Annotated in this window: 45 protein-coding genes and 3 rRNA genes (2 of these 48 running past the window's edge); 27 read left to right on the top strand and 21 right to left on the bottom strand. The window is 45.7% G+C overall.

The genetic code is table 11. The features are described 5' to 3' along the window. The 3 genes from AYJ58_RS03205 to AYJ58_RS03195 form a co-directional block, all read right to left on the bottom strand. Window positions 1-115, bottom strand: partial view of a paraquat-inducible protein A gene (locus tag AYJ58_RS03205; protein WP_106648887.1) — the start only. It extends 521 nt beyond the left edge of the window; only the first 115 of its 636 coding nucleotides appear in the window; the start codon lies at window positions 113-115; its stop codon lies beyond the left edge, outside the window. 112 nt (window positions 116-227) lie between these two features. Further along, entirely contained in the window at window positions 228-1418 is a 1191-nt protein-coding gene (locus AYJ58_RS03200) for an HD-GYP domain-containing protein (RefSeq protein WP_106648884.1), read from the bottom strand. 305 nt (window positions 1419-1723) lie between these two features. Next, window positions 1724-3094, bottom strand: a complete 1371-nt coding sequence (locus AYJ58_RS03195; protein ID WP_106648880.1) for an ATP-binding cassette domain-containing protein — start codon at window positions 3092-3094, stop codon at window positions 1724-1726. 520 nt (window positions 3095-3614) lie between these two features. Here AYJ58_RS03195 and AYJ58_RS03190 point away from each other — a divergent pair. Continuing rightward, window positions 3615-4973 carry an isochorismate synthase gene (locus AYJ58_RS03190; protein ID WP_106648878.1) on the top strand — a complete coding sequence of 453 codons (1359 nt, stop codon included), beginning with the start codon at window positions 3615-3617 and terminating at the stop codon, window positions 4971-4973. A gap of 21 nt (window positions 4974-4994) precedes the next feature. Here the strand turns inward: AYJ58_RS03190 and AYJ58_RS03185 are convergent, their stop codons facing one another. Beyond that, window positions 4995-5732, bottom strand: coding sequence for a substrate-binding periplasmic protein (locus AYJ58_RS03185; protein ID WP_106648876.1), 738 nt, complete (start codon window positions 5730-5732; stop codon window positions 4995-4997). Window positions 5733-5947: 215 nt separating this feature from the next. Between AYJ58_RS03185 and AYJ58_RS03180 the strand changes: the two genes are divergently transcribed. Together AYJ58_RS03180 and AYJ58_RS03175 are read left to right on the top strand one after the other, a co-directional pair. Further along, window positions 5948-6607: a 7-cyano-7-deazaguanine/7-aminomethyl-7-deazaguanine transporter gene (locus tag AYJ58_RS03180; protein WP_106648874.1), complete on the top strand. Its 660-nt coding sequence runs from the start codon at window positions 5948-5950 to the stop codon at window positions 6605-6607. 99 nt (window positions 6608-6706) lie between these two features. Next, on the top strand, window positions 6707-7165 hold the full coding sequence (locus AYJ58_RS03175; RefSeq protein ID WP_106648872.1) for a GNAT family N-acetyltransferase: 459 nt from the start codon (window positions 6707-6709) through the stop codon (window positions 7163-7165). A 357-nt stretch (window positions 7166-7522) separates the two neighbouring features. Here AYJ58_RS03175 and AYJ58_RS03170 read toward each other — a convergent pair whose 3' ends face one another. Together AYJ58_RS03170 and AYJ58_RS03165 are read right to left on the bottom strand one after the other, a co-directional pair. Continuing rightward, on the bottom strand, window positions 7523-9676 hold the full coding sequence (locus AYJ58_RS03170) for a sensor histidine kinase (protein ID WP_106648870.1): 2154 nt from the start codon (window positions 9674-9676) through the stop codon (window positions 7523-7525). 1 nt (window position 9677) lies between these two features. After that, window positions 9678-11060: a sigma-54-dependent transcriptional regulator gene (locus AYJ58_RS03165; protein ID WP_106648868.1), complete on the bottom strand. Its 1383-nt coding sequence runs from the start codon at window positions 11058-11060 to the stop codon at window positions 9678-9680. A gap of 282 nt (window positions 11061-11342) precedes the next feature. Between AYJ58_RS03165 and AYJ58_RS03160 the strand changes: the two genes are divergently transcribed. The 8 genes from AYJ58_RS03160 to mutM all read left to right on the top strand — a co-directional run bounded on the left by AYJ58_RS03160 (window position 11343) and on the right by mutM (window position 18400). After that, window positions 11343-12167, top strand: coding sequence for a substrate-binding domain-containing protein (locus tag AYJ58_RS03160; protein ID WP_106648866.1), 825 nt, complete (start codon window positions 11343-11345; stop codon window positions 12165-12167). Beyond that, complete coding sequence (locus AYJ58_RS03155; RefSeq protein WP_106648864.1) at window positions 12164-12871, top strand: ABC transporter permease; 708 nt, start codon at window positions 12164-12166, stop codon at window positions 12869-12871. Before AYJ58_RS03160 ends, AYJ58_RS03155 begins: the two co-directional genes overlap by 4 nt. Window positions 12872-12874: 3 nt before the next feature. Further along, window positions 12875-13585, top strand: coding sequence for an ABC transporter ATP-binding protein (locus AYJ58_RS03150; protein ID WP_106648862.1), 711 nt, complete (start codon window positions 12875-12877; stop codon window positions 13583-13585). Further along, window positions 13569-14162, top strand: a complete 594-nt coding sequence (mobA, locus tag AYJ58_RS03145) for a molybdenum cofactor guanylyltransferase MobA (protein WP_106648860.1) — start codon at window positions 13569-13571, stop codon at window positions 14160-14162. Before AYJ58_RS03150 ends, mobA begins: the two co-directional genes overlap by 17 nt. Before the next feature lie 29 nt (window positions 14163-14191). After that, window positions 14192-16003 carry a bifunctional molybdopterin-guanine dinucleotide biosynthesis adaptor protein MobB/molybdopterin molybdotransferase MoeA gene (locus AYJ58_RS03140; RefSeq protein ID WP_106648858.1) on the top strand — a complete coding sequence of 604 codons (1812 nt, stop codon included), beginning with the start codon at window positions 14192-14194 and terminating at the stop codon, window positions 16001-16003. Window positions 16004-16019: 16 nt separating this feature from the next. Beyond that, window positions 16020-17003: a GTP 3',8-cyclase MoaA gene (gene moaA, locus AYJ58_RS03135; protein WP_106648856.1), complete on the top strand. Its 984-nt coding sequence runs from the start codon at window positions 16020-16022 to the stop codon at window positions 17001-17003. A 90-nt stretch (window positions 17004-17093) separates the two neighbouring features. After that, window positions 17094-17549, top strand: coding sequence for a hypothetical protein (locus AYJ58_RS03130; RefSeq protein ID WP_106648854.1), 456 nt, complete (start codon window positions 17094-17096; stop codon window positions 17547-17549). A 35-nt stretch (window positions 17550-17584) separates the two neighbouring features. Continuing rightward, the gene (gene mutM, locus AYJ58_RS03125; RefSeq protein ID WP_106648852.1) at window positions 17585-18400 is read left to right on the top strand and encodes a bifunctional DNA-formamidopyrimidine glycosylase/DNA-(apurinic or apyrimidinic site) lyase; all 816 of its coding nucleotides are present in this window, start codon (window positions 17585-17587) and stop codon (window positions 18398-18400) included. 73 nt (window positions 18401-18473) lie between these two features. Here the strand turns inward: mutM and AYJ58_RS03120 are convergent, their stop codons facing one another. Both AYJ58_RS03120 and coaD read right to left on the bottom strand, forming a co-directional pair. Next, the gene (locus AYJ58_RS03120; protein WP_106648850.1) at window positions 18474-19949 is read right to left on the bottom strand and encodes a capsule assembly Wzi family protein; all 1476 of its coding nucleotides are present in this window, start codon (window positions 19947-19949) and stop codon (window positions 18474-18476) included. 90 nt (window positions 19950-20039) lie between these two features. Next, on the bottom strand, window positions 20040-20531 hold the full coding sequence (gene coaD, locus AYJ58_RS03115) for a pantetheine-phosphate adenylyltransferase (RefSeq protein ID WP_106648848.1): 492 nt from the start codon (window positions 20529-20531) through the stop codon (window positions 20040-20042). 265 nt (window positions 20532-20796) lie between these two features. Here coaD and wecB point away from each other — a divergent pair, with 265 nt between their 5' ends. Together wecB and AYJ58_RS03105 are read left to right on the top strand one after the other, a co-directional pair. Then, window positions 20797-21918 (top strand): non-hydrolyzing UDP-N-acetylglucosamine 2-epimerase, encoded by a 1122-nt coding sequence (gene wecB, locus AYJ58_RS03110; RefSeq protein WP_106651733.1) that lies wholly within the window; start codon window positions 20797-20799, stop codon window positions 21916-21918. Further along, a complete protein-coding gene (locus AYJ58_RS03105) occupies window positions 21918-23030 on the top strand; it encodes a glycosyltransferase family 4 protein (RefSeq protein ID WP_106648846.1) in 1113 nt (370 codons plus the stop codon). The genes wecB and AYJ58_RS03105 overlap by 1 nt, the downstream gene beginning before the upstream one ends. A gap of 46 nt (window positions 23031-23076) precedes the next feature. Here AYJ58_RS03105 and AYJ58_RS03100 read toward each other — a convergent pair whose 3' ends face one another. The 4 genes from AYJ58_RS03100 to AYJ58_RS03085 are packed head-to-tail and all read right to left on the bottom strand — an operon-like array spanning window position 23077 to window position 27044. Continuing rightward, a complete protein-coding gene (locus AYJ58_RS03100; RefSeq protein WP_106648844.1) occupies window positions 23077-23826 on the bottom strand; it encodes a glycosyltransferase family A protein in 750 nt (249 codons plus the stop codon). 30 nt (window positions 23827-23856) lie between these two features. After that, the gene (locus tag AYJ58_RS03095; RefSeq protein WP_106648842.1) at window positions 23857-24849 is read right to left on the bottom strand and encodes a hypothetical protein; all 993 of its coding nucleotides are present in this window, start codon (window positions 24847-24849) and stop codon (window positions 23857-23859) included. Between the two features lie 50 nt (window positions 24850-24899). After that, complete coding sequence (locus AYJ58_RS03090) at window positions 24900-25970, bottom strand: hypothetical protein (protein WP_106648839.1); 1071 nt, start codon at window positions 25968-25970, stop codon at window positions 24900-24902. 24 nt (window positions 25971-25994) lie between these two features. Further along, on the bottom strand, window positions 25995-27044 hold the full coding sequence (locus AYJ58_RS03085; RefSeq protein ID WP_106648837.1) for a glycosyltransferase family 9 protein: 1050 nt from the start codon (window positions 27042-27044) through the stop codon (window positions 25995-25997). Between the two features lie 98 nt (window positions 27045-27142). Between AYJ58_RS03085 and AYJ58_RS03080 the strand changes: the two genes are divergently transcribed. Next, a complete protein-coding gene (locus tag AYJ58_RS03080) occupies window positions 27143-27898 on the top strand; it encodes a 3-deoxy-D-manno-octulosonic acid kinase (protein ID WP_106648835.1) in 756 nt (251 codons plus the stop codon). Window positions 27899-27923: 25 nt separating this feature from the next. On the opposite strand, the gene waaA is transcribed toward AYJ58_RS03080, so the two are convergent. Further along, a complete protein-coding gene (gene waaA / locus AYJ58_RS03075; protein WP_106648833.1) occupies window positions 27924-29189 on the bottom strand; it encodes a lipid IV(A) 3-deoxy-D-manno-octulosonic acid transferase in 1266 nt (421 codons plus the stop codon). A gap of 142 nt (window positions 29190-29331) precedes the next feature. Between waaA and AYJ58_RS03070 the strand changes: the two genes are divergently transcribed. The 5 genes from AYJ58_RS03070 (at window position 29332) to glpG (ending at window position 33809) form a co-directional block, all read left to right on the top strand. Further along, window positions 29332-29979: a TetR/AcrR family transcriptional regulator gene (locus tag AYJ58_RS03070; RefSeq protein WP_106648831.1), complete on the top strand. Its 648-nt coding sequence runs from the start codon at window positions 29332-29334 to the stop codon at window positions 29977-29979. A 287-nt stretch (window positions 29980-30266) separates the two neighbouring features. Then, on the top strand, window positions 30267-31460 hold the full coding sequence (locus AYJ58_RS03065) for a glycine C-acetyltransferase (RefSeq protein WP_106648829.1): 1194 nt from the start codon (window positions 30267-30269) through the stop codon (window positions 31458-31460). 22 nt (window positions 31461-31482) lie between these two features. Beyond that, window positions 31483-32508, top strand: coding sequence for an L-threonine 3-dehydrogenase (gene tdh / locus AYJ58_RS03060; RefSeq protein WP_006079369.1), 1026 nt, complete (start codon window positions 31483-31485; stop codon window positions 32506-32508). A 153-nt stretch (window positions 32509-32661) separates the two neighbouring features. After that, window positions 32662-32967 carry a thiosulfate sulfurtransferase GlpE gene (gene glpE / locus AYJ58_RS03055; RefSeq protein WP_006084745.1) on the top strand — a complete coding sequence of 102 codons (306 nt, stop codon included), beginning with the start codon at window positions 32662-32664 and terminating at the stop codon, window positions 32965-32967. Continuing rightward, complete coding sequence (gene glpG, locus AYJ58_RS03050; RefSeq protein WP_106648827.1) at window positions 32964-33809, top strand: rhomboid family intramembrane serine protease GlpG; 846 nt, start codon at window positions 32964-32966, stop codon at window positions 33807-33809. The genes glpE and glpG overlap by 4 nt, the downstream gene beginning before the upstream one ends. Before the next feature lie 80 nt (window positions 33810-33889). Here the strand turns inward: glpG and elbB are convergent, their stop codons facing one another. Further along, window positions 33890-34552 (bottom strand): isoprenoid biosynthesis glyoxalase ElbB, encoded by a 663-nt coding sequence (gene elbB / locus AYJ58_RS03045; RefSeq protein ID WP_106648825.1) that lies wholly within the window; start codon window positions 34550-34552, stop codon window positions 33890-33892. Between the two features lie 387 nt (window positions 34553-34939). On the opposite strand from elbB, the gene polA reads away from it, so the two are divergent. Then, on the top strand, window positions 34940-37705 hold the full coding sequence (polA, locus tag AYJ58_RS03040) for a DNA polymerase I (RefSeq protein WP_106648823.1): 2766 nt from the start codon (window positions 34940-34942) through the stop codon (window positions 37703-37705). A 1191-nt stretch (window positions 37706-38896) separates the two neighbouring features. Here polA and yihA read toward each other — a convergent pair. Then, complete coding sequence (gene yihA / locus AYJ58_RS03035) at window positions 38897-39556, bottom strand: ribosome biogenesis GTP-binding protein YihA/YsxC (RefSeq protein ID WP_106648821.1); 660 nt, start codon at window positions 39554-39556, stop codon at window positions 38897-38899. Window positions 39557-39724: 168 nt separating this feature from the next. Here yihA and AYJ58_RS03030 point away from each other — a divergent pair, with 168 nt between their 5' ends. The 5 genes from AYJ58_RS03030 (at window position 39725) to hemN (ending at window position 44632) form a co-directional block, all read left to right on the top strand. Then, window positions 39725-40348: a c-type cytochrome gene (locus AYJ58_RS03030; RefSeq protein WP_106648819.1), complete on the top strand. Its 624-nt coding sequence runs from the start codon at window positions 39725-39727 to the stop codon at window positions 40346-40348. A gap of 816 nt (window positions 40349-41164) precedes the next feature. Beyond that, window positions 41165-41803, top strand: coding sequence for a class I SAM-dependent methyltransferase (locus AYJ58_RS03020; protein WP_063884457.1), 639 nt, complete (start codon window positions 41165-41167; stop codon window positions 41801-41803). A 90-nt stretch (window positions 41804-41893) separates the two neighbouring features. Continuing rightward, a complete protein-coding gene (yihI, locus tag AYJ58_RS03015; protein WP_106648817.1) occupies window positions 41894-42454 on the top strand; it encodes a Der GTPase-activating protein YihI in 561 nt (186 codons plus the stop codon). A gap of 72 nt (window positions 42455-42526) precedes the next feature. Beyond that, entirely contained in the window at window positions 42527-42994 is a 468-nt protein-coding gene (locus AYJ58_RS03010) for a DUF2489 domain-containing protein (protein WP_106648815.1), read from the top strand. A 297-nt stretch (window positions 42995-43291) separates the two neighbouring features. Continuing rightward, window positions 43292-44632 (top strand): oxygen-independent coproporphyrinogen III oxidase, encoded by a 1341-nt coding sequence (hemN, locus tag AYJ58_RS03005; protein WP_011845365.1) that lies wholly within the window; start codon window positions 43292-43294, stop codon window positions 44630-44632. 92 nt (window positions 44633-44724) lie between these two features. Here hemN and add read toward each other — a convergent pair whose 3' ends face one another. After that, the gene (gene add, locus AYJ58_RS03000) at window positions 44725-45720 is read right to left on the bottom strand and encodes an adenosine deaminase (protein ID WP_106648813.1); all 996 of its coding nucleotides are present in this window, start codon (window positions 45718-45720) and stop codon (window positions 44725-44727) included. 210 nt (window positions 45721-45930) lie between these two features. On the opposite strand from add, the gene AYJ58_RS02995 reads away from it, so the two are divergent. Both AYJ58_RS02995 and AYJ58_RS02990 read left to right on the top strand, forming a co-directional pair. Next, window positions 45931-47742 (top strand): DUF885 domain-containing protein, encoded by a 1812-nt coding sequence (locus AYJ58_RS02995; protein WP_106648811.1) that lies wholly within the window; start codon window positions 45931-45933, stop codon window positions 47740-47742. Window positions 47743-47837: 95 nt separating this feature from the next. Beyond that, entirely contained in the window at window positions 47838-48821 is a 984-nt protein-coding gene (locus AYJ58_RS02990) for an alpha/beta fold hydrolase (RefSeq protein WP_106648808.1), read from the top strand. Here the strand turns inward: AYJ58_RS02990 and AYJ58_RS02985 are convergent. From AYJ58_RS02985 to ccoG, 5 genes are all read right to left on the bottom strand, one after another. Continuing rightward, window positions 48778-51228, bottom strand: a complete 2451-nt coding sequence (locus AYJ58_RS02985; protein ID WP_106648806.1) for a GGDEF domain-containing phosphodiesterase — start codon at window positions 51226-51228, stop codon at window positions 48778-48780. The genes AYJ58_RS02990 and AYJ58_RS02985 overlap by 44 nt on opposite strands. A 299-nt stretch (window positions 51229-51527) precedes the next feature. After that, window positions 51528-51643 (bottom strand): 5S ribosomal RNA (gene rrf, locus AYJ58_RS02980). Between the two features lie 154 nt (window positions 51644-51797). After that, window positions 51798-54700, bottom strand: a 23S ribosomal RNA gene (locus AYJ58_RS02975). Window positions 54701-55118: 418 nt separating this feature from the next. Continuing rightward, window positions 55119-56661: ribosomal RNA gene (locus AYJ58_RS02970) — 16S ribosomal RNA — on the bottom strand. Together the 16S, 23S and 5S rRNA genes form the textbook arrangement of a ribosomal RNA operon. Before the next feature lie 619 nt (window positions 56662-57280). Beyond that, window positions 57281-57671 carry the end of a cytochrome c oxidase accessory protein CcoG gene (gene ccoG / locus AYJ58_RS02965; protein ID WP_106648804.1) on the bottom strand. 1037 nt of this gene lie beyond the right edge of the window, so the window shows 391 of its 1428 coding nt (coding positions 1038-1428); its start codon lies off the right edge, out of view; it ends in the stop codon at window positions 57281-57283.

Raw genomic sequence — 57671 nt, 5'->3', positions numbered from 1 at the left:
CCTTATCGATAGTGCCGCTGATGCTCAAAATAGGTTGAGTCACCCCAGGGATTAATAAAGCTAAAGATAAGAGAATGATAAAAATAGGAAATAAAGATTTCATAGCACTGTTCATCCCATTGCCAGAATGGAGAAGACATTCAGTTTACGGTTTTTAGCGCAGGCTCTGCAATCGTTCACACCAGCCATCGATACAGATGACCGGCGTTAGAGGCAGAATTTGAGAATTAATAGAAAGGCGTTGGATCGATATCCAATGAGCTCGGTGACACGCCGCGCTCGATATACAGCTCAGATTTTAATAAATCCACCATAGCGACATCTGTGTAACGTTTTACTTTTAAAGAATAAAAGCATTTTACGATTGGATGCAGTGCGTCTCTGTCCTTCGAAGCCCAGACAATACCAACGCGGCCGTCCGATAATTCCACTAAGGAACCCACAGGATAAATACCGATACAGCGAATAAACTCGTAGACCAATTCTTGATCTAAGTGAAATGGCGTCAGACTGAGTAAAATTTTAAAAGCTGCGGCTGGGCTCATGGCCTCTTTGTAACAGCGCGTCGCAGTTAACGCATCGAAGATATCCACGATACAACTCATACGACCGTGGCGAGGAATTTCATCACCCTTCAAGCCCCTTGGATAACCTCGACCATCTAACTTTTCGTGGTGCATTAAGCAGATATCTTTACTAATCTGCGACAGGCCGTTAGTTTCGTTCATAATTTCAAGTGCATATACTTGATGCAACTTCATATGTTCGAACTCTTCTGGCGTCAGTTTGCCCGGCTTGTGCAACACTTTATTGTCGACTTTTATCTTGCCGATATCGTGCAAAATCCCACCAACCGCCATTTGCCGCAGCATATCGCGATCAAGATTGAGGTATTTACCAAAGGTTACCAGCAGAAAGGCAACATTCACTGAATGTTCGAGTAGATAGGCATCTTTTGAACGCAGTGCAGACATACATTTAAGCGCATCGGCATCCAACATCACAGACTCTATCATGGTATCGGCTAACGCTTCGAAGGGCGCGACTTCGATGGCTTTGCCTTCGAAGGTTTCGGATAACACTTTACGAATAAGGTCTTTCGCTTCGGTCAGCATAACCTTAGCTTGAGCTTGTTGTTTATCGCGACTCACTAGCGCTTTTCGATTGTCGGCTTGACTATCATTAGTCGTTTTTTTCTTTAACCCACAATGTTCTGCCGAACGCTCAGTGTCCACCCAAACGAATTTGATGCCACTTTTGGCCAGTTTTAAAATTGCATCCTTATGTTTAATTTGTCCAGCATTTGCAATAGCAAGTTGACCCTGATCATTTTTGTCTATGGCACTGACAAACATACCTAATGTCAATTGCGACACAGGTAATTTGATAAGCTCAACTGTTTCTGCCGACTCACTCATATCTACAACCCCAAGGATGATGTGCCCGAATAAAATATCAACTTAACCATACGACATAAAAGCGACCTACGCTCAAATGTTCTGTTGTTATTCTTGATTATTATAGAACAGGCGTGAGGGGCATTCTAAGCCGCGCATTAGAAAATCACCATAGACTTTCTTAGTAAACAAAATGCCCTAAACAGTATGCGATGGAATAAGGACTTAAGGCTAAGGCAAGCGCTATTTCACACTCTCACTTTTGTAAAAAATGCCTAAGGGCTAAGCATTCAAAACCGGCAACCATCACGCGCGAAAGCTCACAACTAGCCCACATAACGCTCTCCTGTTTCAATTAATTCCTCCACCAATAAACCATTACGCAAACTCAATTGCCGTGATACAACGCTGTGTTCAATGCTTCTGTGACTGCTGAGCAAAATAGCGCAACCTTGAGAGCTTAACCGCTTCAGCAAGTACCACACTTTGCCGTAGTAATGCTTATCCATCCCCGCCAATGGATCGTCCAAAAGCAATACTTTAGGGCGTAAACTGGCGAGTGACGCTAAGGCAATCAAGTGCTGTTGACCGTAGGATAATTTGTGGGGCGACAGCTGAGCTAAGCTAAATAAATCCAATTCATCCAACATCTGCGCCGCGCGTTCTTTGGGGAGTTCAAAACGCCTAAGGCTAAACTGCATTTCGGCGAGCACGCTGGTCTCGAATAATTGTCGACTCGGCCTTTGCATCAGCAGTCCCAGCTCAGCGCCATAAATCCCTAGCTTAGGTCTTCGCCCTAGCACTTTAAGCGGAAGACGCTGCCTTGAACTGAGTACGCCAGCTATGGTTTTCAACAAACTAGTTTTACCTGAGCCGTTATCCCCCACTAAGGTCACTATCTCACCCGCCTGCAATTGGAATCCCTGCGGACATGCAAATAATGTAGGACAAGCATCGAACCCAAAATCAAAGGCTTCGGCGCTGACCAAGACTTTGCCCAAATGCTCAAACTTAGGTTGATTTCGCCACGCAGGCGCCTCAATTTGCGGCGCATCGTTCACGGTATAGGTGCCTTCGGATAGCTTGCCCGCCTCTAACTGCCAGTAATGCTGAATAATCTCAGCAAAGGCCGAGGCGTTATGTTCAACCAACACTAGCGCCATGCCATCTTGGATAAGATTGCGGAGCACGACCAGCAGCTCACTCACACCGTGATCATCGAGTTGTGCCCAAGGCTCATCGAGCAGCAGTAAATGCGGCTCGCACACCAGTTGGGCGGCAATCATTAAACGATATTTTTGACCAAGGGAAAGCGTGCTGACTTGGGTATCGAGGCGCAGATACAAACCCACACGCCGTAGCGCCAATTGCACTTTAGGTAGCATTTTCTCGGCGGGAATGCCGAGATTTTCTAAGGCGAAAGCCACTTCGGCGCCAACGGTTTGCCGAAGTAACTGAGTTTGCGGGTCCTGCATCACCAGACCCGTAACCAGTTGAGGATAACGCCAGATGTCGCCTTCATGCGGACGATTTAACACGCCCGCCAGTAGGTTTAGCAGACTCGATTTCCCAGAGCCCGTAGGACCGCTCACGCAATGGCATTGGCTGGTACCAATGGCCAAGTTTACCTCCTGCAATACAGTCGGTAACTGGCTGCCATAGTTGAAGCTAACGCCTTCGAGCGCTAAGAGTTTCATGCTATATCTGCCTATAAGGATCTAACGAACAGCCTATGACAAGGCTTCACTCTAGTCGTCTTTTCATTCCCACAGCGAGTCATACGTTAATAGACATATAACTTGTCACGTCGAAAATTTAAGATGTGCCCGCTATTGTGAACCGCGATGATTCTGTCTCAACCGAAAAACATTTAAAAACCAACCCAGATCGACTAATTGAAACAAAGGGAAAGCGCGTGTCGCAACCAAGAGACAAAATGTCCAACAAGGGTGACTTATCCGACAAAAAGACCCACTCAAGTCACATTTTTTATCAGCGCAAAATGAGACTATGGCGAAAGTCACACGCTGGGGGCTTACATCTTGACACTCTCGACCTTGGCCTTTAATTTGAGCGAAAGATTCTTATTTACAGACTGAATCAACTAAAGGTAAATGACTTGAAAAAGAGTACATTAACCTGAGTCGAATTCATTGATGCTGACAGAGTGACCTTCAGCTTTCGCCTTTATCCCTTATCTTTACTTTGGAGTTCTATTTGCCCGCTCATGCCCTGTCTGAAGACCTTAAGTCTCTCATCGACAAACTCATTCAATTAAAGCAAGTTCCGCCGACGGAACCGATAGCGCAGTTGTCGCTTACAACTGTCGCTATGCCTTTAATTTCATGGTTGGCATCGCAGACACAATTTCCACGTATTTACTGGCATGGGCGTGACAGAATCGAAGAAGTCGCGGCGATTGGGGTATGTAAAGACTTCAGATTTGAAACCGGCGTTAACGATCAGCAACTGGCCATGGCCTACCAAGAACAACGAGCCTTATCGACGAATCAAAATATTCGTTACTACGGCGGCGTTGCCTTCGATCGCACCATAGAATCTTGGCCAGAGTTCGGTAATAGTCGTTTTATCCTGCCGCGCATTGAATTTAGACGCAGCGGTAGCAAGTTTAGTCTGTTAGTGAATCTTAATTTTGCTGAGAATGATCACCATAGCGAAATCGACAAGGCCATCGCCGCCATCGAAGCTGTGATGCCCGCTAAACCACTCTCACCACCGAAGAAAATCGTTCCTCTTGGCCGCAGTGACAAGCCCAATTTTGAACGCTGGAAAACCTTAGTCGAACAAGTAGTCGAGCCTAAGTTCAATCAAGATACACCTAAAGTGGTGTTATCCCGTTTAACTCAGCTCGAAGTGAACGAACCTATCGATCCTTGGATGGTACTGGCATGCTGGCAGGGACGTAATCCCAACAGCTTCCAATTTGGCTTTCAATTCAGTCCAGAACGCACCTTTATCTCTTGCTCACCGGAGCGGTTATTCCGCCGCCGTCAGCAGGAATTATTCACTGAGGCACTCGCAGGTACGACAGTACGCGGCCTCAATCAAGAAGAAGATATTGCGCTGGCGAATGCCTTGCTAGAAGACAACAAAAATAGCGTTGAGAACCAACTCGTTCGCAGTCACATAGTCAACATGCTCACACCGCTGAGTAATTATGTTGGCGCCGATGAATTAGCGACCATCTTTAAACTGAATCATATTCAACACTTACATCGCGCAATTCGAGCCGAATTAAAACCGGGCGTGAATGATTTCCAACTGTTGCAAGCGCTGCATCCAACCCCTGCTGTGGGTGGCTTACCGCGGCATTCGGCATTGAACTTTATTCGTCAGCGTGAAGGTTATATTCGTGGCTGGTACGCTGGTGCCTGCGGTTATTTCAATAAATACGAGAGTGAGTTTTCAGTGGCAATCCGCAGTGCGTTGATCGAACCCGGTCGGATTAACCTATTTGCGGGAGCGGGAATTATTGCGGGTTCAGAGCCCGAAGCTGAGTGGCAAGAGCTTGAAAATAAACTCGCGACTATCATGTCGATTCTGTTCGAAATGTAATAAACCGAATAAATTTAAGGCCTATTCATCATCAGCCTTTCTTTTTTCAAGTATTTCAAGGTAAAGCCTGTCCTGCTCTCCCGAATCGATTAAACGCTTATGTGCAAGGTCAAAATGTTGTTTCAGCATCTGGCCTTTTTCAGTGTTTGCAAAGGCAAAATAGGTTTCGGCCTTGAGTACGCCTTGAATAATCACAAAATTTTGTGGCGCCTTCAGCTTAGGCACATACATAAGCAAATTAGGTTTGTAATCCAACACGGCATCTATGCGTCCTGCGTTTAAGCTATTGAGCATAGTCAACATATCGCTGCTTTCTTCGTAGTACATAGGTACAGGCGTCAACATGTTGTATCGATAGGCCAACATGGCCTGAACCCTCTTGTGGGATAGACTCTCAAGTCCTGTCCAAGTCGCCGCTAACTCGGGGGTGACCGCTACATCAATAGAATCTACTTCAACCGCATTCTCAGTTAGCAGCGCCTTTTTAGTATCTCCCTTATAAACACTGAGGGTGATATCGGTACGATTGTGCTCAACAAGATATAAACTGCGGGCAAAGGGCATAAACTGCACCTTGAGTTGCCATTCTGGCTCGGGGAAAATCCGTTGGAGTAACTCGAAGTAGTAACCCGTTTCATCACGATTGGCAAAATCCTCCCACGAAGCCGTCGCCACATTGACAACTATCGGCTGGGCGGCATAGATGGATACAGGTAACATGGCTAAAAGTAAGCAAAAAATAGCAAAGAATCGTCTCATGGTTATCCTCCTTCGACGTACTCAAAGTGTAGAAGAGTTTTCATTCTATGCGTACATTTAAACAGCAGGCTTGCATCTTAAAACTCGGCCACTATAATGACGACCCGATTTCGCCTCGCTGCGATCGGTAATGTTCGGTGATATTGTCGTAAACATAATAAATTGAAAATTAGCGGGTTCCCTCACCCCGCCCTACACAACTAAAAAGGCCACATATGTTAATGTTAACCACAGCGCAGCTTCGCCGCGCCTTATTCCTATTAGTAGGATTCCACATACTGATTATTTGCGTCAGCAACTACTTAGTACAATTGCCATTTCAGCTATTTGGTTACCACACAACTTGGGGCGCATTTAGCTTTCCATTCGTGTACTTAGCCACTGATCTCACTGTCCGTATTTTTGGCCAACAAGCCGCACGTAGCATCATACTCAAAGCTATGATTCCCGCTTTGATGATTTCCTACGTGATGGGAGTTGTGTTCCATCAAGGTAGCTTCCAAGGCGCTGACTCACTTGCAGAGTGGAATACCTTTGTGTTCCGAATCGCTTTCGCCAGCTTTGCCGCTTATTTGATTGGCCAGTTAATGGATATTAAGGTTTTTGCCCGTCTGCGAATGAGCCGCTCTTGGTGGGTCGCGCCTGCGGCATCGACCTTAGTGGGTAATTTGGTCGATACCTTAGTGTTTTTCAGCATCGCCTTTTACGCCTCTTCCGATAGTTTTATGGCGGCCAATTGGCCCGAAATCGCCACTGTCGATTACGGTTTTAAGCTGATCGTGAGCTTAGGTCTTTTCCTGCCTGCCTACGGGGTTTTGCTAAAAGTCTTACAAGACAAGATTTTGCGCACCAATCCGCAAGAATCAATTTCCTGATCAACTCAACTGGCCAGACCTATTATAATTTGACCAGTTAATAGCTCAGCCCTGCTCCTGTTAACGCGCGAGTGGGGCTGATTTTTATGAGAGCAAGCAATGTATTCTATCGAAATAAAAGCAGAGTCAGGTTTGACTCCCGAGTTAACCACTCAGCTTATCCAACTTAGTCAACAAATCCCTGAACTCGATCGCCCCCTCACCAGCGAAGTGCTAAATCAGCGCTTACAGGGCAAAAAGTGTTTGATCTTAGTTGCGTATGTGGAAGGTGAATTGGCAGGGTTTAAACTGGGTTACGAGCAAGAAGAGGCCATATTTTATAGTTGGTTAGGTGGCGTTGCCTCCGACTTTAGACGTTTAGGCTTAGCGCAGAGTCTACTCGAATATCAAGAAACCTGGGCATGCCGTCAAGGCTATAACCATATTCAGGTGAAAACGATGAACCGTTTCCCTGCGATGCTTAATTTGTTGATCAGTAATCAATATTTAATCACCGAGCTCAACGCCGATCCAAAAAGCTTAGTCGATCATAAACTGCATCTACGTAAGTCGATCTAAACCGTTAATGGATGAGAGCGAAACGATATTTGTAAAGATGTGCACTTTTTTTAATAAATAGCTTGCAAACACAATTGAGAATGATTATCGTTAACGTGCGTTCCAAAACTCATCTTTAACAACGATGACTGGTAATCGACGTTGTTATGGAGCTCCTGAGTTTGCAAGCACGACATTGCTCACACACACTCTTTGTGGCCGGATTCATCATCCGGCTTTTTTTTACCTAAAATTCGGTAATGCAAAGCCACATAAAGTAGAACCAACAACTGCAGCCATATTTTAATGACAGGTAATCAATCGAACACAGCAAGCTGCCATATCTCACTATCTCACTTGGCAAAATTCATCGATAAGCTAATCGGCAGCCGTGTCGCTGCAATTGCCCGCAAAATGTAAGCCCTCGTAGGGATTATTCTGCTGATCTTCCTTCGCCTCATGGTACAAGCCTATGGTAAATAATGTGCCTTTTCCTAAGGTTGAGCTGACTTCTATCGTGCCACCAATCCGCTTAATAATGCCGTAACTGAGCGAAAGCCCTAAACCAGTGCCATCCTTACGCGTGGTGTAAAAGGGGTCGAAAATCCGCCCTAGCTGCTCTGGTGCTATCCCAGAACCTTCATCTTCCACTTCGATTTTGACGCCAATCGGCATATCTTGCTGCACCCAGTCATAGGTTCGCACCCAAATCCGTCCTTTACCGTCCATCGCATGCGCCGCGTTGACCACCAGATTAATCAAGACTTGCAGCAACTGCGGTCGATTGACCTGCACTGGACAACTGGCGTTTAACTCAGTGATCAATACCACTTCTTGTTTCTGAATCGAATGCCGCACTAACACCAACATTTCTTCAATAATGGGGGTAATCGGATGCATTTCTAACGGGGCGTTAAATTCACCCGGACGACTGTACTGCAACAGGCTGCGGATAATGGTACTGATCCGTCCCACCTGCTGAATCACGAGATCAATTTCTTCTTTTACCACTTCCGCATTATCGCCAAGTTCGTAGCGCAGTAACTCCATGTTGCCGAGGATAACGGCGGTCGGATTATTGATTTCGTGGGCAATACCTGCGGTCAACTCACCAAGTGCGGTAAGCTTCTCGTTGGTGACGAGCTGTTGACGCGTTTCATTCAGTAACGCCACGTTACGTTGCAGCTCTAAGGTTTTGTCCTGCAAGCTGCGGGTACGCTCTTCGACCTTCATTTCAAGCTGCTCTGCCGCCGCTTGGATCTGGGCATTTCGGCGCTGCAGCAGATCGAGCATACTGTCGAACTGCTCGGCCAAGTTCGATAACTCGTTATCCCTATCTAACCCTAAAGCGCCAATACGAATATTACGTCCCGACTGCACCGCCTGTACTACGTGGTGGATACGCTCAATCGGCTGCAACAAGCTGTAGGCGCCGCGATAAACCAGCAAGCCTGACACTAACAGCACTAACATGAGAATCGTGCCCAGCTCTATGATATTGAGTAAATAATTGTGGATAAAAGGTGACTCAGAAAACCCCGTATAGATCATGCCGACACGCTGGCCGCGAATATCTTCCAAGGGAGCGTAAGCGGATATAAACCAATCATTAAACACAAAAGCGCGGTCGACCCATTGCTCGCCTTGGGTTAACACTTTTTCCTTAACCTCCTCCGATACTAAACTGCCCAGCGCGCGACCTTGCGTCTCGCTGCCCGTGGGATAAAAGTGCAATGGTACGTTAGTGGAAATACGGATGTTGTCTAAGAAGATGGTCACAGTGCCGATGGAGCGCTCGGGTAAGGTGCCCTTGTCATACACCAAATCACGAATGTGATCGACAATCCGCGTGTCACGATTAAACAGAATGCCACCATCCAGATACCAAGCCACTTTACCTTGCATATCAGGCACGGGTAGCAGACTACGGCTTAATAAACCGCGTTCTTCAACGGTTTTAGTCGGGCTCTGCGCCCTCAAGGTCGCGACAATCGGGATGCTCGCAGTGATCGCCAATTCGGGGTCTATGCGCGCTAAACGCTCGGGCGGTAGCACCATCAAGCCGGAATAAGGTAATAAACCATTTATCTTTGGGAGGATTTGACGTAAATCTGGGTCTGTGGCCGCTTCGGCAACGGTGACGAGACGCAAATAATCGAGGTTAAGCTGTTTTTTCTGTTCGAGGAGAAATGCATCAAGACTGGCTCTGTGTACTACTTCGCCAGTTAATGCTTTACCACTGAAAAGTGGCCTGAAATCATTTTGAAACGTCCAAGACGTCACCACACGTTCGAGTTGTTTTTCTTGGCGTACTTGCACTTGCTGCAAGGTATTCTCGGCAACAGATAAGTCAGCTTTAACCTTCATAAACAGCTGCTTACCTGTATAACTGATATTCCAGTAAATAGTGATAAACACTAAACTCACCAGTGTAAGTAGAATAGGCAATAACGTCAGGATTAATATGCGATAGCGCACCTTGGCCTGCATTTGCTGCCAACTGACACCAAAAAAGTGAGTGAAGAATGACACCCTATGACTCCTGATCGCCGCTGAAATCAAACCACTCTTTATACTTACGATCTAAAGTTTTACGCGAAACGCCTAAATCCCTCGCCGCGGCAGACTTATTGCCAGAATGTAAGTCCACAACGCTGGTCACATGGTGTTTTTCAACTTCTTTTAATGGCCAATCCAATGGGTAACCCGATGTCGAGGAAGAGTCACTCTTGAGTTGTTGTTTCCAATATTCCGCAGGAGGCTTGCCCAGTAAAATACAGCGCTCAATCATGTTGCGCAGCTCACGAATATTGCCCGGCCACTCATGTTGTTGCAGCTTCACCATGTCCTCATGGCTCCACACGACTTCTCTTACCCCTAATTCAGCCGCGAGTTGGCGGGTAAAGTGATGGGTTAACTCAACCACATCTTCGGGTCTGTCCCGTAATGGCGGGATTAAAATATCGAGCACATTCAGTCGGTAATATAAGTCACGGCGGAAATTACCCGCATCCACTTCATCAATCAAAGTGCGGTTGGTGGCCGCGATCACTCGCACATCTATGTTCACTTCTTTCTCGCTGCCCACAGGGCGAATCGCTTTTTGCTCTAATACTCTGAGCAATGCCGTTTGCATTTTCAGTGGCATTTCGCCAATTTCATCGAGGAAAATCGTCCCGCCCGAGGCAAAACTGAATAAACCTTCACGATTGCCTTTCGCCCCCGTAAATGCACCGGCGGTATGGCCAAACAGTTCACTTTCAAGCAGTTCAGGGGCGATAGAGCCACAGTTAACGGGGACAAAAGGTCCCTGACGTCCACTAAGTAAATGTAATTGGCGTGCGACTAATTCCTTACCCGTGCCCGACTCACCTTGGATCAACACCACGGCATTGGTCGGCGCCACACGTTCGATAATATGTTTCACCGACTTCATGGCCTCACTGCTGCCAATAATGGTCGATGAATAACCGATGGAAACCTCACGGCGCAGCATCAAATTCTCGCGTTTAAGCAAGCGGCGTTCGATACAACGATCGACCGCAGTCATCATCTGCTCAAGGTGGAAAGGTTTCATGATGAAGTCAGACGCACCAGCGCGTAGCGCGGTAATCGCCACTTCCATGTCGGCATAGCCAGTCATAAAAATGATGTCCGAACGACGGCCCTGCTCATCCAGCGCTTCATGCCATTCGATACCTGAGCGGCCCGGCAGGCGAATATCGACGATCAGTAAATCGAAATGGCAACGACTACGGAGCTGCTCCGCATCTTCGATACTGCCCGCCGTTTCGACTAAGGCGAATTTCTTCGAGAGTGCCTTATTTAAAAAACTGCGCATTCCGGGTTCATCATCAACAATCAGTACCGATACTGCCGATGGAAGAGGCTTGAGGTTATTATCTATCTGGCTCATATTGTCTGCTTCTGGACATTTTGACTCATTTGCGACCAATTCTAGCACTGAAAATAGATGAATAGGTCACTATGAACCACAGTAAGTAGGTGCTGAGACAATTTGTCTGTAGAGTATTTGTTGAGCTTGGGATCAAGCTCACAAATTAGGTTAAGCTGTGAAGAAAATGACCGCATTCTCAGCTTGGCATCTAATTTGCTTTCAACCGAACGTATTACATTACGAGACCTTCCACTCAGTAGGCATTTGAGTTGGAATCCTATTTTCCGCCAAGGAGTACCCATGCTAAACATGAAATCTCATATGAAGTCATTACTGGGACTGGTTGTTGCAGCCAGTATGTTCACTGTTTTACCCGCTCACTCGACTGAAATTATCAAGTTAGCCACCACCACCAGCACAGAAAACTCAGGCCTATTGAAAGAACTGTTACCTAAGTTCGAAAGTGCATCAGGCTACAAGGTTCAAGTCATCGCCACTGGTACAGGTAAAGCCCTGAAACTGGGTGAACAAGGTGACGTGGATTTAGTCATGACTCATGCGCCAAGTGCTGAAGCCAAATTCGTCGCCGACGGTTTTGGTGTTGAGCCCCGTGGCATCATGGAAAATGATTTCGTGGTACTGGGCCCTAAAAATGACCCAGCAAAAATCCGTGACAGCAAGAATGCCGAAGAAGCCTTCGCTAAAATAGCCAAATCAGGCGTACCTTTTATCTCTCGTGGTGACAATTCAGGCACTCATATCAAAGAGTTAGAAGTATGGAAAGCGGCAAGTGTGACACCCGATTTCAAAGGTTACACGTCAGTAGGTCAAGGCATGGGCAAAACCCTGCTAATGGCAAATGAAATGCAAGGTTACACTCTGTCTGACCGTGGTACTTTTGTAGCTTACAAAACTAAGCTAGATCTTGGTGTTGATTTCGATGGCGGCAAAACCTTAGCTAACCCATACCAAGTTATTCTGATCAACTCTGCTAAGTACCCAGATCTAAACCACAAAGGCGCTAAAGCATTCAGCGACTGGTTGATCAGCAAAGAAGGTCAAAGCATGATCAATAACTTCAAAGTTGAAGGTGAGCAATTGTTCAAGGCAACTTATAGCGAATGAGCGACGGCTGGCTAGCACTGTTACAGCAGGCGTTAAGCCTGCTGTTTTCTTTAGACCCAGACGTTTGGTCCATCATTTCGATCTCGTTTTCGGTTTCTTTCGCGGCGCTGCTCATCACGCTGGTGCCATCTATGGTACTTGGCTTTGTGCTAGCGTTTGCGCCATTTCGCGGTAAATGGATAGTCACGAACTTAGTGCAAACTCTGCAATCTATCCCAACTGTCGTTATCGGTCTGCTGGTCTATTTACTGCTCACCCGCAATGGTCCTCTGGGCGATCTAAAATGGTTATTCACCCAAGAAGGCATGATCCTCGGGCAAATGTTGATCTGCGCGCCCGTACTGATTGCGATGAGCCAAGCCGCCTTTACTAGCGTTGACCGTAGAGCATGGGAAACCTCACGCACTTTAGGTGCTTCTTGGTGCAGCGCCGTATGGACAGTCTGCCGCGAGCTACGTATGCCCTTACTGCTGGCGATTGTCGCGGCCTTTAGCCGTATTCTCACCGAAGTCGGCTGTTCTATGATGGTCGGCGGCAATATTTTAAACGTAACCCGTAACATACCTACGGCTATCGCACTGGAAACCAGTAAAGGCGACTTCGCTCAAGCTATCGCCCTCGGGCTAGTGCTGTTAATCTTGGCCTTGATCCTCAACTTTGCCTTAGGTAGTTTACGCGGCAAAGCCATGCCAAGGAGCCATTAAGCAATGACTAAGGTCAAACTGATCGCCCGTGACTTAGAGATGTCCTTTGGCGATCGCCTGTTATTCAAAGCGGACGCATTAGCGCTCTGCCAAGGGGATGTGATTTATCTGCAAGGCGACAATGGCACGGGTAAATCGACCTTGATGAAAATTCTTGCGGGCTTAATGCTACCAACGAAAGGCAAAATTAAGACTGAAGGTTTTGCCAAGAATGCGTGGTGGCGACGCAACCCTTTGTTGGGTAAAGCTGTTTATCTGCACCAACATCCTTATTTGTTCGACGGTACAGTGGAATATAATCTCACCTATGGGCTAAATTTCAGTTCAGAGACAAAAGCCAAGGCGAAACAACGTATTACTCAGGCAATTGAGATGGCGCAGCTAGGGTCACTACTACACGCCAGAGCCAGTAATCTCTCTGGCGGCGAAAGACAGCGCCTCGCCATTGCGCGCGCTTGGATCCTACAACCTAAACTGTTAATGCTCGACGAACCGACCTCCAATATGGACAAGGACTCGCAAGAGTTAGTATTAAAAATGATCCAACAACTCAAACATGAAGGCACAGGTATGTTGTTGAGTAGCCATCAAAATTGCGCGTTAACCTCCATCTGCGAACAACAGTGGCGCATAGAAGGCAAACGAGTGACGACCTCTTATCAACACCCAGAATCTCTGCCAGCACAGGAGTCTTTATATGTCATCGCAAATTGATGCCGTTATTCTTGCCGGTGGCATGGCACGTCGCATGGGCGGCGACGATAAAGGTCTCGTCGAATTAAACGGCGAAGCCATGATTAAACACACAATAGACAGAATAAAACCTCAGGTTAAGGAGATCCTGATCAACGCAAATCGCAACCAAACACGGTATGCTGAGTTTGGTTTTAAGGTGATAAGCGATGAGCATAGCGGTTTCCTCGGCCCTTTGGCGGGAATGATCACCGCAATGGGCAATACAGCTGCTGACTACTTATTAGTGGTGCCCTGCGACTGCCCACTGCTACCAACCGACCTTGTGCCGCGTATGTTGGCAGCGATTAAGGCCGAAGATGCAGAGCTCGCCGTTGCCAGTGATGGCGAATATGAGCAACCCGTCGTCTTACTACTAAAACCCAGCTTACGTGACTCGATGAAGGCATTTCTTGAGGCGGGTGAGCGTAAAGTGGACTTTTGGTATGCCAAGCATCACTTTGTCGTTGAGTCTTTCGCCGACCAACCTAATGCCTTTGTGAATGTGAATACGCCAGAACAAAAACAAAGATTGGCCGCAGAGATAAACCAAAGCTAAGGCTTAAATTTTCCAGATTAGAGGTGCAAATGAGTACTCCCTTCGTCAATCCGCTATCTATTCCCGTTCTCGGATTTTGTGCCTACAGTGGCACGGGGAAAACCACCTTACTCAAGCAATTGATCCCCGAATTAAATCAACGTGGCCTACGCTTAGCCGTGATCAAACACGCGCACCATAATTTCGACGTGGATATTCCCGGCAAAGACAGTTACGAAATGCGTAAAGCGGGTGCGCGGCAAATGCTGGTCGCTTCCCATGTGCGCTGGGCGCTGATGACAGAAGATGCACGCGATGGCGATCCTGAGTTAGTCCATTTGCTCAAGCAAATCGAAGCCGACAAAGTCGATATCGTCCTCGTCGAAGGCTTTAAAAAACTCGCCTTACCTAAAATTGAATTGCACCGCGCCGCCCACGGCAAACCTTTTATCTACACCCAAGATGAGAATATCCTTGCCATCGCCTGTTGCGATGACACTCAATTGCCAAACGACGCAATCCCGAGTGAACTGCGCCGACTTGATCTCAACAATGTCAGCCAGATTGCCGACTTTGTCATTGAGTATGCCCAGAATTGGGAAACGCCACTCCAATACCCGATTTCAGCCGTGGATGCCTGCACCATAGGCGACAACAAAAACCTCAGCGTCAGCCAAGGTTTAGCGCAAATTTTATCCCATATTTCACCCGTGGCAGAAGTCGAAGAGATTGACTTAGACGCCTTAGATAACCGCGTACTGGCCAGCGACAGTATTTCTCCCGTCAACGTGCCGCAACAAACTAATTCGGCGATGGATGGCTACGCCTTTATCTATCAAGACCCCATGCCTGCCACCTTAAAACGGGTGGGAGAGGTCCTTGCTGGTCATCAATATTCGGGCACGCTTAAAGTCGGCGAGACCGTGCGTATCATGACGGGCGCAACTATACCAGCGGGTGCCGATACTGTGCAGCCCCGAGAGCTTGCCAAGGAAGTCGACGGCAATGTTAGCTTCGACGGTCGTATTCTGGCGGGGCAACACGTTCGCCTCGCGGGGGAAGATATCGCCCAAGGCCAAGTCGCCCTCGCCAAAGCCACTCGCCTAAGCGCCGCCGAACAAGGTTTACTGGCTTCACTTGGGCTTAATCGTTTGAATGTTTATCGCCGCCCAACCCTTGCCGTTTTCTCCACCGGCGATGAAGTGAGCCAACCTGGCGAAGCACTCAAAGCCAACTGCATCTATGACTCAAACCGCTTTACTATCAAAGCGATGGCGAAACGTCTTGGCTGTGATGTTATTGATTTAGGCATTATCGAAGATTCTGAAAGCGCGCTCGAAGCGGCGCTCGCTAAAGCCGCCACCCTTGCCGATGTTGTCATTAGCTCTGGCGGTGTATCGGTCGGTGATGCGGATTACATTAAAACCGTACTGGCCCGCTTAGGCAAAATCGATTTTTGGCGGATTAGCATGCGTCCGGGTCGACCCCTCGCCTTTGGTAAAATCGGAGATAGCTTATTCTTCGGGTTGCCGGGCAACCCTGTGGCGGTAATGGTCACTTTCCTGCAGTTTGTGCAGCCCGCTTTACGTAAATTGGCGGGTGAAGTGAACTGGCAAGCGCAGCTATTCCCTGCAATAAGTGATGAAACTCTACGAAGCCGTCAAGGCCGCACCGAATTTATTCGCGGAATTTTTCAGCTTGGTAAAGATGGACGCCTGCACGTGAGTAGCACGGGCAACCAAGGTTCTGGGATGTTAAGTTCAATGGTTAAAGGGAATTGCCTCATCATCATAGGGGATGATGCAGAAGCCGTGAATGCAGGTGAAACTGTATTTATTCAACCCTTTGCGGATCTGCTTTAAGATCCAGTGAGCTTTTATGAGTCTAATTGTGGATTCCTTTGGCCGTAAGGTCGAATATTTACGGCTCTCGGTCACCGACCGCTGCGACTTTCGCTGTGTTTATTGCATGACGGAAGATCCCTGTTTTCTGCCAAAGGACCACGTACTCCACCTCGAAGAATTAGCTTGGATTGCCCAAGCCTTTACCGAGCTTGGTGTGACTAAAATTCGCCTGACCGGCGGTGAGCCCTTAGTTCGCACCGATTGCGACCAGCTAGTGGGTCTGCTTGGTAAGCTGCCTGGGCTGACGGATTTATCCATGACCACTAATGGTTCAAGGCTGACAAAATTCGCTAAACCCATGTTTGATGCAGGATTAAAGCGCCTCAATATCAGCCTAGATACCTTAAACCCCACACTGTTTACTCAGCTAACGCGTAACGGCAAGTTAGACAGAGTCATCGATGGTATCGATGCCGCCATTGCGGCTGGCTTTGAACGTATCAAGATTAACGCGGTGATTTTAAAACAGCAGAACGATAATGAAGTCATTGATTTAGTTGATTTCTGCCGTGGTCGCCGTTTAGACATCGCCTTTATCGAAGAAATGCCACTTGGCGAAATGGATGAGCGTAAACGTGCCCGTCATTGCAGCAGTGATGAAGTCAAAGCCATCATAGAAAATCGCTATCCGCTACAGGTCTCGAGTAAACGCACTGGTGGCCCAGCGCGGTATTACACTATGGCAGACAGCCCAATCCATATCGGTTTTATCTCACCCCACAGTCACAACTTCTGCCACGAATGTAATCGCGTGCGCGTCACAGTTGAAGGCCAATTATTGCTGTGTTTAGGCAATGAGCATGCCGTTGATCTCAAAAGCATAGTCAGGGAATTTCCCGCAGATATTGAGAGACTTAAAGCCGCGATTCTCGCGGGCATTAACCTCAAGCCTAAGCAACACGACTTTGGCAATAATCAGGTACAAATCCTACGTTTTATGAACGCCACTGGCGGTTAAGCATCACCACTCCATCGCTTAAGGGCTAGCATCTCAATTTGGCCGTGATAAACTCGAAGCATCACCCCATACTTAGCGTCACACTTTTCTATGGCCTTAACTCGTAAGCAATGGAATAACGTCATTATTGTCGCCTGCGTCTTTATGGTCGCCGTGCTGACTTATATGGATAACAAGACCAATAATGTTCCGAGTGATGCTCAGCTGTTATTTGACGATAATGCGCCGCTTTCACAGCTGCAACTCGATGGAATGTGGCTGCACAAGCAAGCCTCACAATGGGAGTGCGACACTAAAGTTCTCAACTGTGATGAATGGGCAAAGGCGTGGCAAACCATACGGGTGTCTCCCTTAACGGCGGCACCAGAAACCACAGATAATCCGCAAGAATTAGTCATCCAGATTGCAGATATCCGCGATGCTCAGCTGTGGATCTATTTCCCCAATGAAGGCGCGTTAAAGTCACCCGCTGGCAATTGGTATTTAGTGCCTCCGAGTTTACGAGCTAAACTACAACCGATCCTCGATGCGAAACCCGCAGCTTAATGCCGCCCCATTTTACTTAAGATAAGAAAGAATCCATGCCGGAATTACCAGAAGTTGAAGTCACCCGTCAGGGTATTGCCCCCTTCCTTGTCGAACAAACCGTTGTTGATCTTGTGATCCGCAATGGTTCGTTGCGCTGGCCAGTGCCTGACATCGCCAAACAAATTATCGGCCAAGTCATACGCCAAGTGCGACGCCGTGCTAAGTATCTATTAATCGACACTGACGCGGGCACTAGCATAGTGCATTTAGGCATGTCGGGGAGTTTACGGATTTTGCCCCACGATACCCCAGTGGAAAAGCATGACCATATCGACTTAGTGCTCGCCAACGGCCGCATTTTACGTTTTAACGATCCAAGGCGATTCGGCGCTTGGTTGTGGTGTGAACTCCCAGAAGAAGCCCATCCATTACTCGCCAAACTGGGGCCAGAGCCACTGACCCAGGCTTTTAATGTCGCACAATTAGCGGCAGCTTTAGCGGGCAAGAAAAAAGCCATCAAGCTCTGCCTAATGGACAATCATATCGTGGTGGGAGTGGGCAACATTTACGCTAATGAAGCCTTGTTTGCGGCGGGCATTCATCCTGAAGCCGAGGCAGGCTCGATCGATATCGAGCGTTTAACCGTTTTAGTTGCCGAAGTGAAGCAAATCTTAGCCCACGCCATTAAGCAAGGTGGCACTACGTTGAAAGACTTCACCAATGCCGATGGCAAGCCCGGCTACTTCGCCCAAAAACTGCATGTCTATGGTCGCGGCGGTGAAACCTGCACCAGCTGCGGTAACCTATTGAGTGAAATCCGTTTAGGCCAACGCACCACAGTATTCTGTGGCATTTGCCAGACACGCTAACTATCACATTATTTATAAGCAAAATGCCAAGTATTGGCTTGGCATTATTGTTGTCATTAGATGTAAGCTACGATTAGAAGCGATACTCAAAACTGCTAAAGAGCGTGGCATTAGTATCATTTTCTTGAACATCAAATTCCGATCTCGATACCGTGCCACCTAAGCTCCACATTCCCTTCCAAACGGGCATACGATAGGAAAGCTCAAGCATCAACAAATCTTCCTTCGGTGGTTGTGGCGCCCAAGTGCTCGCCACATTAGTGCCATCTTTATTCAACTTCGCATAACGCAATAAAGAGGTAAAACCTCGGCTGTTACTAAATTGGCCGACTAATCCCACCACAAACGTTTGAGCATCGCTATCATAGGTTGAGCCTAAAGCACGGCCATAATAACGAGAACCACTAAGATAGACAGGATCTTCATAGAAGCAATTGGCACTATCGCCATCACATTTTACATAGGTGTCTGAATATTCCATAAACAGCTTAAACTGCTTACCCGATGTGCCAAAATGGGTGTCAATTCCCCAAAGTGAGCCGCAGTCGCTGCCATTCTCACAACTATGTTCGAGATATAATCCCACAGGAATATCCTGCAAAGAACTGCTATAACGCATATCGATACTTTGGGTTCTATGACCTGCATCATGGCGATCTTCTTGCGCGCAATCACTTGTACCATCGAGGCAAACTGAGTTGCTGGCAACCGAATCCCACCAAGAGTTGAAGTTACAATCTTGGCCCTCTCCACAAAATAATGTAGACCACGACAGACCCACTTCTAGCTGCTTAATCGGTCTTGCACTTAAGCGCATATCCCACACAGCCGTTTTAGGCACAGCACGCTCGACTTCCGTTAAGCTAAATCCAGTTTTAAATATCCAAGGACCAATCCACGATAACCATGGCGTTTCAAAGGCTGCAGCATTATTGCGGCTCAGTGTTAGCGACTGCATAGGGCGAGCGTTATTAGAGCGGTGCAATGCAGAGTCAAATCCAGGCCCCCACCACTGTTCAACCGAACCTAAGGTCGCAATCCAATTACCGAAAATGATGGCAAAATATGACTCATCGAGGCGAAAATTTTTATTATCTTGTGGATCATAGGTTTCTGCCACAGTCGCCTTATAGGCAACACGCGATCCTAAATACTCGTAGGAGCCCAGCACTTCACCTTTCTCGCGATAATCGGAGCCATAGTGTTGAAAACGAGCAGGATCGGTCGCGCCCGAGACTTTAACCCTCGCATTGCCGCGATTATCGACAGCATTTTGATAGTAAAAGTTAACCCGAGCAAAGGCTTGCACTAAACTAGGAGAAAGCAATTCAGGCTCTACTTTTGCTAAATCGCTGCCAATTCCTGACCACATTAAGGGATAAGTATTCACAGGAACAGTGATCACACCCGCATCGGCCAACGCTTGAATATCGGCTCGAAGATAAATGTCAGAAGCATCAACCCAAGGGGCAGCGGCAAGCATTGAAGAAAAAAATAGGCCAGAGGCAATGCTAGTAGCAAGGATCGTGGGGGTTAAAAAAGCCTTCATAACATCCTTTTAAGTATCATCGCGAGGCCACAATGCCTCAAAGTTAACACAAAACGCCTACGTAAAAACCATCAGGTACGCGGGTAAAATCTAAGGTTTAGCCAGCTTAAGCTTTGCTGCTAATGCTATCGCCACTTCTGAGTGAACAAATTGGCTCACATCGCCACCATGCAAAGCGACTTCCTTTACTAAGGTTGAGGAGATAAAGGAATTTTCCTCGGCAGGCGTTAAAAACACGCTTTCCAGATCTGGGCTCAATCGACGATTCATATTTGCTAGCTGGAATTCATATTCAAAGTCAGATACCGCACGTAAGCCACGCACTAGCACACTGGCTTTTTGTTCCTTGGCAAAATCCACTAACAGGCCAGAAAATCCCACCACCTCGACATTATCCAAATGAGCGGTGACACGATTTACCAGTTCAACCCGCTCTTCCAAGGTGAATCTTGGCTGCTTGGAAGGATTGGCTGCAATACCAATAATCACATGCTTAAACAGCTTAGCCGCTCGCTCAATCAAATCGGCATGACCATTGGTAATGGGATCAAACGTCCCAGGATAAATCGCTCTTGTGTGCATATAATTTACAAAAAACGTTTAAGCTACGGTATATAAAAGTCTATCACCCGCTTATACCGCTAAGCAAAATATCTTTCATATACTGAACGGAGCACTAGATATAGTCCCGATGGCATTTAATCCTACTCGGTATGCCATAGCCAAAAGACAGCCTAAAAGGTAGAATACTGACTCGAAAATTGTGATATGGCAGCTGTTAATTAATGAATCAATAGCACACCGAAACAATGACTACTTTCTGACCTTAACTTGGGTAGGTTTTATTGTGAAAATTCTCCTCGTATTTGGCACTCGACCTGAAGCAATAAAAATGTGTCCTTTGGCAAAAATGCTAGCCAATGACCCTCAATTAGATGTCAAAATTTGTGTCACAGCACAACATCGCCATATGCTTGACCAAGTGCTAAGTATTTTCGAATTGACCCCTGACTACGATTTAAATCTGATGAAGCCAAATCAAACCTTAGAATGGTTGACTGGCGCAATCGTTGAGGGTGTCGGGAAGGTCATTAAAGAATTTCAACCTCAACTGGTTTTAGTTCATGGGGATACTACCACTTCATTTTCTGCGGCTTTGGCGGCATTTTATCAAAAAGTTGATGTCGGTCATGTTGAAGCTGGTTTGCGTACAGGTGATATAACTTCACCTTGGCCAGAAGAAGCTAATCGAAAATTAACAGCTGTATTATCGTCATTGCATTTTGCACCAACCCCTTCCTCAGCTGAAAATTTAAAAAATGAAGGTTATCTTCCTGAAAGTATCTATGTTACGGGAAATACTGTAATTGATGCTTTATTTCAAACATTATCTATAACGAAGAAAGGCGATTTCCCACACTCTGATGAATTAAAAGACTTGCTAAATATATTAGACGGAAAAAAAGTTATTTTAATTACTGGGCATCGTAGGGAGAATTTTGGTGTTGGATTCGAAAATATTTGTACCGCACTAAAAACAATTGCATTAGAGAACAAAGATTGGGAGTTAGTTTATCCTGTACATTTAAACCCTAAAGTACAAGAACCAGTTTTCAAACACTTAGGTGGGTTAGATAATTTCCATCTTATTGATCCTTTGGATTATCAGTCTTTTGTAACATTAATGGATCGAGCTGATATTATTCTCACTGATTCAGGCGGAATACAGGAAGAAGCTCCATCCTTAAAAAAACCAGTGCTTGTTTTACGTGATAAAACCGAAAGACCTGAAGCTGTTTCTGCAGGAACGGTTAGACTTGTAGGAACTGATGTTGATAAAATAGTATCTGAAGTTAATATTTTGATAAAAAACCAAAAGGCTTTTGGTGATACAGTTAACCCTTATGGTGATGGGCATACGTGCCAAAGAATACTTAATATTATCAAACTTCATTATCAGGTAAAATAATGTCAAATATTTATATAATCTATCGCTCTATGTATAATTCGGAAAGGGCATTAACAACTATAGGCGGTATAGAAAATTACATTATTAGTTTAGCTGAAGTTTTATCTCGAAATGGGTGGGATTGTCATCTAGTACAACCCGCAAAAGATTCATTTTCTATAAAAACTGAACATATGAATGTTCATGGAATAAATACAGGATGCTTTCGTGGCAATCTAAAGAAGTATGCTCTTGCAAAATGGGTTAAAAAAAATGCAAATAAAAAGACTGATATTATAATTTATGCAACAGACTCATATTCGGTTAATTTGAAAGGTTATAAACAAATAGCTATTCAACATGGTATCTCTTGGGATAAACCAAGGAAAAATAAAAATGCCGTTATTCAATTTCTATCTTCGCTATTAAATCAATGTAAATATCTATCGTACATAAACAATAATTCAACATTAGTGTGCGTAGATCATAATTTTATAAATTGGTATCGTACTTGGTTTAATGTTAGCAGCAAGAATGTAAAAGTAATATATAATTTCTATACCGAAAGAGTTAATCAATCTGATTTTGATAAAAAATGGAGTGATGACCGTGTAATTAAAATAATTATTGCTCGTCGCTTTGTTGACTATCGTGGGATTGCATTGATTGCTCCAATTATAAGCAAACTATCAAATCAATATAGAATAGAAGTCAATTTTGCAGGTGATGGCCCTCTAAAACCATACTTAGAATCATTATTTTCTAGTCATTCTAACGTTAAAATAACTAAATATGGTCCATCTGAAAGTTTCAAAATACATAAAGAGCATCACATAGCTATCATTCCGACTTTAGGTTCTGAAGGTACATCTCTCTCAATGATTGAGGCTATGGCTGCAGGTTGTATGGTAATCAGTTCTAATATCGGCGGACTATCTAATCTCATTATTAATGAATACAATGGTTTATTAGTCATGCCTAATTCACAAGAAATGGAACAGGCACTTTTTACTGCACTAGATGATTTTGATTTCTGCAAAAAACTCGCACAAAATGGTTTAAACTCGATCGCTTATCCATGTAGCAAAGAAAAGTGGGGAAAAGATTGGATAGATTTAATGAATAAACAATAACACATATCAAAACCAGAGTTAGAAAAAAACAACTCTGGTTATCAAATTAATTTTTTAGTGTTTTATGTATCTTAGATTTAAATTTTCTAAATGCGACATTAAGATCTTTTCGCCATTTAGCTATATTGGGTTTGTAACGAATACCTCGATGATAACCTATATGTCTAACACTGCCTTTAGGGAAAATTGCAGCAATAAATCCTAATTCATAGTATTTATTGCCTGTACCGCCTTCGCTCGAATATTGTGCAATTGGAGCAATCAACTGATAATCGGCTAAACGCCTTAAACCCGGATTTAAAGTAAAACCATGCCAATAGACACCATGAAGTAAGTCATTTGTATGCATTATTTGATACTTTAACGACTCATCGGTAGGACAAGTATATAACTCAGACAACACCGAATGCCCATTAGTATCACTTGTCTCACGCAGCCAAACGGTTACAACTTTATCATCTGAAAGCAACACTTTCAGCGAATTTTCAACAAACCCTGTACGATAAAACTCCCAATCATCCTCACAATGAAAAATATATTCAGAAGTCACTAATGAATAAGCTTTATCAATACTTTTCATTTGTCCTAACTGAGGTTCATTATGAACCAGAGTAAATTCTATTCCTTTAAACTTACTTAGTGTGTTTTCAAGTTTTTCACGATTGTGACTATCTTCTATAACAATATATTGTGATATGGGATAAGTATTATACTTTAAAAAACTTTCAATTGTTTTTTCAAGTAAATCAAAACGATTACAACTCGTGATAACCAGTGAAACTGTGCGATTACTCATAACTATTCCTCACAATAGGTCCATCATAAATCAAAACCTCTCCAACCGTTTCATAACGCATTCATCTAAATCAATACCATTTAAATCCTGAAAAAGCTGGTGTAAGCGAGCAATTCTTAATGGTGGATTTCTTTTAAATAATACATAAATGATAGCATTGACTGTTTTTCGTGTTCGTAACCAATACTCAATAACGTTATGATGTTTGCGTAGATTATTTATAGAATCCTCGCTAATAAAGTCATCTAAACTAACAACATCTGAATTTGAAGCATATTGCTGCATAATCTCATCACGCTTTTGGGGCTCCAAATTTAAAAATCCATAACCATTTTTCAAATGCTTTAGATGAAAATATATTATCCCCATATATTTTTTTTCAATTTTTCTACCAACAAATCTAAATGCCTCAACATTTTTTTCTTGTGAGAAGTAGATATCTGAAGAAACAGGAAAGTACATATGATCCCCAGTACCAACTAGAGGTTCTCTTTTATAAACCCCTAATTTAGCATTCGTATCTAAAGCTAAATTCACACCGGAGAATGTATATATTTTATTAACACCCAACAACATATCACGTCTAATTTCCGTTATTACTGGAGTCAGATTTTTGTCGATAGCAACATGATCATCGTCTAATTTTGTTGCTATTTTATAGCTAGCTTTTGAAAGAGCATAATTATAAAAATTTGCCAAACTATGAACATTATCTGTTACACAGCTATTATGTTCATCTGAAAAAATAGGATGTACTTTAGGCAAATATTCAAAAATCTTTATTTTTTCAGGGTATTTCTCTTTTAATTCATTTAATATTTCAGCAGTGTTATCTGTACAATCATTATAACAGGCAACAATCTCATCATAATAAAGTAAATGAGACTCAATACTAAGCCTTAAAAATTCTGCACCATTTTTTATACGAAGAATGGCACTTATACCTGGTAATCTTGGTTTATCCAAACTAGTCAAATCGACGATAAAGTCACAATAATCACACACATTTTCATTAACACTCATAACTTGAGAGCCTCTAAATTCTTTAAAAAGAATAAATTTAAGATTTTCCCTTACAACTTAATCCACTGTTCTAACTGCTTTATCACAAGCTCAAGTCCATCCAATTTAGAATCTTTATTTAAACTTGTTGCCAATCGCATAATACCATCGGAAGATAATAACTGCTTAATATTACCATTAAGCGTATCAAGCTCAATCTCACAGCCAAAAGCAACATTTGCAGATATACATTTTTCAATCCTTGGCGGCTGATCCTTAGATACAGGAACAGCCAAGGTCGGTTTGTGCAGCGCTATCGCTTGTAATAAAGTATCTCCACCGCTCAATACGGCAGCCTTAGCCGCGGCCAAAATATTAATAAATTGCTGATTATTCAATTGAGGAATAACAACTACCCCCTCAAGCTCAGGCAGAGGATTTGGATAATTAGGGCCAAAAACCATGACACTTGTTATGCCAGATGCTTTATAGCTTTCATGAGCGGCCTGAGCAAAAATATCTGCGGCTAATTCGCCATTTACCTTGTGCCCACCAGAACCCGCATTAAATAATACAAACTCATTTTGCGTTAGCTGATATTGCGCTAATAATGCCGCTTGAGTGCTTGCATCGGGTTGAGTAAAGACTGGACCTATATTCAAAGGCGCGGGTTTATTAATGAGTTTCAGCTTCAGGCGATCTAACCAACTGATAGGACCGATCACAAATTCTGGTTGCACGACCCAATGACAATCCGTCACTAAAGCGCGGCCAATTTTCATTCCACGGCTACGCTTACGCTTGTGCTGGCTGAGAAATATGACCTTAGCGCCGAGTTTATGGGCATGGACTAACTGTGATTTACGCCCAGAAGCATCGAACAATACTATATCGGGCAGGTAATCAGACATGATTTGATTCACCGCTTTGACTTGTTTAGTCGGCGTATCTTTGAGTAATTCAGCAGGATAAGGGCATTGAGCTGCATAGGGTGCTTGTTCACTTAAAATAAACTTGATCTCGGCATTCGGCCAAGTTCTTTTCACCTCATCGGCAATGATCATTGAGCGCATATACTCACCTATGCCCTCTGCCGATGAGACTGGGATAAACAAGAACTTAGGGGCTTTTTGAGGAGCCATAATTAACCTTTAATCCAAATAAATTTATTCTGAAGTTTTAGTGTCATGCGCCACCTCATCAAACTTCTCAATCACAGCTTCAACACTAATCAATGACATTAGATGCTCGCCTTTAGCGCGAGTTCCCCACGTAATTTGTCCACTATGCTGCAACCTCATGGCCTCATCATAGGCACTCACCACATATTGCGGAGATAGATAAGGACCTGTGCGCCCAGGATTTGAATGGGCATATAAACCAATGACTGGCGTGCCTTGGGTCACCGCCATATGCGCAGGACCGGTATCTGGCGCTAACACTAAACTGGCGCGTTTTAGCAGTGCTAAGAGTTGAGTCAGACTGGTTTTGCCCACTAAATTATCGATTTTAGAAGGACAAGCCTGCAAAATTTGCTCGGCTAAATCCTTCTCAAGTTGAGTTGGACCACCGCACAGCATGACTCTAAATCCTTGCGCAATCGCATGGCTCGCGACGGCGGCATAACGCTCTGGTAACCAGTTACGTTCAGCCTTACTGGCTGCGGCGCAAATGATAAAGACTTTTTCATTGTCTTTAATCTGCGTCTGGGCAAATTCAGTATCCGCAATTGGCACAGGAATATGCCATTGAGGAGTAAGATCCTTAACGCCAATAGCCTTAGCGAATCCCATAAACCCTTCGAGCACATGGGGCTTGGCCAAGGGCTCCACCCTGTGATTTGTCACTAGCCACTGACCTTCTTTAGCGCGGGCACGATCAAAACCTATGCGCACCTTTGCCGAAATGGCTAATGAAGCCAAAGTGGCACGTAGCGCAACCTGCATATGCAGCAGCACGTCAAAACGTCGGCCTTTTAAGGCCTTACGCAAATTAAAATAGCTGCGCCATCCTTGAGATTTATCGAAAATAACAAACTCAATGCCGGGTAAATGCTTCAACAATTGATATTCGAGTTTACCGATCACCCATGTGATTTTGAGCTCGGGGTATTGCCGCTGAATCGCCTGCACCATTGCCACGGCATGACAGACGTCACCGATAGCGGATAAGCGCAGCAAACAAAGAGAATTCATGGTATTGGGATTTAAACTCATTGGGATTGAAGCTAAAAGCTCTTAAGGTTATTTGGCGCAAGCTAAGGATCTTAATGTAGAATGGCCCTAGGTGCCACGCTTAAGTCAACAAATCTCCGATGAATGCTCAGATACAGCTCATAAAAACCGCCCGAGGTCACATGGCAGTTTGCCAAGATACGCCAACAGATATCGATCCCGCGTGGTTCTCGGTGGATTTTTGGCGGGCTAAAAATGCTGTCGTAGGTTCATCCAAAGGCCGCTACACCACTTGGTTTGTGGCATTTGAGCACAGTCATTGGGTATTGCGTCATTATTGGCGTGGCGGCTTAATGGAGAAATTCAGCAAAGACGCTTACGTTTATACTGGCCTCGAAAATACCCGCGCCATGGGTGAGTTACGCTTATTAGACATTTTGTATCGCGAAGATTTTGCTGTACCTAAACCGATTGCCGCCAACATAGTGCGCGATGGATTATTTTACCGCGCCGATATCATTATCGAACGGGTCGAAGGTGCCGAAGATTTAGTCGCTAAACTCAGCAAAGGGATAATGAGCACTGAGCAATGGCAAGCATTAGGGGCTTGCATCGCCCAATTCCATCAGCGTGGTGTGTACCACGCCGACCTCAATGCCAAGAATATTCTGTTCCAGCCCGCGCAAACTGAACCCATAACGCCAGAACGGTTTTATCTTATCGATTTCGACCGCGGCGAGTTAAAAACACCGAGCCCGCAATGGCAGCAATCAAATCTAGACAGACTGTTACGTTCCTTCAATAAAGAACAAGCCAAGCTACCAAACCTTGCCTTCACCGCTGATAACTGGTCATCACTGATGCAGGGCTATCAAGCGGCGATGCAAAGCGCCTGAACCACTAAAAAATTATCTTTTTGAATTAATAGGTTATTAAAGACTTCGCGAGAAGAAATTGTCGTTGCAAGGCACCACGATTAGCCTCAACCACAGCCAATCCCGCGTTCACCGCCTGCAGGCGTAACTCAGGTTTAGCAAAATACTCAATCAAGTTAGCGGCAAGTTCATCCGCCGAAGTGACAACCCTTAACCCACCAGCATCCGCCAACATCTGCGTAATTTGGGCAAAGTCCCAATGGTTCGGCCCCACCATAACAGGCACGCCCATAGCGACTGGCTCCAAGGGATTATGGCCACCATTATTGATCAGCGTACCACCGACAAAAGCTTGGTCCGCCGCGCCGTAAAAAGTCAGAAGTTCACCCATGGTATCGCCGACCAGCACTTGAGTCGTTGCCGTCACAGGAAGATTACTGCTGCGACGAATTAATTCAAAACCTTGGCTGGCAACAACCTCAGCAACGGCAGAAAACTGCTCAGGATGACGCGGCGCAATAATCATCAAGGCATCGGGCCACTGAGCCAATAATTGCCTATGGGCAGTGAGCATGGCGTTAAATTCTCCAGGATGCACACTGCCAGCAACCCAAATCGGCGAGGTTTCACGCCCCCAAGCCTGACGCAACTGCTTGGCATTAGCTAAACGCTCAGGCGTAATACTGAGATCAAATTTCAAGCTACCGCATACTGTCACTCTGTCCGGCGATACTCCTAACTCGATAAAACGTTGCGCTTCTACTTGAGTCTGCACCGCAATAACATCGAGTCGTTGCAACATAGGTCGACTGAGTTTAGGGCGCTTAGCATATTGCGCCGCCGACTTGGCCGACAGGCGTGCATTAGCCAACATCAAGCGCACACCGCGTTTAGCAGCAACAGCAACTAAGTTAGGCCACAGTTCGGTTTCCATAATGATGCAAGATTTAGGTGAGACTTGGCGCAAGAAACGCCGCACGCACCAAGGTAAGTCAAAGGGCAAATAACAATGTTGCACTGAGTCACCAAAGGCTTTGCGCACCTGCGCAGATCCTGTTGGACTGGTTGTGGTAACCGTAATACTTAGCTCAGGGTGTGATTGCATAATCAAACGGATCAAAGGGATTGCCGCGAGCGTTTCCCCCATAGACACAGAATGGATCAGTAAATCCGTCGATTTTAGTTGGGTTAATCCAAAACGCTCCCCCCAACGACCACGGTAATCGGGACTTTTGATAGCACGAAATGCTAAATAGACGATTAGCAAAGGGGATAATAAATATAAGATCGTGGAATAGAGAAAACGATTCATTAAAAACGTGCTTATGAGTTTTGCCTGATGAATGGCGGCAATGTTAGCATATGCACCAAATTAGGGATAATTTACCAGCAGTATGGCGGTCGTTGGTTAACTCTATCTATGATGTGGCGTTCACTAGCAATTTGGATAACTTATGAAAACCCGCGACAAAATAATCTATGCCAGTCTTGAACTGTTCAACGAGCATGGTGAAAGAAACATCACCACCAATCACATTGCCGCTCACTTAAATATGAGTCCCGGGAATCTTTATTACCATTTTCGCAATAAAGAAGACATTATCCGCTGCATTTTCAGCTTATATGAGAATCATCTCGAATCGGGTTTCCAACCCTATGAAGATAAGCAAGTGGATGTGGAACTGTTAATCGGCTACTTCGATGCCATGTTCTATACCCTGTGGCAATTCCGCTTCATGTACGCCAACCTTGCGGATATTCTCGCCCGCGATGAAGAGCTAAAAAAACGCTATTTGCATGCACAGCAACAAGTCTTAACGCGTTCGAGCCACGTGCTGCATAAACTTAAGCAAGATGGCTTTTTACACTTAGAGAGCGACAAAATCACGCCACTGGCAGATACCATCAAGATGATCGTCAGCTTTTGGATTGGTTACCAACTCACGCAATCCAGCACATCGACCATCACTAAAGCGACACTTTATGAAGGCGTATTAAGGGTGCTGATGATTTTCAAAGCCTATGCAACCCCGACATCCGTCGCAACGTTTACTCGCCTAGAGCAACATTACCACGCGCTAGCGAGTCAAGAATCCCTCTAGCATCATCCCAAACACCTTTGTTGGGAACTCGCATTCGGAACTAAGCTCAAAGCAATTATAGTACTGAGTGCGAGCCCGTTTTTCGCTCTACATCTCTTAAAAGAAGACTCAGCCAAACAGTGGCAAACTTATGTTGCACATTAGTTTTTATAATGTAAAACCCACTTTAGCCCTAAACTCGTTTATCTTGCGAACCTGCATGAAAAAAAGGCTGTAGGCCGATTAGGTTTAGAGTTAGAATGCCGCCACTCCCAAAATCAGAATAAAGTTAACTAAGGAGATATCAGGTGGCCTCTACCTCATTCTACGCACAGATTAATCAACAGCTTGCAGACATCAAAGCCGAAGGCTTATATAAAAGCGAGCGTGTTATTGCCTCACCGCAACAGACTGCCATTCAAGTTAATCAGCAAGAAGTTGTTAACTTTTGCGCGAATAATTACTTAGGCTTAGCGAATCACCCTGAGCTAATCAAAGCCGCCCAACAGGGCTTAGACAGCCACGGCTTTGGTATGGCGTCAGTGCGCTTTATTTGCGGTACCCAAGATATCCATAAAAAGCTAGAAGCTAGCCTGAGTGAATTCCTCGGCACTGAAGACACCATTCTTTATTCTTCATGTTTTGATGCTAACGCCGGTTTATTCGAAACCTTGTTAGATGCAGAAGACGCGATTATTTCCGATGCGCTAAACCATGCTTCTATCATCGACGGTGTACGTTTATGTAAAGCCAAGCGTTTCCGCTATGCCAACAACGACATGGCCGATTTAGAAACTCAGTTGATCGCCGCGAAAGAAGCAGGCGCCCGTAATATCTTGATCGCCACCGACGGCGTATTTTCGATGGACGGCGTGATTGCTAATCTGCAAGGCGTATGTGATTTAGCCGATAAATACGGCGCACTGGTGATGGTCGATGACTCTCACGCGGTAGGCTTTATCGGCGCAAACGGCCGTGGCACCCACGAATATTGCAATGTGATGGACAGAGTCGACATCATCACAGGCACCTTAGGCAAAGCACTCGGCGGCGCATCGGGCGGTTTCACTTCGGGTAAAAAAGAAGTTATCGACTGGTTACGCCAGCGTTCACGCCCTTACCTGTTCTCTAACTCATTAGCGCCGTCAATCGTGACTGCATCTATCCATGTATTAGAAATGCTCAAATCAGGCCAAGCCCTGCGCGAAGCCGTATGGGAAAACAGCCGTTATTTCCGTGAGCAAATGTCAGCAGCTGGCTTTACCTTAGGTGGCGCCGACCACGCGATTATCCCAGTGATGATTGGCGATGCGAAACTAGCAGGCGACTTTGCTAACCGCTTATTAGCAGAACATATTTATGTTATTGGCTTCTCGTTCCCAGTAGTTCCTAAGGGACAAGCCCGTATCCGTACGCAAATGTCAGCGGCACATACCCGTGAGCAACTCGACAAAGCGATTACCGCCTTTACCCGTATTGCCAAAGAAATGGGCATTATTTAACCCCTATTTAGGACTTGAGACAATGAAAGCACTAAGCAAGTTAAAAGCCGAAAAAGGTATTTGGTTAGTCGATGCGCCTAAGCCAGTAATGGGCCACAACGATCTGCTGATCAAAATTAAAAAAACGGCGATTTGTGGCACCGACATGCACATCTACAACTGGGACGAATGGTCGCAAAAAACCATTCCCGTTCCTATGGTTGTTGGCCATGAATATGTAGGTGAAGTGGTTGATATCGGCCAAGAAGTTCGCGGTTTTAAGATTGGCGACCGCGTATCAGGCGAAGGCCATATCACCTGCGGCCACTGCCGTAACTGCCGCGCTGGCCGCACCCATTTATGCCGCAACACCTCTGGTGTCGGTGTAAACCGTGAAGGTTCATTCGCGGAATACTTAGTGATCCCTGCCTTTAACGCCTTTAAAATCCCTGATGACATCAGCGATGATTTAGCCTCAATCTTCGACCCATTCGGTAACGCCGTTCACACAGCGTTGTCCTTCGATTTAGTCGGCGAAGACGTGTTGATCACAGGCGCAGGCCCCATCGGCATTATGGCTGCGGCCGTATGTCGTCACGTAGGTGCGCGCCATGTGGTGATCACCGACGTCAACGAATACCGCTTAGAGCTGGCCCGTAAAATGGGTGCCACTCGCGCAGTCAATGTGTCTAAAGAAAGCCTGAAAGACGTGATGAAGGAACTGGGCATGACCGAAGGTTTTGACGTCGGTTTAGAAATGTCTGGCGTACCATCGGCCTTCCACGCCATGTTAGATACCATGAACCACGGCGGCAAAGTCGCTATGCTGGGTATTCCTGGTGGCGAAATGGCGATTGATTGGAGCAAAGTGATCTTCAAAGGTTTGGTCATTAAAGGCATCTACGGCCGCGAAATGTTCGAAACTTGGTACAAGATGGCGAGCCTCATCCAATCTGGCTTAGATATTTCGCCTATCATCACTCACCACTTCAAGATTGATGATTTCCAACAAGGTTTCGACGCTATGGGCTCGGGCCAATCAGGTAAAGTAATCCTCAGCTGGGATTAATCCTGCAGAGCATTACTTATACCCAAACGACCTGAAGATGCAGGATTCGTATCTTCAGATAGCTTGGGTATCGATGGGGCTGTACACTCGCAGCCCCTTGTTGCACACTTATCCCATCTTGATTTCCATCCCTTAGCTTTGTCAGGTTTTATTATGTCTTCCTTTAAACACTTAAGCGTTAATCAATTGCTGCAAATGACCGAAGCACAGCCAGTGCAAATCGTCGATATCCGCGATGGCAATAGCTTCACCAACGGCCATATTGCAGGTGCAACTAACCTGAATAACGAAAACCTCGCGCAATTTATTAGCCAAGCCGATATGGATAGCCCACTGGTGGTGGTTTGTTACCACGGCATGAGCAGCCAAAATGCGGCGCAATATTTATGCGAACAAGGTTTTGATGACGTTTACAGTCTAGACGGCGGCTATAGCGCTTGGCATGAGGCGAATGCATGATAGAAATTGGCCGACTCCCCAACAGTAGAGCCGCGCAGGCATTTGTCGATTACCTCAAAGGTGAACACATTGACTGCCAAATTGAGCCGCTGGTGCAAGGTGTCGCCATTCTCGTCATCCATGACAAAGATGTGGAGCAAGCACGTAAAGAGTTTGCCCATTTCATGGCTCATCCCTACGACAGTAAATATCTACAAGCCTCGTGGGAACACGGCGATACCCAAACTAAGATAGATTACGGCGCGCCTTCACTACAGTTGATTACCCAATTCATTACCGGCGCAGGCCCAGTCACACTCATCATATTTGCAGTTTGTGTACTCATTTTTGCAGCGATGAACTTAGGGTTCGCCAACCAAACCTACGCAGCACTGTCCTATTTTGGCGCGGTACCAAATTCAGAGTTCAGCCAGTTCTGGCGTGTTTTTACCCCGAGCCTGCTGCATTTTTCAGCCATGCACGTCATTTTTAACTTGCTCTGGTGGTGGTATTTAGGCGGTAAAATCGAAACCCGTATCGGCACAGCGCCATTGCTAATCTTGCTGTTTGTGGCGGGCACACTGCCAAACGTCATCCAATATTATGTCGGTGGGCCGAACTTCGGCGGGCTGTCTGGCGTTGTGTATGCCGTGGTGGGCTACACTTGGATCATGGGGATACGTAAACCTGTGGCAGGTATAGGCTTACCGCCATCATATATGGCCTTTATGATGATTTGGTTGGCATTGGGATTCACGGATATTCTAGGGGTTGCCGTTGCGAACGGTGCCCACATTGGTGGCTTACTCATAGGGTTAGCCCAAGGTTTATTCGATAGCCGCAAGTCCTCGAGCTCAATCTAATTCCGTGAACCAAGATAAATCCTGAAGAACGCATGGGGATTTATCTTGGTTCAATGACGCGCTCTTACACTTCTACAAACCTAACGCGCGTCAGTCATCTCCAGTACCTTAGCAACCAGCTTCTCGATGCCTGAATGCGCTTCAGCAATACTTCCAGCCAACATATATGCGGGAGTGCTGACAATTCGATTCGCTTCATCTACGACGATCTCATGCACAGTCGCGACTTGATGCTCTCCACCCATCAAATTGAACGCCGCAACAGTATCGCTATCATTACCAATAGTGCCTTTTACGCCATGGGGATATAAACGCGGGATCATCATAGGTGCGATACAGATAAAGCCAACGGGCTTTTTCGCCAGAATGAACTCATTGATAAAATCAGTCACCAGCGGATCCACTTCACACTCGCTGCCGTTCGTCGCAAAATTACACAGATTTTTCGCCGCCCCAAAACCACCGGGAATGATCAAGGCATCAAATTCGGCGATAGCTAATTCTGTGGTCGATTTGACTTCGCCACGGGCAATGCGCGCCGACTCCACCAGCACATTACGACTTGCTGTCGCATCGACCTCGCCAGTGAGGTGATCGACCACATGCATCAGTTTGATATCGGGTGCAAAACATTGGTAGTGAGCACCCCCTTTGGATAAGCATAAAAGCGTTAAAACCGATTCATGGATCTCTGTTCCATCGAAAACACCGCACCCACTCAGTAACACTGCGACTTTTTTCATTAAAAATATCCTTCTTATGTCATTAAGTTTTAACAAACTACAAACAAACTAGTTGATCTGATTAAAAATCGTGCTAACTTAATTCGTCGAATCTGACGGGTGCCGAAAATTAAGCCAATCCTTAGATGTATTTTACGGAGTCAATAAAAAATCCACAAATTGGGAAGATTTTTTAAGAAACAGTATTAAACTCACACAAATCTTTTATAAATATAAAAAACAACAACTTAAAAATATCGCACTAAGCCGTAATCATCGCCATTATTCTCAGTTGACTTTTTCACTCACAGACTTATCCACAGGCTGGAAGTCATTTTGCCGTGGCTGAAATAGCGCTTATGTGGCATGCTTAGCGCCATCTAAGTCATCGATAAACGAAAAATACTTATGCCAACCGTCGCTAAAAACCCACTTGTGCTTGTGGATGGATCTTCTTATTTATATCGCGCTTATTATGCGCCTCCTCACCTGACAAACTCAAAGGGCGAAGCAACCGGTGCCGTTTATGGCGTAGTGAATATGTTACGCAGCTTGCTGACTCGCTATCAGCCAAGCCATATCGCAGTCGTGTTCGATGCCAAGGGCAAAACCTTCCGCAATGACATGTACAGCGAATACAAAGCACAGCGCCCACCTATGCCTGATGACCTACGTTCGCAAATCGAACCTCTACATCGCATTATTCGTGCACTGGGTTTACCACTGATTTCGATTTCCGGCGTCGAAGCCGATGACGTGATCGGCACTATTGCTCGCCAAGCCAGTTTAGAAAACCGTGCAGTGCTTATCAGCACTGGCGATAAAGACATGGCGCAGTTAGTCGATGAGAACGTCACGCTCATCAACACCATGACAGACACCATAATGGGCCCAGAAGAAGTCGCGATTAAATTTGGTGTTGGTCCAGACCGTATCATAGATTTGCTCGCGCTGATGGGCGACAAGGCCGACAACATTCCCGGCTTACCCGGCGTTGGTGAGAAAACAGCGCTCGCTATGCTCACAGGAGCCGGCAGCGTGAGTAACTTATTAGCTGAACCCGAAAAAGTCGCCGAGCTCGGCTTTAGAGGTTCTAAAACCATGGCGGCGAAGATCATTGAAAATGCCGACATGCTCAAGCTTTCTTACGAACTCGCCACCATCAAAACCGATGTCGAACTTGAGCAAGACTGGCACGAACTCACCATCAAGCCCGCGGACAAAGATGAACTGATCAAATGCTACGGCGAGATGGAATTTAAGCGTTGGTTAGCCGAAGTCTTAGATAACAAAATCACTGCAAATACCTCAATTGATGCGGCATCCGAGACACAAGAAGACTCAACTCCAGTCGAAGCGATTGCAACGCAGTACGACTGCATTCTCACGGAAGCCGAATTAGACGCTTGGATTGCTAAGCTTAAGCAAGCCGACTTGATGGCGGTAGACACTGAAACCACCAGCTTAGATTACATGGTGGCAGAATTAGTCGGGATATCTTTCGCCGTTGAGGCAGGAAAAGCCGCTTATCTGCCTTTGACCCATGATTATGTTGGCGCACCGACTCAAATCGATAAAACCGTCGCGCTAGAAAAACTGCGTCCACTGCTTGAAGATCCAAAACTTAAGAAAGTCGGTCAAAATCTTAAGTACGACATCAGTATCTTAGCCAATGCAGGCATCAAATTGCAGGGCGTCGCTTTCGACACTATGCTCGAATCCTATGTCTTCAACTCAGTAGCTTCGCGCCATGATATGGATGGCTTAGCCCTCAAGTACTTAGGCCATAAGAATATCAGCTTTGAAGAAATCGCCGGTAAAGGTGCAAAACAGCTGACCTTCAACCAAATTCCACTGGAAACGGCTGCGCCTTATGCGGCCGAAGATGCCGACATCACCCTGCGTTTACACCAACATTTGTGGCCAAGACTTGAAAAAGAAGCGGAACTGGCCGCTATGTTTACCGAAGTCGAATTGCCGCTGATCCAAGTATTGTCGGATATTGAACGCCAAGGGGTATTAATCGACAGCATGTTACTCGGCCAACAAAGCGACGAGCTGGCGCGTAAAATCGATACCTTAGAAGAAAAAGCCTACGACATTGCCGGTGAGAAATTTAACCTTGGCTCGCCTAAGCAACTGCAAGTACTGTTTTTTGAAAAGCTAGGTTACCCGATCACCAAAAAGACCCCCAAGGGCGCACCATCGACCGCGGAAGAAGTGTTGGTCGAATTGGCGTTAGATTTCCCTCTGCCAAAGGTGATCCTCGAACATCGCAGCCTATCTAAATTAAAGAGCACTTATACAGATAAACTGCCACTGATGGTTAACGCTAAAACGGGTCGCGTACACACTAGCTATCATCAAGCTAATGCTGCGACGGGGCGCTTATCATCGAGCGAGCCTAACCTGCAAAATATTCCTATCCGCACCGAGGAAGGCCGTCGCATACGCCAAGCCTTCATCGCCCCCGCAGGTCGTAAAATTTTGGCCGCCGACTACTCACAAATCGAACTGCGGATCATGGCGCATTTATCCCAAGATGCCGGCTTACTCAAAGCCTTCGCCGAGGGCAAAGACATTCACAGAGCTACGGCTGCCGAAGTGTTTGGCACTGACTTTGATGAAGTAACCACAGAACAGCGTCGCCGCGCCAAAGCGGTTAACTTCGGCTTAATTTACGGCATGTCAGCCTTTGGTTTAGCACGCCAGCTCGATATCCCGCGCCATGAAGCACAAACCTATATCGACACCTACTTTGCCCGTTATCCAGGCGTATTACGTTATATGGAAGAAACGCGTGCGGGTGCTGCTGACTTAGGTTACGTATCGACTCTGTTTGGTCGTCGTCTCTACTTACCCGAAATCCGTGATCGTTACGCGATGCGCCGCCAAGGTGCTGAACGTGCTGCGATTAACGCGCCAATGCAAGGCACGGCTGCCGACATCATCAAAAAGGCCATGATCAATATTGCCCAGTGGATCAAGACAGAAACCCAAGGCGAAATCACTATGATCATGCAGGTTCACGATGAATTGGTGTTTGAAGTCGATGCGGATAAAGCTGAAGCGCTTAAAAAGACAATCTGCACTTTAATGGCACAAGCCGCCGATCTCGATGTTGAACTACTTGCCGAAGCGGGCATTGGTAATAACTGGGATGAAGCCCACTAACCTTAGTGACATCAAAACCAACACTATCAATATGATTTAAAGTAAATAAAGCTAACCTGAATTCAATATCTTGAGCTCAGGTTAGCTCTCTCCCGTCTTAATCATCTCTAAGCACATCAATACTGAGTCCCTTTCATCACTGTGCGAAAATTATCTTTTCACAATACAAATCAGATCCTTAAGTTAGGCAAAACTGCATCGGCAGCACAATGTATGACTCTCAACGAAGCAATCTCGACTCCGCACGTATTAGACCATCAAGTTCGGCGCAACTTAACAGACGACACAAACCATGACTCACAACTAAACATTCCTTACCCCCACAAACACTAGAGCCTTAAGTACGATGCAACTTCATCGGCAGCAACATGCATAACTCACTACCAAACAATCTTTACCTGATTCATTTAGCAGTAGAGCTCATCGATACACTGCCGCAGCAGATGGAGACTCAAGGGTGTGATTACACGAATCTAAACGGCGTTAAAGCCAGCCATATATGCTCAAAAGTGTCATAACGGTTGTTCTCTCACGCGTACACTAAAACATTAAGCCGGATTTAGAGTAAAAACATTAAATCTCAAATATTGATCTCTTTTGTATATAAATTTCGGATTACCCCTCTAAATCAGCCGATTAAGCATTTTTAATGAAATTTTAAGATCAATTTAAGATGCTTTTTCACTCACAACCTGAGATCAAGCGCACATAATTACCTCTTTTTTGAAAAAACTGTTTTCCATTTAAAGATAAATGGAGTAATATTCTCTGCGTAGGGTACAGAGGTTAAGATGTTCTATCTTTCAGACCTTTATTTCACTTATAGTGATGAGCCAAATTCTGGCGCCTCAGCAACTTGTTTGCTGAGGCTTTTTTTTGCTCTTTTTTCAAACTTAAAGTAAATTTTAGAGTATTTACTTTAATAAAAAGTAAATTGGCTGTATGCTAGTTTCATTGAGAACCATTGAAGCTAATTTGGTGGTGCTTGAGTCTTGTTGAATTTAGCTTCTCCCCAAAAGAGCTAATATTTTTGGCCGGTGACACTGTCATCGGCTATTTTTTTGCTTAAAATTGACAAAAAGTTAATAGGGATAAAAGCTTAACAAGAGGGAAAGATAAGGAAAATTACAGTAAGAACAGAGAGGCGGCATACACAGTCAAACTCGACCATGTACGCCAAAACAGGCAATATTATTCAGCGTTGTTCACCGCATCTAACTCATCGGTCAACCATTGCGGATGACACCATTCATTTAGAATAGCCAGCACTTTAGGCTTACCGGTTCCTTTGAGCGATGAGAAAGGCTCAACTTGTACCCAGTCACCAAACTCACTCAACGCCAGACGCACTTCATTTACGGTTTTCATCTTAGCGCTTTGAGCTAATTTGTCTGACTTGGTCAGCAAAGCTAACACAGGGATTTCACTGGCAACCGCCCACTCGATCATCTGCATATCGAGATCTTTTAGTGGATGACGTATATCCATCAAGACAACCACGCCACTTAAACAAGCGCGTTTTTGCAAATATTCACCTAATGCCTGCTGCCATTTATTTTTCAACGCAAGCGGGACTTGTGCAAAACCATAGCCAGGTAAGTCAACTAAACGACGCTGAGCATCTAACTCAAATACGTTAATTAATTGAGTTCGACCTGGGGTTTTACTGGTTCTTGCTAAACTTTTTTGCTCAGTTAATGCATTGAGTGCACTAGACTTTCCAGCATTAGAGCGGCCAGCAAATGCAATCTCAACTCCAACATCGCCGGGCAGATATTGATCCAAATGTGCAATGTCAGGTGCACTGATTAAAAACTTTGCCCTACGAAAATCTATACGAGATTCAGTCACTATTTACTCCGAAATTTTTCTACGCAATACCATAATTTATGAAGAATTACTTACTTTTCCACGTTTTCGTGTAAAATATTACTCCGATCACATTAATCATATTTTACCACGCTTGCGGGTCACCCTAGTAAGCTCAGGATAATAATCTTAACCAGAAGTTGGAACGCCATGAAAAAGCTAGCTCTTGCGCTGTCTGTTGTAATTGCCGCCATATCTTCACCTGCGATTGCTGAAGGTAATGCTGAAGCGGGAAAAACGAAAATCATTGTCTGTTCAGCCTGCCATGGTATGGACGGTAACAGTATGATCGATATGTACCCTAAACTTGCGGGCCAACACGCCACTTACCTCCAAAAGCAACTACATGATTTCCGTAGTGCAGCACAAACTGGCGGTAAAGATGGTCGTATGGATCCTATCATGAGTGGCATGGCAATGCCTCTAAGCGATCAGGATATTCTAGACATTACTGCATATTTTTCTAGCCAAGCAATCCAAGTGGCTGAAGCAAAAGATATCCCTGAGTTAGGCGCTAAACTTTACAAAGGTGGTGATGTTTCCCGTGGCATTACCGCTTGTATGGCATGTCATGGCCCAGATGGTAAAGGCGCTGAACTTGCAGGCTTCCCAACACTGGCTGGCCAACACGCCAACTACATTAAGATCCAGCTGACAAAATTTCGTGAAGCGGGTCGTCATAATGACCTGAACGGCATGATGCAAGATGTGGCTAAAAAGCTAAGTGACAGCGATATCGATGCGCTATCTAAGTACCTTTCTAGCCTGAAGTAATCTTAGTCAGTTAAGAAAAGGGTGTATTGTCACCCTTTTTTTACACCACCAAGTTTACGTGAACGTAAACTGCATAAGATTCATGCTTGACATAGATCACAGATTTCGGTTTAATAAGCCCCGTACCGAGATAAACCCATCTGTTTGTACAAAAAGATTAATAATAACTTGCAGGTTTCGGTATAATTAACATTCAAGATATAAGAATAAAGACACTCAATAACAATAATATACTTAAGACCACTCTCTAATAATAACAAGAGTCGTGATTTCCACTTGAAATCCAGGTCAGCACCATTTTGTAAGGGATGGCCGATAACGCCAATTTGCTTCTAGCAAAACACCTTACACTCAGGGTAACTTGCCCCATCAGGACACAATTTACATGATGTAAATTGTAGCAAAGGAAGCTATAAGCTTAGGATGCACTGGCTGGATGCTTGTTATCACTGGAAGGTACTTAAGTAACATGGATGGTTAACTAAACGTCAATGAAGACGATGCTATACAATGATGTGTCGCGAGACCATCTACGGAAACTGTGGTCAGGATGGCGACAGAAAAAATAAAGTGTCTGGAAGACCGTTAACAAAAATAATGCAGGGAAAGCAGTAAAAAAAAGAAGGATACCGACCGGGAAAGTCGCATAGCAAGTATGGATACTTGGAATCAGGATAAGGTGCTAAAGCACCCTTTGTAAGGCGGCAGTTTAACTGCCGCCTTTTTTCTTTTGTAACACACCCTAGTGTCTAAAATGTGCACTCGACCAATATAATTGGTACAATCAAAGCCTTAATAACCACTTCAGCAGACTCAATGCCCAGATGCCCTCTTTGTCATAACAGTCAGACACAACTCCTTCATCAAGATAAAAAGCGGAGTTTTTATGTTTGCAAGACATGTGAGTTAACCTTTGCGGATGCCAATAGCCATTTACCACCCGCGGCAGAGAAACAAAGATACGGTCGTTCACGCATAGCGTTGAAGCAAAAGCAGCTATCGCAATTTATTTTGCCGCTGTTAGCACAATTAGAGCAGCAACAAGCTGGCAGCTTATTAGGATTGAATTTTGGTCGCATACTCGATGATGAGAGTTTGGCGACCATAGAAAATGCGGGCCACAAGTTAAATCAATATGATCCCTTTTTTGCCCCGAATCATGATGTGTTAAAGCAAGAATATGATTTTATCTGCTGTTATCGCGTTTTTGAGCATTTTCAGTACCCGATAAAAGAATGGGCCTTACTCTCGAGACTACTGCATCCTGGTGGTTGGCTAGCGATAAGCACACCGTTACTGACTGAATTAGATGGTTTTGCTAAGTGGCATTATAAGAACAACCTCACCCATGTGAGCTTTTACCAGCGACAAACCTTTGAGTACCTAGCAAACAATAGCGATTTTGAACTATTATTTGCCGCAAAGGATCTCGTTTTGATGCAAAAAACATCATAATCTGGTATAACACTCGGCCTAATTTCGCACCTTGTAGACAAGCTCAACCTTAGTCTGCAGGGCCATACGTTGTAAACAATTGAGAAGACCATGTCTCGTAGCAAGAAAACACGCAAGGGCGGCGAGAACAGCCCTAAGTTACAGCCAAGAGTGAAGAAGCAAGATCGCGCTGTAGCGACTGGCAAACGTAAAGATTCTGGCAATAAATCAGGCAGTCGTCATAACGAAAGCTTAATTTTAGCGCAAGCGCCGCAACAGCAGGCCGCTAAGAAAAAAGACCCGCGTCATGGCAGCAAAAAGCCTATTGCTTTAGCGATTCCTGCGGCAGTGGTAACAGACAAAGCCGCTCAGCCAAAAGTGAAACAAGCTAAGCTGACTGACGAGCAAAAACTGCTGAAATTGGAAGAAGATCCAAGATTAAATCAGCTATTAGATATGCTGGAAGAAGGCCGCGACCTCAACGATGATGACCAAAAATGGTTAGATCAACAGCTGAATAAGATTGAAGCCCTGATGGTTAAACTCGGCATTAGTGACGATATGGACGATGATGCACCTTCATCACCAGCTAAGTCTTTGTCTGACGATGAGTTGTTCGACAAGTTCGAATCAGGCGCTGACTTACTCAAAGATTATCAAGACAAGTTCTAACCTCTCAGTGCTAAGGCATAGGGAACTCAGTTTTTAGCTGTGCTCCTTATGCCATTCATATAAGGAGTCTCTGTGTCTACGGCTATCATTATTCTCGGTTTTATCATCATAGTAGCGCTAAGTAGCTACGCCACCTTCTTAATCCTAAAACTCAAGCAGCAAAAAAAGCGTCAGCAGGCCGAACAAGCCGAGCGTGAAGTCACAGCGAATGCAAAACGTGCCCAAGTTTTAGATGATATCCGCTATATCGCCACTGCCATGATTGAAGACCGCTGTGAGATCTCTGAAGGCGTGGTCAGAATTGGGCGATTATTTGAAATCCTGTCATTGAGTGAGCGCGTGGCTCCCGATTACCCTTCATTATTCAAACACTTTGAGTTAATTAAAGATCATCCCATCATGGATGCTCGCCAAGCCTTGCCTAAGCAAGAAAGAATGAAGTTAGACTTGATCAGAATGAAGTCCGAAGCGGCATTAGAGCAAGGCATTAGTGCTGATGCGAAAAAACTGGCGGATTACCAAGCCAAAGCGATGCATTAAACCTGCTCATTGTTATACCTCAAGACCACTTATGCAGTGGTTTTGAGGTCATCTCGATAAAACCCACTCCAATCTTTCCTTCCTTACTCCCGTGAGCCTGCGCACAAAACCGCCATATATCGACAGACAAGCGTACTTTTTTGATGGATATTGCGTAACTTCTAAAAAGACAGACGTCATTTTTACAACCTAGATCAAGGTTATTTACTTAAGAACCTTGCATACTTCGCTTGTTGCTAATTTACCCACGGAGGACACGCCTTGAAGCAGCCCACTCAGATTAGCTGGGATCAGTCGATGATCGAAAAATATAACTACAGCGGTCCCCGTTATACCTCTTACCCAACGGCATTAGAGTTCGATGATACATTCACCGAACAAAATCTGCTGACGGCCATTGAAAATAGCAAAAGCGATAAACTGTCGCTGTATATTCATATCCCGTTCTGCGCCAAGCTTTGTTATTACTGCGGCTGTAATAAAGTCATCACCCGCCACCAACACAAAGCCGATCAGTACATTGAATATTTAAGCCAAGAAATTATTAAACGTGCGCCCCTGTTCAAACATTACAGTGTGACCCAAATGCATTGGGGCGGCGGTACACCCACGTTCTTAAATCCAGAGCAGATTCTTAAACTTACGTCATTGATTAAAGCTAACTTTAACTTTGCGGAAGAAGGCGAGTACTCAATTGAAGTCGATCCTCGCGAGATAGAACTGTCAATGCTCGACACGTTGAAAGAAGCGGGCTTTAACCGTATCTCCATCGGCGTACAAGATTTCAATAAAGAAGTGCAAATTGCCGTTAATCGCGAACAAGACGAGCAATTTATCTTCGACTTAATGGCTAAAGCGAAAGCCATGGGTTTTGTGTCAACCAACATAGATTTAATCTATGGTTTGCCACACCAAACGCCAGAAACCTTTGCCGTCACTATGCAGCGCGTTTTAGATTTATCGCCTGACCGTCTGTCGGTATTTAACTATGCTCACTTACCTGCGCGCTTTGCCGCTCAACGTAAGATCAAAGATGAGCATTTACCTTCGCCAAAACAAAAACTCGAAATGCTGCACCAAACTATCGAGACCTTAACTGGCGCTGGCTACCAATATATCGGTATGGACCACTTTGCTAAACCCGATGACGAGTTAGCCAAGTTACAGCGTGAAGGCAGACTGCACCGCAACTTCCAAGGTTATACCACCCAAGAAGAATGCGATTTGTTAGGTCTTGGCGTATCGTCCATCAGTCAGATTGGCGACTGCTATGCGCAAAACCAGAAAGATATCCGTCCTTACTATGAAGCCATAGATAAGGAAGGCCATGCTTTGTGGAAAGGTTGTAGCCTGAACCGTGACGATGAAATCCGCCGCGTAGTGATTAAACAGCTGATTTGCCACTTCGAATTAGATATGGCGAAAATTGATGAGAAACTGGGGATTAACTTCGAAACCTATTTCGCAGAAGATCTTAAGTTAATGCAGACATTTATCGATGATAAATTAGTTGAAATCGTCGACAGACAGATCACTATCAGCCCTACTGGCCGTTTATTGATCCGCAATATCTGTATGTGCTTCGACCTTTACTATCGTCAAAAAGCGCGTCAGCAACAATTCTCACGCGTGATCTAAAGCGCCTATCGCTGCACTCGCGAACGCTCACAAAAAATCCGACTCTAAGTCGGATTTTCTATTTATAGCTATTTTTAGTAATAACTAAGAGCTTATGCCTTAGTTGCATACAGTGCTTTGCGCTCACTGTCTGATAAAAATGCCATTTCAACGCCGTTACGTTGCACCTGGGCTAGCTCAGCATCGGTTAATTTGAGTTCCGATTTGGCAATACGATACTCATGATTAATGTCGATAGCACTCACACCGGGATCATCGGTATTTAGACTTATCAACACGCCTGCATCCATAAAGGTTCTAAAAGGATGCTCAGCGTAAGAACCCACAGTAGAAGTATGCAAGTTACTGGTTGGGCAAGATTCGATACCAATACTGTGCTTAGCAAGATATTCCATCAGCTTAGGATCGTGAACCGCGTTCACCCCGTGACCAATTCGCGTCGCGCCAAGTTCTTGAATCGCTTGCCACATACTTTGTGAACCCGCAGCTTCACCGGCGTGAGCCGTAATCGCCAGACCAGCATCACGAACACGTTTAAAGTGATCGTTAAATAACTCGCCAGGGAAGCCCAATTCATCACCGGCTAAGTCCATAGCCACGAGGTGTTGTTTATGGGCGAGTAAGCCTTCAAGTTCTTGAGTACAAGCGGCTTGACCGAATGAACGTGACATAATGCCAATCAAATTGATCTTCACGTTATAGTCTTTTAAGCCCGCTTTAACGCCATCAACGACCGCCTCAACTACGCCTTCAATCGGTAACTTATGGTTCATCGCCATATAGTAAGGACTAAAACGTAACTCAGCGTAATCTAAGCCAGACAACGCCGCATCGGCAACGTTTTCATAGGCCACGCGTTTAACCGCATCCAAATCTGCGAGTACAGCAACCATCCAATCGAGCTTCTTTAAGAAGGCGACTAAGCTAGTTTCTTTCCCCTGAATTTGCACAAAAGGTGCGAGAGTCTCTAAAGAATCGGCAGGTAGCGCAATGCCGTGTTGGTGTCCTAGTTCCCAAATGGTGTTCACTCGCACATTACCGTCTAGGTGACGATGCAGATCCACCAATGGAATGGATGTATCAATCATATTTAACCCCTATTTGAACTACCCAGCCAATGCTTTTGTTATTTGGTCGCGGGCGGACACTAAGTTTAACACGCATTTTCAAGGGCATTTATGCGCCAACCGCATTTAAATTCACATTCAGTCACAATTCTGCTTAATATCCATACAAGGAACTGCCGTATTCATCAGGCATAATGACTTCAATAACAACGAAAATATCAGAGATCGACTATGCATAAACTCTTAACCCCCAGTTTATTGATATGCGCATTAAGCGCCTGCAGTACTACTCAAACCACAAAAAATAGTCAAATCGCAGCGCCACAGACAATATCGGCAGCACAGTCGCAAGTTGAGCTCATAGCTCCCGCGCTGCAAGCGATCATCGACCAAAGCTGGCAATTACAGCTCAGCGCGAGTCCTGAAATGGCTTACAGCATGGGCGATGCCAGTGCCGCAGGAAAATTAACGGATCTCTCGCCAGCCGCGCTCGCTAAGCTTAATCAAGGTCAAATCGCAGTACTAGCGCAGCTCAAAGCACTCGACCGCGGTAGCTTGAGTAAAGAAGATAAGATTAACGCCCAAATACTGGAAGATCAGATCCAAAACGATGTCGACCTATATCGCTTTAAGGATTATTACCTGCCCATTACCGCGGAAAGCGGCTTCCACGCTTATATCACCTCAATCGCACAGGGAAGATTCAACACCCTTGAGGATTACCGCAACTATATTGCCAAACTCAATGCACTCCCGGCCTATTTCGCTCAGCAAACTCACTGGCTAAAACAAGGATTGGCCGAGGGAATCACGCCACCTAAAGTGACACTCACTGGCTTTGAAGACAGTATCAGTGCTTATATCGTTCCAGTGGAAAAGAGCGGTTATTTCAAACCCTTTACTCAATACCCCAGCTATTTCACTGAAGCACAAAAAACTCAGCTGACTCAAGAAGGTCGCGCTTTAGTCGAGCAAAAAGTCTTGCCGCTGTACCAAAACTTCTATGATTTTATGACCAAAGAGTACATTCCCAATGCGCGGGAAAATATCGCGGCCAGTAGCTTACCTAATGGTGCTGAATTTTATGAGAATCGGGTACGTTACTATACGACCTTGAATATGACATCGGCAGAAGTGCATGAACTGGGCTTAAAGGAAGTTAAGCGTATCCGCCAAGAGATGGAGCAAATCATCAAGTCCGTTGGCTTTAAAGGCAGCTTTGCCGACTTCTTACATTTCCTGCGGACCGATCCCAAGTTTTACACCACAAGTCCCGATCAGTTACTCAAAGAAGCGGCATTTATTGCCAAAAAAGCCGATGCCATGCTGCCTAAGTACTTTGGCAAACTTCCCCGTAAACCCTACGGCATAGCGCCAGTGCCCGCCGAAATTGCGCCGAAATACACCACAGGCCGATATTCAGGATCGAACAGCGATGACGAACCCGGTTACTACTGGGTCAACACTTATGCATTGGATAAGCGCCCACTCTACGAATTAGAAGCCTTAACCTTGCACGAAGCCGTACCCGGTCATCATCTGCAAATATCACTCAACTCTGAGCTAACGTCACTCCCAGACTTCCGTCGTTATGGCTATATCTCTGCCTTCGGTGAAGGCTGGGGTCTGTATTGCGAATACTTAGGTTTAGAGGCTGGCTTCTATCAAGATCCGTACAGTAACTTTGGCCGCCTAACCTATGAAATGTGGCGGGCGGCGCGTTTAGTCGTAGATACTGGCATGCATGCCCAAGGGTGGAGCCGTCAACAAGCCATCGACTTTATGGCCAGCAATACCGCGCTATCACTGCACAATGTCACGACCGAAATTGACCGCTATATTTCCTGGCCAGGACAAGCCTTGTCCTACAAGATTGGCGAATTAACGATCAAGCGGTTACGCGCTAAAGCAGAACAGGAACTCGGCGGCAAGTTTGATATTCGCGCCTTCCACGACGCTGTGCTCGAAAATGGCTCAGTGCCTATGTCGATCCTCGAACAGCAAATCACTGATTTTATTGAAGTTAAAAAGGCGACACGCTAAGTTAATCACGACCATGGGAGTCGTTATTTTCAGACTCCCATGGTTGTCTGTTACACTCTAGCAAACCATTCAAGCCAAATGATTTGCGACTGAGTATGAGCCAAGCCAAAGCGACATTTTCGACAGAACACGATTTAAATACCTCAGAACAGCAAGCCTTCTGGAAAAGCGTTGTTCAAGACACGCTGATCACAGCCGATGGCATCACGCTGGCCTATATGATGGTCAAACATCCCCAAGCTCATACCGCAATCGTTCTCAGTAGTGGCCGAGTTGAATCCTATTTAAAGTACCAAGAATTAGTCTTCGACTTGTACCAACAGGGTTACTCCGTTTATGCGATCGATCACCGTGGCCAAGGATTGTCGGATCGTATGACAATCAATCCGCACATGGGTCATGTGCGAAGGTTCAATGATTATATCGATGATTTTGCACTGTTTATGCAAAAGAAAGTGTTACCACAAAACGACAAACAGCTCATGCTACTTGGCCATTCAATGGGTGGCGCGATTGGCACTTTATATCTCAAACAACATCCCGATATTTTTACCGCAGCGGCATTTTCAGCGCCTATGTATGGCATCAAATTACCAATGCCAAAAGCATTCGTGCGCTGGTTAGCCAGTAAGCTCGATAACACTCTCAATGGCGGCGAACCTAACTATGTGCTTGGAGGGCAAAACTATAAGCCGGTTCCCTTCAAAGGGAATGAGTTAACCCATTGCCAAACTAGATACCAAGCCTATCGAGACTTGTATGATGCGGCGCCTAAGTTACAACTCGGTTCCCCAACTAACCGTTGGTTGACAGAATCTTTAGATGCAGCAGACACTTGCGTACTGGCAACAGCGCAAATTCGCACGCCGATCCTGATACTGCAAGCGAGTGAAGATAAGATTGTTGATAATGCGGCTCAGAATCTTGCGGTGAGCACTCATTGCCAATTGAAGGTGATAGCGGGGGCTGCCCATGAGATTTTTATGGAAAAAGACGCCTATCGAAACCAAGCCTTAAATTATGCCCTCAACTTCTTTAAACGCTACGCAGCAAAGGACGAGGACAAACAAGCTGGATAAAGTCTGCTTGATTTAGTGCTCGGCTGAATAAATAGCCCTGATAACCATCACAGCCAAATTCAACAAAGGCTTGATATTGTTGGGGCGATTCAACGCCTTTAGCCACAACATGCAAATTAAATTGCTGTGCAGAGACAATTAACGCCTTCACTCTTTGTGGCATTGTGGCTAATGAATCAATACAACTCATATCCAATTTAACCGCAACTAATGGCTGGTTGGCTAAACAACTCAAAGCACTCGAGCCAGAACCGAAATGATCGAGGACGATACCTATCCCCGCATCGACCAACTTAGACACGCGCTCAGCCACAAACTGTGGTTGCATTAACAATGCGGCCTCATTGAGCTCGATACCCAGTTGATGAGCCGCAATGCCATGTTCCTTAACTAACGCAACCAATGCATCAACAAAATCTGCCTGACCAAATGAGAATGCACTGATATTTAGGGTTAAAGTCGGTAAACTCCGACCTTGAGTATGGGATATCTGAATAAACTGACACGCACGTTTAGCGACCCAAAGATCAAGCTCAGCAATCATTCCACCCTGTTCGGCTAACGCTACAAACTCTGCAGGCGGAATAAACTCGCCATCGGCACGATACCAACGTGTAAGCACTTCGGCCGAGACCAGTTCACTGTGCGCATTCATTACAGGTTGGAACATTAACGTCATGCTATCTTGCTGTAATGCCGTCTGTAATTCTTGTTGTAACTGTTCATCACGGCTCTGACGTAAATCCATCTCAGCATGATAGAAAGCGCATCCCGCTTGCCCTGGTCGCTTAGCACTCAAGGTTGCTAGCTCGGCGCGGCGCATCACTAAAGCAGGATCTAAGGTCTCTATGCTGTCGAGCAAACAAATCCCCACATTCGCGCTGAGTTCAAAGTGATGATGACCGTAATGGAATGGTCGAGCAATCACTTGCCTTAACTCACTCGCAAGGGCTAAAGCACGACGCGCAGCCACTGAAGCATCTATCGCTAAGTCTTTAGCCAGCAAAACAAAATCACCGGACTCTAATCGACCAGCGGTAATATTCTCAGTGAAATAACTCGATAGACGTGCAGCCACTTGCGTGAGTAAGCGCTCTAATTCGTGGGAGTTTAAAGTTGCTACCAAGCCTAATTTATCCACCTCAACGAGCAGCAATGCTCCCCATTGACCTGAACTATTACCTTGGGTTAAAAATTGCGACAGTCGTGCCATAAAGACTTCGGGTAACATCTTGCGACCAGTAACCGATTGATCCACAAGTTCATTAATCGCAGCATGGTTCTTGGCACTTTCAGATACATCCATATGAATGCCGATCATCCGAGTCGGACGTCCTTGAGGATCCCAATCAACCAACATGCCGCGATCCAGCACCCACACATAATGCCCCTCTCTATGTCGCAGGCGATGGACACTTTCAAATTCTTTACTCTTACCGCTAACGTACTCCTGCAAAGCATCGAGGACGATATCCCTATCATCGGGATGTAACCGCGTTTCCCAAGTCTGGAATACGCCCGCTAATTCATCCGGTGCATAACCGATCATCTCTTTCCAGCGATCAGAAAGAAAAACCTCACCCGTGCTGATATCCCAATCCCAAATACCGTTCCGCGAGCCTTCCACCGCAAACAGCCAGCGCAGTTCGCTGTCATTCAACTGTTTCACTGCACGGCTCAAGCGTTCATGTACCTGCTGCAAGCTCTCTTGCAATGATAAAACTTCTGATGAGCTCCAAGGGATCGATGTCGAAAAAGAAGAAGTCCCTACCTGTTTAGCGGCCTCACTTAATATTTGGAATGGGCGGATCAACAGGAAATAGAGAATTAAGGTAAAACCAATCAGTAATAATCCACCCAGCCCCCAAACCCGCATAAAACGTTGTTGTAACTTAGCGGAAGCTTCGGCAACTAAAGGCGCTAAATCGGCTTCAAGATAAATCAAGTCAACCGCACCACCATACTGAGGCACGACGGGATAATATGCTTGAATAGTTAAGCGTTCGAGGTTAATAAGAATTTGTGGCAGAAAAGCCTGAACCACAGCACTGTGACGGGCAGCATCATAACCATCAATGACTTGCATAGCATTGCTATCGCGCCAAACAGTATGGTTTGCAAAACGAATACGGCTATCAGCATCAACTAAAATATAAACCATAGTGCCCATATCGAGCGCAGCTAAGGAAACCTCCTGCTCAATCCGCTCCACATCCTGTAAAGCCTGCGCCGATTGAACCACATTTTGCATCCGAAACAACTGCTGCTTTATCTGTGTCGATTGTCGCTGCGCTAATTCGGCACGTACTTGTTCGCTTTCAAACAGGTACTCACCTATGACCAACACTAAATAAAGTGTCAGCATACACAGAGGGAGTAGAACCGCGAGCGAAAGCTTACGAAGCATAGGCAACAAACAGCCTTTAACAAAAATGTGAATAGTTTTGTATGCTAACGGGAAACTAACCACTAAGCAAAAGGACTTATCAAACTAAGCGAGATCTTGATGTAAATAATCAACTTAGAGTATAAAAGTCTGAAATGAAGGAAGGAAAAAACGTAAAGAACTAGCAGAAGAACCAAAACTAAAATAAATAGAGCAATACTCGATAGCATTGATCTTTAAATGACAATTTAACAAATTGCAGATGCAAAAAAGCCAGCTTATTCAGCTGGCTTCGTTACATCTCTACGAGATAATTAGGCGCTTGGCGATGACCTACTCTCACATGGGGAGACCCCACACTACCATCGGCGCGTTTGCGTTTCACTTCTGAGTTCGGGATGGGATCAGGTGGTTCCACAAGGCTATTGTCACCAAGCAAATTCTGTTTATTACCGTGTCCATCTCTGGCTCACGCTAATAATAATTCGGAAAGCTGATTGTCTTATTAAGTTAAGACTCACTTTGAGTTCATACTTTATCAAGTATCTCTATTCTGTCTAAGTTCGCTTAGCAAAACCCATCTGGGTTGTATGGTTAAGCCTCTCGAGTCATTAGTACATGTTAGCTCAACGCCTCACAACGCTTACACACCATGCCTATCAACGTCCTAGTCTCGAACGGCTCTTTAGAGGAATTAAATTCCTAGGGATGACTCATCTTAGGGCTCGCTTCCCGCTTAGATGCTTTCAGCGGTTATCGATTCCGAACGTAGCTACCGGGCAATGCCATTGGCATGACAACCCGAACACCAGCGGTTCGTCCACTCCGGTCCTCTCGTACTAGGAGCAGCTCCCTTCAATCATCCAACGCCCACGGCAGATAGGGACCGAACTGTCTCACGACGTTCTGAACCCAGCTCGCGTACCACTTTAAATGGCGAACAGCCATACCCTTGGGACCGACTTCAGCCCCAGGATGTGATGAGCCGACATCGAGGTGCCAAACACCGCCGTCGATATGAACTCTTGGGCGGTATCAGCCTGTTATCCCCGGAGTACCTTTTATCCGTTGAGCGATGGCCCTTCCATTCAGAACCACCGGATCACTATGACCTACTTTCGTACCTGCTCGACGTGTATGTCTCGCAGTTAAGCTGGCTTATGCCATTGCACTAACCGTACGATGTCCGACCGTACTTAGCCAACCTTCGTGCTCCTCCGTTACTCTTTGGGAGGAGACCGCCCCAGTCAAACTACCCACCAGGCACTGTCCCTAATCCCGATAAGGGACCTAGGTTAGAACATCAAAACTACAAGGGTGGTATTTCAAGGACGACTCCATCATGACTAGCGTCACAACTTCAAAGTCTCCCACCTATCCTACACATGTAGGTTCAATGTTCAGTGCCAAGCTATAGTAAAGGTTCACGGGGTCTTTCCGTCTAGCCGCGGGTATACGGCATCTTCACCGCAATTTCAACTTCACTGAGTCTCGGCTGGAGACAGCGTGGCCATCATTACGCCATTCGTGCAGGTCGGAACTTACCCGACAAGGAATTTCGCTACCTTAGGACCGTTATAGTTACGGCCGCCGTTTACCGGGGCTTCGATCATGAGCTTCTCTTGCGATAACCCAATCAATTAACCTTCCGGCACCGGGCAGGCGTCACACCGTATACTTCCTCTTGCGAGTTTGCACAGTGCTGTGTTTTTGATAAACAGTTGCAGCCACCTGGTATCTGCGACTCCCGTCAGCTTAGAGAGCAAGTCTCATCACCAACAGGAGCGTACCTTCTCCCGAAGTTACGGTACCATTTTGCCTAGTTCCTTCAGCCGAGTTCTCTCAAGCGCCTTGGTATTCTCTACCCGACCACCTGTGTCGGTTTGGGGTACGATTCCCGCTAACCTGAAGCTTAGAAGATTTTCCTGGAAGCATGGCATCAACTACTTCAGTCCCTTAGGACCTCGTCATCAGCTCTCAGTGTGTACATCAAAGTACGTGTCCCCGGATTTGCCTAAGAACACCACCTACCACCTTAAACGCGGACTACCAACGCCGCGCTAGCCTAGCCTTCTCCGTCTCTCCATCGCAGTTAGCGGAAGTACAGAAATATTAATCTGTTTCCCATCGATTACGCCTTTCGGCCTCACCTTAGGGGTCGACTCACCCTGCCCCGATTAACGTTGGACAGGAACCCTTGGTCTTTCGGCGAGGGGGTTTTTCACCCCCTTTATCGTTACTCATGTCAGCATTCGCACTTCTGATACCTCCAGCGTGGGTTACCCCTTCACCTTCAACGGCTTACAGAACGCTCCTCTACCGCGCACAGTAAACTGTGCACCCGTAGCTTCGGTGACTAGCTTAGCCCCGTTACATCTTCCGCGCAGGCCGACTCGACTAGTGAGCTATTACGCTTTCTTTAAATGATGGCTGCTTCTAAGCCAACATCCTAGCTGTCTAAGCCTTCCCACATCGTTTCCCACTTAGCTAGTACTTTGGGACCTTAGCTGACGGTCTGGGTTGTTTCCCTTTTGACGACGGACGTTAGCACCCGCCGTCTGTCTCCCGAGTAGTACTCATTGGTATTCGGAGTTTGCAAAGGGTTGGTAAGTCGGGATGACCCCCTAGCCTTAACAGTGCTCTACCCCCAATGGTATTCGCTCGAGGCGCTACCTAAATAGCTTTCGAGGAGAACCAGATATCTCCCGGTTTGATTGGCCTTTCACCCCCAGCCACAAGTCATCCGCTAATTTTTCAACATTAGTCGGTTCGGTCCTCCAGTTGATGTTACTCAACCTTCAACCTGCCCATGGCTAGATCACCGGGTTTCGGGTCTACACCTTGCAACTAAACGCGCAGTTAACACTCGGTTTCCCTACGGCTCCGCTATTCGCTTAACCTCGCTACAAAATGTAAGTCGCTGACCCATTATACAAAAGGTACGCAGTCACGGTCTCAAGAACCGCTCCCACTGCTTGTACGTATACGGTTTCAGGTTCTATTTCACTCCCCTCACAGGGGTTCTTTTCGCCTTTCCCTCACGGTACTGGTTCACTATCGGTCAGTCAGGAGTATTTAGCCTTGGAGGATGGTCCCCCCATATTCAAACAGGATGTCACGTGTCCCGCCTTACTCGTTTTCATCAATGGTTAGTTTTCATGTACGGGGCTATCACCCTGTGCCGCTGTGCTTTCCAACACATTCCACTAACACCCCACTGACTTAAGGGCTAATCCCCGTTCGCTCGCCGCTACTAGGGGAATCTCGGTTGATTTCTTTTCCTAAGGGTACTTAGATGTTTCAGTTCCCCTCGTTCGCCTCGCAACACTATGTATTCATGTTGCGATAACCGCTTATGCGGCTGGGTTCCCCCATTCGGACATCGTTAGCTCAAATGCTTGTTACTAGCTCGCCAACGCTTTTCGCAAGTTACTACGTCCTTCATCGCCTCTGACTGCCAAGGCATCCACCGTATACGCTTAGTCGCTTAACCATACAACCCAAATGAGTTTCACTCACTTGAGTCGCATTGCGACCAGCTTGGTTTTACTTGTCTCACTTCTGACCAAAGAAGTGGACGCGCCTTAGACGTAAACTATTCAATAAAGCATAATTTACTTTTGAATATTCAAGACACTTAATAAAGTGTTTGAGAACTCATGATGCAAACGTTTCCACGTTTACATCGTTTTGTAATTAATCACATGACAGACTCATGCAATTAAATACTATCAGCTTTCCAAATTGTTAAAGAACAATGCTAACCGGCTCGCGGTGCATTCAGCTCTGACTTCTCCTAAGAGAAGCTAAACAAGCAATCTGTGTGAACACTCAAAAACACGGATGTTTTTGTGTCGACTCGGCACGTATGCCATGTTGTCGACCCAACAAGCGTAAGTTAGTCGTATAGGTAAGGAGGTGATCCAGCCCCAGGTTCCCCTAGGGCTACCTTGTTACGACTTCACCCCAGTCATGAACCACAAAGTGGTGAGCGCCCCCCCGAAGGTTAAGCTACCCACTTCTTTTGCAGCCCACTCCCATGGTGTGACGGGCGGTGTGTACAAGGCCCGGGAACGTATTCACCGTGGCATTCTGATCCACGATTACTAGCGATTCCGACTTCATGGAGTCGAGTTGCAGACTCCAATCCGGACTACGACGAGCTTTGTGAGATTAGCTCCACCTCGCGGCTTTGCAACCCTCTGTACTCGCCATTGTAGCACGTGTGTAGCCCTACTCGTAAGGGCCATGATGACTTGACGTCGTCCCCACCTTCCTCCGGTTTATCACCGGCAGTCTCCCTAGAGTTCCCACCATTACGTGCTGGCAAATAAGGATAGGGGTTGCGCTCGTTGCGGGACTTAACCCAACATTTCACAACACGAGCTGACGACAGCCATGCAGCACCTGTCTCACGGTTCCCGAAGGCACTAAGCTATCTCTAGCGAATTCCGTGGATGTCAAGAGTAGGTAAGGTTCTTCGCGTTGCATCGAATTAAACCACATGCTCCACCGCTTGTGCGGGCCCCCGTCAATTCATTTGAGTTTTAACCTTGCGGCCGTACTCCCCAGGCGGTCTACTTAATGCGTTAGCTTGAGAGCCCAGTGTTCAAGACACCAAACTCCGAGTAGACATCGTTTACGGCGTGGACTACCAGGGTATCTAATCCTGTTTGCTCCCCACGCTTTCGTGCCTGAGCGTCAGTCTTTGTCCAGGGGGCCGCCTTCGCCACCGGTATTCCTCCAGATCTCTACGCATTTCACCGCTACACCTGGAATTCTACCCCCCTCTACAAGACTCTAGTTCGCCAGTTCGAAATGCAATTCCCAGGTTGAGCCCGGGGCTTTCACATCTCGCTTAACAAACCGCCTGCGCACGCTTTACGCCCAGTAATTCCGATTAACGCTCGGACCCTCCGTATTACCGCGGCTGCTGGCACGGAGTTAGCCGGTCCTTCTTCTGTAGGTAACGTCACAGCAATGGTGTATTAAACCATTACCTTTCCTCCCTACTGAAAGTGCTTTACAACCCGAAGGCCTTCTTCACACACGCGGCATGGCTGCATCAGGGTTTCCCCCATTGTGCAATATTCCCCACTGCTGCCTCCCGTAGGAGTCTGGGCCGTGTCTCAGTCCCAGTGTGGCTGATCATCCTCTCAGAACAGCTAGGGATCGTCGCCTTGGTGAGCCATTACCTCACCAACTAGCTAATCCCACCTAGGTTCATCCAATCGCGGAAGGCCCGAAGGTCCCCTCCTTTCCCCCGTAGGGCGCATGCGGTATTAGCAGTCGTTTCCAACTGTTATCCCCCTCGACTGGGCAGATCCCTAGGCATTACTCACCCGTCCGCCGCTCGCCACCTCAGAAGTAAACTCCCTTGTGCTGCCGCTCGACTTGCATGTGTTAGGCCTGCCGCCAGCGTTCAATCTGAGCCATGATCAAACTCTTCAATTAAAGTTTTGTTGCTTCCGTCTTACGACTTCAGCGGCTCAATGAATTCTGATTTTTTGTTTCCGCCCTCTCTTCATAAAGAGAAGAAAGCGAAACCAAAATTATGTACATATTGCTATGAACACTCTTCATCATTGATTTAATTCTTTGACTGCCAACCCTAAGGTTAAGCAGTTTCGATTAACTCAACACCTGTGAGTGTCCACACAGATTTCTTGTTTTATCTTGTTAAAGAGCAACTCAACTTCGTAAGAGAAGGTGAGTACCACACTGAGCGCCGAACGCTTCCAGTTGGCTAGGGCTGCGTATTCTACGCATTTCCCGTTTCGCGTCAAGGAGTATTTTTCAAATACTTGCCGCGCTTGAATTAAATGCTTAAAAGCCACTCAATTCAACCTAACTCGTCAGCTGGCTTTCGCTGTCTGCCGTGTCAGTGGATGCGCATTATAGGGAGATTGAGAAAGTCCGCAAGGGCTTTTTGTAGGAAAATAACGATTAATGGTTTAGACGTTTACTTATCAAACGATACGTATAAAAAAGGGGCTAAAAAGCCCCTTTATCTCGATTAAGTCTGGCAATCTTTATGAGTCTCACTCAATTAGATCATCATAAATACTGTTATCTATGGACTAAAGAAGCGAGATTCTTGCTCAACTTCGACTTCTTCACCGTCGATATGAGTTTTCACTTTTATCTCGATGTTAGTAACTGAACGAGAAAGCTCAACCGGATCAACCCCAACGCTAATGGGTAACGTTAATACTTCACCACCCGCAATAGTGACCGAAGTCGGACCGTACCATTTATAGTTGCCCAATCCTTCGACACTCATAGTGTATTCATGGGATTGTTCTGTCTTATTAAGAATCTTCAAGGTGAAGGTGTTTTCAATCAAACCTTGATTGTTCTCTCTATAGAGCTGGTTGCGGTCACGAATGATGTCCATACGCACAGGCGCTATGGTCGCACTGGAGTATATGAAGACTAATATCATCGCCATCAATACCACTCCA

This window comes from Shewanella sp. Pdp11 (assembly GCF_002838165.1).
GTDB lineage: Bacteria > Pseudomonadota > Gammaproteobacteria > Enterobacterales > Shewanellaceae > Shewanella > Shewanella hafniensis.
Note: the sequence above shows the minus strand (reverse complement) of the source record. Positions and strands in the feature narration are given on the sequence as shown.

Coding starts and splice junctions, on each gene's coding strand:
- AYJ58_RS03200 (WP_106648884.1), bottom strand. CDS start 1,418: ATGAGTGAGTCGGCAGAAACAGTTGAGCTTATCAAATTACCTGTGTCG.
- AYJ58_RS03195 (WP_106648880.1), bottom strand. CDS start 3,094: ATGAAACTCTTAGCGCTCGAAGGCGTTAGCTTCAACTATGGCAGCCAG.
- AYJ58_RS03185 (WP_106648876.1), bottom strand. CDS start 5,732: ATGAGACGATTCTTTGCTATTTTTTGCTTACTTTTAGCCATGTTACCT.
- AYJ58_RS03180 (WP_106648874.1), top strand. CDS start 5,948: ATGTTAATGTTAACCACAGCGCAGCTTCGCCGCGCCTTATTCCTATTA.
- AYJ58_RS03175 (WP_106648872.1), top strand. CDS start 6,707: ATGTATTCTATCGAAATAAAAGCAGAGTCAGGTTTGACTCCCGAGTTA.
- AYJ58_RS03165 (WP_106648868.1), bottom strand. CDS start 11,060: ATGAGCCAGATAGATAATAACCTCAAGCCTCTTCCATCGGCAGTATCG.
- AYJ58_RS03160 (WP_106648866.1), top strand. CDS start 11,343: ATGCTAAACATGAAATCTCATATGAAGTCATTACTGGGACTGGTTGTT.
- AYJ58_RS03155 (WP_106648864.1), top strand. CDS start 12,164: ATGAGCGACGGCTGGCTAGCACTGTTACAGCAGGCGTTAAGCCTGCTG.
- AYJ58_RS03150 (WP_106648862.1), top strand. CDS start 12,875: ATGACTAAGGTCAAACTGATCGCCCGTGACTTAGAGATGTCCTTTGGC.
- mobA (WP_106648860.1), top strand. CDS start 13,569: ATGTCATCGCAAATTGATGCCGTTATTCTTGCCGGTGGCATGGCACGT.
- AYJ58_RS03140 (WP_106648858.1), top strand. CDS start 14,192: ATGAGTACTCCCTTCGTCAATCCGCTATCTATTCCCGTTCTCGGATTT.
- moaA (WP_106648856.1), top strand. CDS start 16,020: ATGAGTCTAATTGTGGATTCCTTTGGCCGTAAGGTCGAATATTTACGG.
- AYJ58_RS03130 (WP_106648854.1), top strand. CDS start 17,094: ATGGCCTTAACTCGTAAGCAATGGAATAACGTCATTATTGTCGCCTGC.
- mutM (WP_106648852.1), top strand. CDS start 17,585: ATGCCGGAATTACCAGAAGTTGAAGTCACCCGTCAGGGTATTGCCCCC.
- AYJ58_RS03120 (WP_106648850.1), bottom strand. CDS start 19,949: ATGAAGGCTTTTTTAACCCCCACGATCCTTGCTACTAGCATTGCCTCT.
- coaD (WP_106648848.1), bottom strand. CDS start 20,531: ATGCACACAAGAGCGATTTATCCTGGGACGTTTGATCCCATTACCAAT.
- AYJ58_RS03105 (WP_106648846.1), top strand. CDS start 21,918: ATGTCAAATATTTATATAATCTATCGCTCTATGTATAATTCGGAAAGG.
- AYJ58_RS03100 (WP_106648844.1), bottom strand. CDS start 23,826: ATGAGTAATCGCACAGTTTCACTGGTTATCACGAGTTGTAATCGTTTT.
- AYJ58_RS03095 (WP_106648842.1), bottom strand. CDS start 24,849: ATGAGTGTTAATGAAAATGTGTGTGATTATTGTGACTTTATCGTCGAT.
- AYJ58_RS03090 (WP_106648839.1), bottom strand. CDS start 25,970: ATGGCTCCTCAAAAAGCCCCTAAGTTCTTGTTTATCCCAGTCTCATCG.
- AYJ58_RS03085 (WP_106648837.1), bottom strand. CDS start 27,044: ATGAGTTTAAATCCCAATACCATGAATTCTCTTTGTTTGCTGCGCTTA.
- AYJ58_RS03080 (WP_106648835.1), top strand. CDS start 27,143: ATGAATGCTCAGATACAGCTCATAAAAACCGCCCGAGGTCACATGGCA.
- waaA (WP_106648833.1), bottom strand. CDS start 29,189: ATGAATCGTTTTCTCTATTCCACGATCTTATATTTATTATCCCCTTTG.
- AYJ58_RS03070 (WP_106648831.1), top strand. CDS start 29,332: ATGAAAACCCGCGACAAAATAATCTATGCCAGTCTTGAACTGTTCAAC.
- tdh (WP_006079369.1), top strand. CDS start 31,483: ATGAAAGCACTAAGCAAGTTAAAAGCCGAAAAAGGTATTTGGTTAGTC.
- glpE (WP_006084745.1), top strand. CDS start 32,662: ATGTCTTCCTTTAAACACTTAAGCGTTAATCAATTGCTGCAAATGACC.
- glpG (WP_106648827.1), top strand. CDS start 32,964: ATGATAGAAATTGGCCGACTCCCCAACAGTAGAGCCGCGCAGGCATTT.
- elbB (WP_106648825.1), bottom strand. CDS start 34,552: ATGAAAAAAGTCGCAGTGTTACTGAGTGGGTGCGGTGTTTTCGATGGA.
- polA (WP_106648823.1), top strand. CDS start 34,940: ATGCCAACCGTCGCTAAAAACCCACTTGTGCTTGTGGATGGATCTTCT.
- AYJ58_RS03030 (WP_106648819.1), top strand. CDS start 39,725: ATGAAAAAGCTAGCTCTTGCGCTGTCTGTTGTAATTGCCGCCATATCT.
- AYJ58_RS03020 (WP_063884457.1), top strand. CDS start 41,165: ATGCCCAGATGCCCTCTTTGTCATAACAGTCAGACACAACTCCTTCAT.
- yihI (WP_106648817.1), top strand. CDS start 41,894: ATGTCTCGTAGCAAGAAAACACGCAAGGGCGGCGAGAACAGCCCTAAG.
- hemN (WP_011845365.1), top strand. CDS start 43,292: ATGATCGAAAAATATAACTACAGCGGTCCCCGTTATACCTCTTACCCA.
- add (WP_106648813.1), bottom strand. CDS start 45,720: ATGATTGATACATCCATTCCATTGGTGGATCTGCATCGTCACCTAGAC.
- AYJ58_RS02995 (WP_106648811.1), top strand. CDS start 45,931: ATGCATAAACTCTTAACCCCCAGTTTATTGATATGCGCATTAAGCGCC.
- AYJ58_RS02990 (WP_106648808.1), top strand. CDS start 47,838: ATGAGCCAAGCCAAAGCGACATTTTCGACAGAACACGATTTAAATACC.
- AYJ58_RS02985 (WP_106648806.1), bottom strand. CDS start 51,228: ATGCTTCGTAAGCTTTCGCTCGCGGTTCTACTCCCTCTGTGTATGCTG.